52 protein-coding genes, 1 other RNA gene and 3 pseudogenes are annotated in these 57671 nt (G+C 38.0%); 8 read left to right on the top strand and 48 right to left on the bottom strand.

Annotated elements, in window-relative coordinates:
* Positions 1-19: 19 nt before the first annotated feature.
* A complete protein-coding gene (locus J7J00_RS16920; protein ID WP_214792490.1) occupies positions 20-1084 on the top strand; it encodes an alpha-ketoacid dehydrogenase subunit beta in 1065 nt (354 codons plus the stop codon).
* Positions 1085-3221: 2137 nt separating this feature from the next.
* On the opposite strand, the gene J7J00_RS16915 is transcribed toward J7J00_RS16920, so the two are convergent.
* Positions 3222-3377, bottom strand: coding sequence for a hypothetical protein (locus tag J7J00_RS16915; protein ID WP_286201419.1), 156 nt, complete (start codon positions 3375-3377; stop codon positions 3222-3224).
* A gap of 96 nt (positions 3378-3473) precedes the next feature.
* Entirely contained in the window at positions 3474-3653 is a 180-nt protein-coding gene (locus J7J00_RS16910) for a hypothetical protein (protein ID WP_214792487.1), read from the bottom strand.
* Positions 3654-4012: 359 nt separating this feature from the next.
* Here J7J00_RS16910 and J7J00_RS16905 point away from each other — a divergent pair, with 359 nt between their 5' ends.
* Entirely contained in the window at positions 4013-4384 is a 372-nt protein-coding gene (locus J7J00_RS16905; protein ID WP_214792484.1) for a cyclic-phosphate processing receiver domain-containing protein, read from the top strand.
* Positions 4385-4723: 339 nt separating this feature from the next.
* Here the strand turns inward: J7J00_RS16905 and J7J00_RS16900 are convergent, their stop codons facing one another.
* From J7J00_RS16900 to J7J00_RS16845, 12 genes are all read right to left on the bottom strand, one after another.
* Entirely contained in the window at positions 4724-5641 is a 918-nt protein-coding gene (locus J7J00_RS16900; protein WP_214792481.1) for a DMT family transporter, read from the bottom strand.
* The gene (locus J7J00_RS16895) at positions 5634-6326 is read right to left on the bottom strand and encodes a GntR family transcriptional regulator (protein WP_309487191.1); all 693 of its coding nucleotides are present in this window, start codon (positions 6324-6326) and stop codon (positions 5634-5636) included. Before J7J00_RS16895 ends, J7J00_RS16900 begins: the two co-directional genes overlap by 8 nt.
* A 918-nt stretch (positions 6327-7244) precedes the next feature.
* Positions 7245-8069: a class I SAM-dependent methyltransferase gene (locus J7J00_RS16890; protein WP_214792475.1), complete on the bottom strand. Its 825-nt coding sequence runs from the start codon at positions 8067-8069 to the stop codon at positions 7245-7247.
* A gap of 342 nt (positions 8070-8411) precedes the next feature.
* Entirely contained in the window at positions 8412-9233 is an 822-nt protein-coding gene (locus J7J00_RS16885; RefSeq protein WP_214792472.1) for an alpha/beta fold hydrolase, read from the bottom strand.
* Between the two features lie 636 nt (positions 9234-9869).
* Positions 9870-10325 (bottom strand): hypothetical protein, encoded by a 456-nt coding sequence (locus J7J00_RS16880; RefSeq protein WP_396020569.1) that lies wholly within the window; start codon positions 10323-10325, stop codon positions 9870-9872.
* A 42-nt stretch (positions 10326-10367) separates the two neighbouring features.
* A complete protein-coding gene (locus J7J00_RS16875) occupies positions 10368-10865 on the bottom strand; it encodes a (2Fe-2S)-binding protein (protein ID WP_214792470.1) in 498 nt (165 codons plus the stop codon).
* Positions 10858-11700, bottom strand: a complete 843-nt coding sequence (locus J7J00_RS16870) for an FAD binding domain-containing protein (RefSeq protein ID WP_214792467.1) — start codon at positions 11698-11700, stop codon at positions 10858-10860. Before J7J00_RS16870 ends, J7J00_RS16875 begins: the two co-directional genes overlap by 8 nt.
* The gene (locus tag J7J00_RS16865; RefSeq protein WP_214792464.1) at positions 11700-14021 is read right to left on the bottom strand and encodes a xanthine dehydrogenase family protein molybdopterin-binding subunit; all 2322 of its coding nucleotides are present in this window, start codon (positions 14019-14021) and stop codon (positions 11700-11702) included. The genes J7J00_RS16870 and J7J00_RS16865 overlap by 1 nt, the downstream gene beginning before the upstream one ends.
* A 31-nt stretch (positions 14022-14052) precedes the next feature.
* Positions 14053-14655, bottom strand: a complete 603-nt coding sequence (locus J7J00_RS16860) for a nucleotidyltransferase family protein (protein WP_214792461.1) — start codon at positions 14653-14655, stop codon at positions 14053-14055.
* Positions 14652-15593 (bottom strand): XdhC family protein, encoded by a 942-nt coding sequence (locus J7J00_RS16855; RefSeq protein WP_286201421.1) that lies wholly within the window; start codon positions 15591-15593, stop codon positions 14652-14654. Before J7J00_RS16855 ends, J7J00_RS16860 begins: the two co-directional genes overlap by 4 nt.
* 317 nt (positions 15594-15910) lie before the next feature.
* Entirely contained in the window at positions 15911-16366 is a 456-nt protein-coding gene (locus tag J7J00_RS16850; RefSeq protein WP_396020568.1) for a HEAT repeat domain-containing protein, read from the bottom strand.
* A 326-nt stretch (positions 16367-16692) separates the two neighbouring features.
* Entirely contained in the window at positions 16693-17520 is an 828-nt protein-coding gene (locus tag J7J00_RS16845) for a TrmB family transcriptional regulator (protein ID WP_214792453.1), read from the bottom strand.
* A 138-nt stretch (positions 17521-17658) separates the two neighbouring features.
* Between J7J00_RS16845 and J7J00_RS16840 the strand changes: the two genes are divergently transcribed.
* Positions 17659-18288 (top strand): homoserine/threonine efflux transporter, encoded by a 630-nt coding sequence (locus J7J00_RS16840; RefSeq protein WP_214792452.1) that lies wholly within the window; start codon positions 17659-17661, stop codon positions 18286-18288.
* A 296-nt stretch (positions 18289-18584) separates the two neighbouring features.
* Here the strand turns inward: J7J00_RS16840 and J7J00_RS16835 are convergent, their stop codons facing one another.
* A complete protein-coding gene (locus J7J00_RS16835) occupies positions 18585-19916 on the bottom strand; it encodes a (Fe-S)-binding protein (protein WP_214792448.1) in 1332 nt (443 codons plus the stop codon).
* Positions 19913-21319: an FAD-binding oxidoreductase gene (locus J7J00_RS16830; protein ID WP_214792445.1), complete on the bottom strand. Its 1407-nt coding sequence runs from the start codon at positions 21317-21319 to the stop codon at positions 19913-19915. Before J7J00_RS16830 ends, J7J00_RS16835 begins: the two co-directional genes overlap by 4 nt.
* Before the next feature lie 112 nt (positions 21320-21431).
* Between J7J00_RS16830 and J7J00_RS16825 the strand changes: the two genes are divergently transcribed.
* On the top strand, positions 21432-21965 hold the full coding sequence (locus tag J7J00_RS16825) for a hypothetical protein (protein ID WP_286201417.1): 534 nt from the start codon (positions 21432-21434) through the stop codon (positions 21963-21965).
* Between the two features lie 168 nt (positions 21966-22133).
* Here the strand turns inward: J7J00_RS16825 and J7J00_RS16820 are convergent, their stop codons facing one another.
* From J7J00_RS16820 to J7J00_RS28165, 11 genes and pseudogenes are all read right to left on the bottom strand, one after another.
* Positions 22134-22940, bottom strand: coding sequence for an ABC transporter permease (locus J7J00_RS16820; RefSeq protein ID WP_214792508.1), 807 nt, complete (start codon positions 22938-22940; stop codon positions 22134-22136).
* Entirely contained in the window at positions 22940-23884 is a 945-nt protein-coding gene (locus tag J7J00_RS16815; RefSeq protein WP_214792442.1) for an ABC transporter permease, read from the bottom strand. Before J7J00_RS16815 ends, J7J00_RS16820 begins: the two co-directional genes overlap by 1 nt.
* The gene (locus J7J00_RS16810) at positions 23848-24981 is read right to left on the bottom strand and encodes an ABC transporter ATP-binding protein (protein WP_214792506.1); all 1134 of its coding nucleotides are present in this window, start codon (positions 24979-24981) and stop codon (positions 23848-23850) included. Before J7J00_RS16810 ends, J7J00_RS16815 begins: the two co-directional genes overlap by 37 nt.
* A gap of 46 nt (positions 24982-25027) precedes the next feature.
* Complete coding sequence (locus J7J00_RS16805; protein ID WP_214792439.1) at positions 25028-26128, bottom strand: ABC transporter substrate-binding protein; 1101 nt, start codon at positions 26126-26128, stop codon at positions 25028-25030.
* Between the two features lie 19 nt (positions 26129-26147).
* The gene (locus tag J7J00_RS16800; RefSeq protein WP_214792436.1) at positions 26148-27155 is read right to left on the bottom strand and encodes a TAXI family TRAP transporter solute-binding subunit; all 1008 of its coding nucleotides are present in this window, start codon (positions 27153-27155) and stop codon (positions 26148-26150) included.
* A gap of 162 nt (positions 27156-27317) precedes the next feature.
* Positions 27318-28694 (bottom strand): sigma-54-dependent transcriptional regulator, encoded by a 1377-nt coding sequence (locus tag J7J00_RS16795; RefSeq protein WP_286201416.1) that lies wholly within the window; start codon positions 28692-28694, stop codon positions 27318-27320.
* 24 nt (positions 28695-28718) lie between these two features.
* Positions 28719-30662, bottom strand: coding sequence for a transporter substrate-binding domain-containing protein (locus tag J7J00_RS16790; protein ID WP_214792433.1), 1944 nt, complete (start codon positions 30660-30662; stop codon positions 28719-28721).
* A 283-nt stretch (positions 30663-30945) separates the two neighbouring features.
* Complete coding sequence (locus J7J00_RS16785) at positions 30946-31146, bottom strand: hypothetical protein (RefSeq protein ID WP_214792430.1); 201 nt, start codon at positions 31144-31146, stop codon at positions 30946-30948.
* A 409-nt stretch (positions 31147-31555) separates the two neighbouring features.
* Positions 31556-32149, bottom strand: coding sequence for a YdeI/OmpD-associated family protein (locus J7J00_RS16780; protein ID WP_214792427.1), 594 nt, complete (start codon positions 32147-32149; stop codon positions 31556-31558).
* A gap of 82 nt (positions 32150-32231) precedes the next feature.
* Positions 32232-32624, bottom strand: a complete 393-nt coding sequence (locus tag J7J00_RS28170; RefSeq protein ID WP_286201420.1) for an SRPBCC family protein — start codon at positions 32622-32624, stop codon at positions 32232-32234.
* Between the two features lie 93 nt (positions 32625-32717).
* Positions 32718-32957: pseudogene (locus tag J7J00_RS28165) on the bottom strand (ArsR/SmtB family transcription factor); the annotation flags it as partial.
* 243 nt (positions 32958-33200) lie between these two features.
* Here J7J00_RS28165 and J7J00_RS16770 point away from each other — a divergent pair.
* A pseudogene (locus tag J7J00_RS16770) lies at positions 33201-33584 on the top strand (recombinase family protein); the annotation flags it as partial.
* 395 nt (positions 33585-33979) lie between these two features.
* On the opposite strand, the gene J7J00_RS16765 reads toward J7J00_RS16770, so the two are convergent.
* From J7J00_RS16765 to nirB (J7J00_RS16740), 7 genes are all read right to left on the bottom strand, one after another.
* Complete coding sequence (locus J7J00_RS16765) at positions 33980-34441, bottom strand: hypothetical protein (protein WP_214792421.1); 462 nt, start codon at positions 34439-34441, stop codon at positions 33980-33982.
* 314 nt (positions 34442-34755) lie between these two features.
* The gene (locus J7J00_RS16760) at positions 34756-35076 is read right to left on the bottom strand and encodes a hypothetical protein (protein WP_214792417.1); all 321 of its coding nucleotides are present in this window, start codon (positions 35074-35076) and stop codon (positions 34756-34758) included.
* 354 nt (positions 35077-35430) lie between these two features.
* The gene (locus J7J00_RS16755; protein ID WP_214792414.1) at positions 35431-35856 is read right to left on the bottom strand and encodes an OsmC family protein; all 426 of its coding nucleotides are present in this window, start codon (positions 35854-35856) and stop codon (positions 35431-35433) included.
* Between the two features lie 285 nt (positions 35857-36141).
* Complete coding sequence (locus J7J00_RS28160; protein ID WP_286201415.1) at positions 36142-36273, bottom strand: hypothetical protein; 132 nt, start codon at positions 36271-36273, stop codon at positions 36142-36144.
* A gap of 243 nt (positions 36274-36516) precedes the next feature.
* The gene (locus J7J00_RS16750) at positions 36517-38136 is read right to left on the bottom strand and encodes a family 14 glycosylhydrolase (protein WP_286201414.1); all 1620 of its coding nucleotides are present in this window, start codon (positions 38134-38136) and stop codon (positions 36517-36519) included.
* 204 nt (positions 38137-38340) lie between these two features.
* Positions 38341-38658 carry a nitrite reductase small subunit NirD gene (gene nirD / locus J7J00_RS16745; RefSeq protein WP_214792411.1) on the bottom strand — a complete coding sequence of 106 codons (318 nt, stop codon included), beginning with the start codon at positions 38656-38658 and terminating at the stop codon, positions 38341-38343.
* A 17-nt stretch (positions 38659-38675) separates the two neighbouring features.
* Positions 38676-41090, bottom strand: coding sequence for a nitrite reductase large subunit NirB (gene nirB, locus J7J00_RS16740; protein ID WP_214792408.1), 2415 nt, complete (start codon positions 41088-41090; stop codon positions 38676-38678).
* A 204-nt stretch (positions 41091-41294) separates the two neighbouring features.
* Here nirB (J7J00_RS16740) and J7J00_RS16735 point away from each other — a divergent pair, with 204 nt between their 5' ends.
* Positions 41295-41621: a MerR family transcriptional regulator gene (locus J7J00_RS16735; RefSeq protein ID WP_063233904.1), complete on the top strand. Its 327-nt coding sequence runs from the start codon at positions 41295-41297 to the stop codon at positions 41619-41621.
* A 42-nt stretch (positions 41622-41663) separates the two neighbouring features.
* Here the strand turns inward: J7J00_RS16735 and J7J00_RS28155 are convergent, their stop codons facing one another.
* The 5 genes from J7J00_RS28155 to J7J00_RS16715 form a co-directional block, all read right to left on the bottom strand.
* On the bottom strand, positions 41664-41789 hold the full coding sequence (locus tag J7J00_RS28155; RefSeq protein WP_286201413.1) for a hypothetical protein: 126 nt from the start codon (positions 41787-41789) through the stop codon (positions 41664-41666).
* 7 nt (positions 41790-41796) lie between these two features.
* Positions 41797-42567: a uroporphyrinogen-III C-methyltransferase gene (gene cobA / locus J7J00_RS16730; protein WP_214792405.1), complete on the bottom strand. Its 771-nt coding sequence runs from the start codon at positions 42565-42567 to the stop codon at positions 41797-41799.
* A gap of 117 nt (positions 42568-42684) precedes the next feature.
* The gene (nasC, locus tag J7J00_RS16725) at positions 42685-44835 is read right to left on the bottom strand and encodes an assimilatory nitrate reductase catalytic subunit NasC (protein ID WP_214792401.1); all 2151 of its coding nucleotides are present in this window, start codon (positions 44833-44835) and stop codon (positions 42685-42687) included.
* Positions 44836-44930: 95 nt separating this feature from the next.
* The gene (nirB, locus tag J7J00_RS16720; protein WP_214792398.1) at positions 44931-47252 is read right to left on the bottom strand and encodes a nitrite reductase large subunit NirB; all 2322 of its coding nucleotides are present in this window, start codon (positions 47250-47252) and stop codon (positions 44931-44933) included.
* A 54-nt stretch (positions 47253-47306) separates the two neighbouring features.
* Positions 47307-48512: a nitrate/nitrite transporter gene (locus J7J00_RS16715; RefSeq protein ID WP_214792396.1), complete on the bottom strand. Its 1206-nt coding sequence runs from the start codon at positions 48510-48512 to the stop codon at positions 47307-47309.
* Between the two features lie 734 nt (positions 48513-49246).
* Between J7J00_RS16715 and J7J00_RS16710 the strand changes: the two genes are divergently transcribed.
* Positions 49247-49789 carry a ribonuclease H-like YkuK family protein gene (locus J7J00_RS16710; RefSeq protein ID WP_214792393.1) on the top strand — a complete coding sequence of 181 codons (543 nt, stop codon included), beginning with the start codon at positions 49247-49249 and terminating at the stop codon, positions 49787-49789.
* Between the two features lie 157 nt (positions 49790-49946).
* On the opposite strand, the gene ssrS is transcribed toward J7J00_RS16710, so the two are convergent.
* The 6 genes and pseudogenes from ssrS to J7J00_RS16680 all read right to left on the bottom strand — a co-directional run bounded on the left by ssrS (position 49947) and on the right by J7J00_RS16680 (position 54511).
* Positions 49947-50133, bottom strand: a non-coding RNA gene (gene ssrS / locus J7J00_RS16705) — 6S RNA.
* A gap of 188 nt (positions 50134-50321) precedes the next feature.
* Positions 50322-50462: a hypothetical protein gene (locus J7J00_RS16700; RefSeq protein WP_214792390.1), complete on the bottom strand. Its 141-nt coding sequence runs from the start codon at positions 50460-50462 to the stop codon at positions 50322-50324.
* A gap of 4 nt (positions 50463-50466) precedes the next feature.
* Positions 50467-51056: pseudogene (locus J7J00_RS16695) on the bottom strand (Mur ligase family protein).
* A gap of 246 nt (positions 51057-51302) precedes the next feature.
* Positions 51303-52556 carry an MFS transporter gene (locus J7J00_RS16690; RefSeq protein WP_214792384.1) on the bottom strand — a complete coding sequence of 418 codons (1254 nt, stop codon included), beginning with the start codon at positions 52554-52556 and terminating at the stop codon, positions 51303-51305.
* Positions 52557-53215: 659 nt separating this feature from the next.
* Positions 53216-54097 (bottom strand): mechanosensitive ion channel family protein, encoded by an 882-nt coding sequence (locus J7J00_RS16685; protein ID WP_214792381.1) that lies wholly within the window; start codon positions 54095-54097, stop codon positions 53216-53218.
* Positions 54098-54118: 21 nt separating this feature from the next.
* Positions 54119-54511, bottom strand: coding sequence for a sporulation protein (locus J7J00_RS16680; protein WP_286201412.1), 393 nt, complete (start codon positions 54509-54511; stop codon positions 54119-54121).
* 656 nt (positions 54512-55167) lie between these two features.
* Between J7J00_RS16680 and J7J00_RS16675 the strand changes: the two genes are divergently transcribed.
* Complete coding sequence (locus J7J00_RS16675) at positions 55168-55701, top strand: IseA DL-endopeptidase inhibitor family protein (protein WP_214792378.1); 534 nt, start codon at positions 55168-55170, stop codon at positions 55699-55701.
* A 176-nt stretch (positions 55702-55877) separates the two neighbouring features.
* Here the strand turns inward: J7J00_RS16675 and J7J00_RS16670 are convergent, their stop codons facing one another.
* The 3 genes from J7J00_RS16670 to J7J00_RS16660 form a co-directional block, all read right to left on the bottom strand.
* A complete protein-coding gene (locus tag J7J00_RS16670) occupies positions 55878-56867 on the bottom strand; it encodes a hypothetical protein (protein WP_214792374.1) in 990 nt (329 codons plus the stop codon).
* Positions 56854-57201, bottom strand: coding sequence for a PadR family transcriptional regulator (locus J7J00_RS16665; protein WP_034306796.1), 348 nt, complete (start codon positions 57199-57201; stop codon positions 56854-56856). The genes J7J00_RS16670 and J7J00_RS16665 overlap by 14 nt, the downstream gene beginning before the upstream one ends.
* 274 nt (positions 57202-57475) lie before the next feature.
* On the bottom strand, positions 57476-57671 hold a 196-nt coding region (locus J7J00_RS16660; protein WP_214792371.1), incomplete at its 5' end, for a fumarylacetoacetate hydrolase family protein.

Here is a 57671-nt window from a genome sequence, read left to right as displayed (position 1 = left end):
GATAAAAGGAGGAATTGAAATGAGTAGAAAAATCAGCATGTCACAAGCAATAAATGAAGCAATGGCCATGGCAATGAGAAAAGATGAAAATGTCATCCTTATGGGAGAAGATGTAGCCGGAGGCGCAGAGGTTGATCATTTGCAGGATGACGAAGCATGGGGTGGTGTTTTAGGTGTCACAAAAGGATTGGTTCAAGAGTTTGGCCGCGATAGAATCCTTGATACGCCCATTGCAGAAGCCGGTTATATGGGTGCGGCCATGGCAGCCGCTTCGACAGGCTTACGACCGATTGCCGAGCTAATGTTCAACGATTTCATTGGCAGCTGTTTGGATGAAGTAATGAATCAAGGTGCGAAGTTCCGCTATATGTTTGGAGGAAAAGCACAGGTTCCCGTGACAATCCGTACGATGCATGGTGCAGGGTTCAGGGCTGCAGCACAACATTCACAAAGCCTTTATGCCTTGTTCACTAGCATTCCTGGATTGAAGGTCGTTGTTCCCTCATCCCCCTATGACGCAAAAGGGCTCTTACTTTCAGCCATAGAAGATAATGATCCTGTCATCTTTTTTGAAGATAAAACGCTATACAACATGGTCGGAGAGGTTCCGGAAGGCTACTATACAATCCCAATCGGCAAAGCTGAAATTAAAAGGAAAGGCTCGGATTTGACGATCGTTGCCATCGGTAAACAAGTTCACACCGCGATGGAGGCCGCTGAAAAACTTATTTCAAAAGGCATTGAAGTCGAGATTGTCGACCCGCGGAGCTTGTCACCACTGGATGAGGAATCGATTCTCAATTCTGTGGCAAAAACAAATCGTTTGATCGTGATCGATGAAGCGAACCCAAGATGCAGTGTCGCAACGGATATTGCCGCACTGGTGGCGGATAAGGGATTTGACACGCTCGATGGGCCAATCAAGAGGATTACGGCACCACATACACCTGTACCTTTTTCTCCACCGCTAGAAGATATTTACCTTCCAACATCAGAAAAAGTAATACAAGTCGTTTCAGAATTATTGGGGGAGCCTTCCATTAGACATAAGGTTGAAGGAAAAACTCGTTTAATGAAACTCTAACGCGAAATGCCCCTTCAAATAAGAAAAAAAGGTACATAACTCATCAATAACTTGCTAACCAAAACTTGCTAACCAACTTTCCCAAACTTCTTAATAAAGACTTTTGTAAAAGAACCAAAGAAATAGGTAATCAACATTTCGTGATTAGAGGTTACATAACATTATTATTCCGTTTTAAAAAAAGATGTTGTCATCTCGCATTAATTTATAGTCTGCCTTGATTTCTGAAACTTTTTAATTCATTTATATGTAAAAATCGACTTTTACGATTTACATATAAATGAATTGCACCCATTATACCAAAGAACTGATTGCTGAAGGTAGGAAGTATTTTATAACAAATTCAATTTGAAGGTTTACTTTATAGTCTTTGGCAACTTCCTATTGATTCACTGCATGCTGTTGCAATTATGAAAGCAGTTCCTAAAAATCGTAACCTTTACTTAAAAATAAGTTTAAAAACAGGGAGGATGGTTCATCATTTATTAAAGGTTATTCATGATATAGGCAGTTAAAAGTTTAAAGAGAGATTATTTTCTAAATAGAGGACCCTATAATCACTTTCAGGAAGAAAAAGCGGAAATTTCAAGATAAAAACCCTTAGAGTTATCATTTAAAATATATTAATATAACTTTTTAGAAGTGTTAACCCGTGATTTTTCTCATATTACCATATATTATATATATCAGAATAACAAAGTTGGTAAATCAGGTCAGTTAAGCGTAATGTTTTGATAACTATAAGAATTTCAAATGAGCAACATGAATAAAAAGATTAGATGGGCCTCAGCAGAGCGGCGTTATTTTTATTAATAGAAGGGGGGAATCGTTTATTTAACATGTCTAAATCTTCATACTCAACAACTGAAGATTTATCCGAATTCTTTGTATCGAGAAATGCTGAAACCGGTTTTTCACATGAAGGAAAAATATAATATGGATTACAATTAATACAACAAAATGATTTGAGATCCTTAGAGTCAAATGACTAAGTATAGTAAATAATAAGTGAACTAAAACCATTAAGTGATTAATCGTAAACAAACAAAATAGCCAAAAACGAAAAATGTTAGCCATTAACAGATAAATTACGATTGAGAATAAAAATCTGAAATTTAATTGACATTTATGGGACTTAACTCATTGTGAAAGCAGCTTAAATCCATGCAAAATTCGCTGGCAATATTTAATCCCAATATAAAATTGAAGATCAATCATTTTTTTCTAACTAAACGTAACAAGATTAACTTAAAGTATTAGTTAACAATGAGTAATTAGATAAAAAGATTATAATAAATAATTGTGCAGATAAATATAAAAATCTCCATTCCGTCTCACTAAGTTAAGTATTCTTAAGATATGAGATAAAATTAACAATAAAAATACAACTTCCTATAATATATATTATGTAAACTATATAAAATTTTTTAATAAAACAAGATCCTTTAAAGTCTCTACTTTATTATTTGTTTTCCGTCTACTCCCTTCCACTAAAAACAGATTATCGGAAAAATTTCACTGACAGTTCCTAAATTGAATATGATTATTTTACTTTCTAAACGCTAGTCATCTTTTACAATCCAACTAATAAATATTGTTAAGTTGATATGCATAGAATACTGTCCCATGCATATCAACTTAAGAGAAAAATCCACCATAACCATCAGGCTCAGTTACGTAATAATTCCAAAAGTAAAAATTCACCTTTCTTCAGTTGTGTCCACCACAGTATTTAGCGGAAAACATTCGATAATCTTAAAAGCCATCACTACTAACTTCTATGGTTTTATTACGTTAGGATATACTTTATTATCGTTTGAAAAGCATTTGTTTCCTTTGCACGCTGCAGATGAGACGATAGTTTTACAATTACTATATCGGATTTAGGCGCAATGTATATTTACTGATCAAAACGTCCACGGGCTGAAAATATCCTCCGAATTCGTCATGGCTAACCCACCATTGATTAAGATAAGAGAATTCTGTAAGGTGACGATGAGTGTAACCGGGCAATTTAGTGTAATAATAATGAAGTTACGCAACCAGCGCGCGGCTTTTGATTGAACCAGTATATAAACCTAATCAATTGCCTCTCAAAATGAAAGAATCTCCAACAGAATGCTGGAGATTCTTAAGATTATTTTTTAAACTTATCCGGAAACTGCTTTATAACTCCCGCAGAGATAGTATCCGCCATTAAGATTATATGTGTGACCCCTTCGTCAATTGAAGCGATTCTTCCGTTCCAATTTTTTGCTAAGCTTGCAGATAAATCATTTGTCACTAATTTCAAATGCATATAAAGCAAATTTTTTAAATCTTCATTTTTCAGCTGGTTATTTATAGTTAAAAAATTGATTCCCTTTATATAAGACAGTAAATGTTGGTTTTACCCTTTTGATATAGAGCAGGAATCAACGTTACATTCTTTTAAAGCATTATCAATCAATGAAAGCTGATCATCAATCATTGATAAGTGGAAAATATGATAGTCATTTATTTGTTCCTTTAACTCCAACAGCAGCGTTTTGTCCCTTAGTACAAGGAAAATCTCTTCTGGATGTAACATATCACTTCTCCTTTTAGTTAAGATATTACCTTTTACCCTAATTATTACAATTATTAACTTTTAAGCGAATGTTTTGTCTCATATTTCACAAGGAATATTTAGAGGAAGTTACTAAACTGTCCGAAGACAATACGTTAGTTAAAAAAACTATGCAACTGAGTTTCATAAGGGAGCGGCTGAAGAAGCACAACGATAAGTATAAAGAATATTTATAAAAATAGGCTGTCGTATATTAGCCTTTAACGTCGAAAATGTCCCCTTCTTACATTTTTGTGATAGACTTAATATATAAAACTATATTTTCTTGGGGTTTTTTGACTTCTATTAATCACACTTCTATAAGGGAAGGTGTATAAAAAATGGAGAAAATCAGCGTTTTTCTGGATGACTATCGGAAAGCTCCCGATGTCTATGTGTTAGTCGAGACTATTGACGAATGTATAGAGCTATTGCAAAACTTTGATATTGAACACCTCTCTTTGGACCATGATTTATTAAATAAAACTAGGAATGGTTTTATGCTTGTTCAAAAGATGGTCAAAGAAAAACTTTTTGCTAACCGCATCACTATTCACTCTGCCAATTCAGTTGGCGGTAAAGCAATGTATAACTGTTTAAAGCAAGCACAACGGAATTTAACAATGCCCCCTGCCATTATTGTTTCCTTACGCCCCCTGCCCCTCAAATTCTTCCCGTCAAAGGTCTTGCAACATTATATAGATATAAGATAAACTCTTCTCAATTACATTTCATAGAAGAATTATACGATGCTTTTGAGATTGTATTGCGAAAACGTTACCGTAAGTGAGTTTATTGTAAGACCATCTCGACAACAGCCGTAATATGTAAAAATTGCTCAGGCTAGAAAAGCATTTTCTAAAAATCAATGTATTTTTGAATGATTAAATGCATGCGTAAAACTCGTAAAATAGAAAAAAAGCAATTCACATGTAGTGTAATTGCTTTTTTTAATGTATTTTCGAGCTTCATGGTAGTTTATAATTTAAAGTCTATAACGCTTTATATTCTACAGCAGAGATTCCATTATTTTGCCCGGTTTACAACTGACATTACTTGTTTTTTACGAATGATAAAATCGTAATGGTGCTTATAATGCAGAGTGTGCCGAGCCACTCGGCAAAACCGAATGTTACATTCAGCCAGAAAACGGATATTAAGGTTGCGGATAATGGCTCAACTGAAGCTAATAAACTTACCTCTGAAGCAGAGATGAATTTTGTACTTTCCAAATAAAAATAAAAAGCAATGATCGTACCGAAAATGATGATGAATAATACCGCTGAAAATGAAGGTAACGTCCAATTGCCTTCGAATGCCCATGGAGGATGAATCATGCTAAAGCATATGCCCCCAATCAACATGCCCCATCCCACAACAATCATTGAACCCCATCTTGAAAGGAGTTTAGAAGGCTGCAATGTATAGAATGCTAATGCAAAGGCTGATGTTATTCCCCAAAATACTGCCCACCCGGAAATGGAAAGTGTACGTATGCTTCCTCCTGTCACAAGCAAAAAAGTGCCTAAAATCGCTATGATCACAGCTACACTCACAGTAATGCTTGGAAAACGTCTGGAATGAATGGCTAAATAACAAGTAATCAGGGCCGGTGCCAAGTATTGAAGGACTGTAGCAGTGGCTGCGTTGCCATGTTCAATTGCTGCAAAATATGTGTATTGAACAGCGAGCATTCCCAAAATTGCAAAAAGAATAATTTGAAGCGCATCTTTTTTAGTTTTCCAAATCTCAAAAACTTTCAGTCTTTCGTTCTTATAAGCGACCCCCAATAAGATGATTCCAGAAAGCAACAAGCGTACAACAGTGATCCACTCAGGACTGAAACCTTGCTGCTGAAATAGATATTGAGCAGCCGTTCCTGATACTCCCCATAACGCAGCGCCAGTCAGTACTAGTGCAATCCCTTTATTTCTTGAAGGTGATATAGCTACTAAAGTATCATTACTCATTTTTTTCTTCCCCACTTTTTACACGTTCCGTATGGGCTTGAATTCTAAAGTAACTTTCTTTCCAATTCTTTTCTATCACCTTAAGCACCATAGTGAGATTTCCATTCTTTAATGCCTGTATGATCTGATCATGCTCATCAACGGAAAGGTGAACATCACTAACCTGATTGAAATAAAACAGTTCTATTCGTATAAGTTTTTGTTTGAGTCCTGTTAGAATCCGCTTTAATTCATCATTTGTAGAAAGGTTGATGTAAATGGAGTGAAAGTCATCATCTTTCTGAACGGCCACTATTTGATTTCCCTCGTCGATTGCTTTTTTCACTTCATGATTGATGGCTTCCATCTCAATTAAGTGTTTTTCTTCAATGAAATCAAAAGCCTGTTCCATAGCCAACTTTTCCAGTGTCCAAACAATGGAATATATGTTTAATACCCCTTCGAATTGAATAGGGGAAACAATTGTTGAACGGCTAGGCTTGGTCTCTACAAAACCCTCATCCTCAAGCCTTAAAAGTGCTTCTCTAATGGGGGTTCTGCTTACTCCCAATTGTTCAGCTAATTCTTTGTCACGTAATTGTTCGCCTGGTGTTAGGATTCCCTGTACAATCCAATCCCGCAATATCATGTATGCTTCTTCACGTACAGAAGTACGTTTTATTTTTTGTGATGAATTTGAATGCACCAACGGCTTTACCTCCTTGAAATACCAATATTTAATATGCAATATATCACATATTGAATTCCGTTGAAATAGAAATAAGAAAGTTTTACCGCTGTATTTTTAAATTGATTTCATAATTGCTCCACCACATGGCGTAAGACTCAGTCTTGATGGTCTCGTCAACGGAGAAAGTAAAAGCCAAGAATAATAGAATTCAAACACTTTCTTTTCAAACCAAAAAGACAACACTCACAACCAAAGTGCTGTCTTTTTAATTGGATTATCCCATCATTGAGAAAATAGTTGGCGGTCATGATCAATTCTTTTGCCCTTGTAAAGCGGAAAACTTCTAAAGTATGAACAGTATAAGAAGCTTAAATCCTTCCCTCCTTTGTCCAATACGATTCCTTTTTTGCAATCTTCAAGACCCCTTCCGCTCATTGAGATTTACTAATTCAACTGGGGAGTGGGAATATCTGCGCGGCGTTGAAAGATCCTACTGGCATTCCTTTATTCGGGGAGTCATTCCATTAGGGTTGGTTATGTCAAAATACCAAAGAAAGACATACTAAAGGACGACTTTAGTCAAACCTCTTCCCTTGCAGCAAAATTCCGATTGCGAATTCCATTCGAATTGTTTCGAATGTTTTCTAAAAAAATGTCTTGAAAATGGCTTGGTGCTGACCGCACTCATTACAGGAATATTCTATTTCTAATGCATCTTCAGTTACTGTATGTACTGTCTCTTTTTTACAGGTTTCACAAAATCTCTTTTCGGATATTTCTTTCATGTATCATTCACACTCCATTTTCCCATCATTGTTTTGTAGCCTTGTTACTATTATTTTGCGAATATCCTTCAGAAAAAATACCTTTTTCCTAAAGGACATTAAAAAGAAGATAATGAATTCAGGGAAAATGGTACTGGAATAGTTAATTTCACCTCGGATTCCAATACATCAAAGCTGCATGAAACGGATATTCGTATTCGAAAACTCCTTCTTTTTCCACCACATATTTATTTAGAATCGTTTTTACTTCATCATAGGAAAAATGTTCATCGAGAATTTTTGTTGTATTATCGCGAATCATTTCTTCATAGGTGGAATAGATTTTTTTACTTTTCAATTTAACGATCTTACAGTCCGCCAGTATTCCAAGTTGATACAAAACATTCAAGATGTGTATGTAATCCCGCTTTCTTAAATTGATCGTGTATCCTCGTTGCTTCAATTCCATATAATGAGGTTTTTCTGGTCCGGTTGTCATACCTACTATCACTAACCGGGCTGCAGACTCATTCATTTTTAATAAGGTTTGACCGATTTCTGTCATACGGTAATAACAATTAAAACCAAATACTACATCATATCTGTCCCTTTTCGTATCACTTTCCCACTTATCATGAATCAATTCCATGTTTTCGAAACCTTTTTCGTTCGCCTGGGATTCCAAAAAACTGATAATGCTTTTGGAGCTATCTATACAAGTTAACTTCTTGACTTCTTTTGCAATATCGAATGTATAATTGCCCCATCCAGGGCCGATTTCCAAAACATGATCATCCTGTTTTAATAATGCCAATAACTCTTGCTGCACATGTTTTGCATAAGGATCCGCTTTATGTTGTTTTTTCTCTGCCACCTTGGAAGACCAAAAAGCTTCTTCTGCTGCATCATCTTTTAGCCTGTTAGGTATCTTCCCTGTATGATCTGCCATTGCCTGTTTCCAAAGTTCGATATAATCAAAGTTATCAGTTTTCATCCGTACTCTCCTCAAATTATATAATTTATGTGTAATAATCTTTGCTTTTAACTATTCTTACCCCATAGTTGCAAAAGAAAAAGAGCTGCAAATCAGCTCCTGATAATGAACAAAGCCTTTTTATATTATAATCTCTCAACATATTAGCAGTGGTCATACTCAACTACTTGCAGCGTTTTGTCCAAAGACTCACTGCTTTAGGGCTTTCTGTTTCTCTATTTTATAGGTACTCTTTTTAATAATACAATAAGATTATCAATAAAGTTTTGTTAACATTATGTTCGAAAAGGGGAATGCTGACGTTTCATCCGCTTCTCCACTTCTATATATCTTATAAAAGGTTTACACGTTTTTAAAATGCTGTTGGATATAAGAATTCACTTTATCAGGCACTTCGATTTGGATAAAATGCCCGGCATTTTGAATAATGTGAACCTGTGCATGTGGGAAACCTTCTTTCTGGAGCTTGTAGGCAAATTCAAAAGGTATATAAGGATCCATCTCTCCCCAAATTATTGTGACAGGTATTTTGATCTGATTTAGTTTTTGATTGTACGATTTTACCTTTTCTATATTTCCTGAACGGTATAGATCCAAGATGACTTTACAAGATTCGGGTGTTCTAAAGACACGAAAGAAGTCTTCCAGAATTTCGTCAACTATGTTCGGAATCGTTTGCTTCAATTCAGTTTGAGCTTGGGGATCATCTGACATGCGCTTCATTATTTTCTCTCCGGCATTTGGTGTTCTCCAAATCTGAGCAAGTGAGTGCCACTTATAATCTACTGATATGGTTGTATTTGAAACAAAGAGACTTAGTATTCTCTCTGGATGATCACATGCCCATTTCAGTCCAATAAGTCCGCCCCAGTCATGTACAATAAGGTGTAATTTCTCTAGTTTCAGTTCCCTTGTAAAATCCGATACAAACTGTTCATATCTTTCCCATGTTGAGGATTCATCAAACTGTTCACTTTGGCCGAATCCAGGGAGATCCGGTGCAATGGTTCTAAATCCATAAGACACAATGCATGGAATCATTTCCTTCCACAAAAGGCTGGACTCAGGTACCCCGTGCAATAAAAGAACTGGGGGATCATTAACATTGCCTTTCTCGATATAAGATACCATCTTTCCATTTATTATCATTTTTTTCTTTTCCACTTTTATCTACCTCCTGATTAAAGTATTTTGAAACCTTATTAGCATTAAGCCAGGTCATAGTTCCTGCCTAGAATGGGGGTTTCTTTAGAATAGACTATGAATAAAATAACTATATAGAGAGTTTAAATGGAATTACTATCAAATTCCCTCTCTCATTTCTATGTTAGTTTGCTATTTAATGCTTGTGTTTTTAGACTTTTATCCAAAGTTTATTCAAAAATGGATTTATCAAAGATGTGGATTTGGACTCCTTCTTTGTCCGAAATTTATTCGCTTCCATCTCTACCCTATATAACATCAAACAGCACAACAAAAAAAGGTAAAGCGACAAAAAGCCTCACCTCTTAAATGATTAAAACCTTTATTACCCTAAAGGTATCAAAGTTAATTGATCAATCCACTTAAATTGTACTTCCGCTCTTTAATGCATGATCCAATCATTACGGGTGTTTCATCTAGTTCATTTACATCCGTAAATGATTCAAAGTTTCTAACCCAATCTTTTCTAGGTTTTAGGTAATGACATCTGTGGACTTTTGCTGAGTGAAGAAAAATATGAAGATGATAATGGGAATGGCAATTAGAAAGGCATTGTTTCTCGAACTTTTAATTGTAGGTATATCTGTTAATGACATTTTATTCATTCCCTTTTAATGTAGTTAATAATTCTGGTGGTACGTTATAGTGCTTCTTTACAATCGTATTAAAAAAATTATAATCTTCAATTGGCAATGCCGGAACAACTTCAGGATAACCAAAAATAGGACCGGAAACATTAAGTGAGAAATCACCTGACGAAATAAATATTCCAGTCACATGTATGGCATCATTGATTAATAATATAGCTATAATGATGTCCAATATATCGATAAAAAGATTTCCCACTTGCGAGTGGTCCTTCCCTTCTAAACGATGGCCCCCAAAAAGAGGCCCACCTAATGAGAGACCAAATCTGCCTGCTCTTACAAAAACGCCAATGATTGTGATTTGTCCAGTTAATAATAGGATGGCTGTTGTAATTTCGAGATTACGCTGAAAGGAGTGAATTACTTTTTTTTCTGAATTAACTACACAGGTTTCAATCAATATCACCACTCCCCATGTAGGCATTTTATTCATATAAACGGGCAAACGTCACTGATTTGTTTGATTTTTTGTATTTAAAAGTTCTATTACTGAATATATTGCTTTTTCAATTTCTTTATATCCGGTACATCGACAAATATTCGAAGAAAGCCATGTTTCAATTTTTTCAGGACTTGGGTTCCTGTCATTAAGGAGTAAAGCCTGGCAAATCATTATAAATCCTGATGTACAATATCCACATTGAAAAGCAAAATGTTCCACAAATGCTCTCTGAATCGGGGTATTCTTGAGGCCCTCTATTGTAAGGATTTCTGAATCAATTGCTTCAATAGCTAACATTAAACAGGATTTCATTGGCTGTTTATTCATTATAATCGTACAAGCGCCGCAATCTCCATTTAAACATCCAGGTTTAGCTCCTGTAAGTCCAATTTTATCTCGGAGAACATCTAGCAATATATCTGATGCCAATATATCCCTCTCATACCGTTCTTTATTTATTTCTAATTGAATGGTAATTTTTCGATCTGCCGAATGGCTATTCATGTTCCTCACCACCTATATATGACAATATGTATGAAAGGGTATTTTCTAAAACAAATAATCTATATTCATTGGATCCTTCTATATCGTTTAAAACAGGAGTTGGTAAAAACTCAAAAGAGGTTAAAATTCGATCTTTAAATGATAAACTCTTATCATTTAGTTTGTTTTCCATTTGAATTGACCGAAAAGGATATGGGCATACCCCGCTGAATGCAAATCGAATAAATCCTTCTTTTTTTAATGAGGCAACTGTTAAAAGCGGATATCCCGTTTTCCATTGCTGCCTCTTCTTTACACTAATGTGTTTAGCTTTCAGATAATCTTTTTCTGTTACAATTTGCACGAGAAATTCCCCTTCGTCAAGTCGTAGCTCTTTATGGAAAACTTCATTAATAAATTCTTTCCTTGTTCCTTTTGGACCTGCAATAATGACAGTACTATCTGATAATAAAAATGGAAGAACTGACTCTCTATAAAAAATTTGACCACATATGTTTCCACCTATAGTGATTTTATTTCTTGATGTATAATCAGCAACTTCTTTTGAAGTATCCGCTAATAGCGGAAATAGCCTATTTTCTTCGATAGCGCGTAAACTCAATGTTGAGCCAATGATCAGTTCTTGGTGTTGAAACCCGAATGCATTGCATTCGGGAATACCTTTTAAATCAATAATCGCATCGGTGTATACAAAATTTAAACGTCCTAATGTTAAAACTTCAGTCCCTCCACCATAATACATAGGTTTTTTTTCTTGTATTTTTAATAGTTGATAAAGTTCAATCGCCTCTTTTATCGATTGAGGTTTATAATAATCAAAATTATAAGGTAACATTACGCTCTTCTCCCTCTCTTCCCCCTCCAAATGAGTTCAGGAAGTAATGGCAACTGGTTCAAAGGAATCCCAGCAGCCAAAGATAAACTGTTACCTAAAGCAGCTGGCATACCAAGAAGCCCATGTTCTCCAAGGCCCCTTGCGCCATATGGGGCATCTAAGTGTGGTGTTTCTACAAATTCACAGATATATTCAGGGTTTTCTCCATATCTTAACGGTCTATAGGTTCTGAGTTGAGGGTTTAATACTCTGCCAAGGTGATCGAAATAGAATGTTTCACGCCCACCAAATGCTATCCCCATGCTCATTGCACCCATTATTTGTCCTTCTGCAGTTTTTTGATTCAGAACCTTTCCTGCATCAATGACAGATATTGCCCTTACTATCTTGTAAGTATATTCATTTATGTCATACTCCACTTCTACCCCTTGTGCGCCAACAGTCCATTCAGGACCTGGTCTGCCTGCACCTGTATTGGGATCTAAATTTGTTATATGTGGAATGGTATATTGCCCTCTACCGATGATTTGTCCTCCAATCGTGCTTCCGTCAGGATATGTATACCCATACACTAGCCGTTTGAAAGGAATTTCTATATTCGGTTCCCCTTTCATAAAGACCCTTTCCTGGCCAAGGACGATGTCTTCAATAGGAGCTCGTAATACACAAGAAGCAAGTTTCTTTATTTGTAAAAGAGCATCTTCCACAGCTTGAATTGCAGCCCTTCCTGCCATTAATGTTCCACGGCTTGCTACCGTTTTCCAATGTTCTGGAGTATTTTGTGTATTTACTTTCATCTGAACGTTTACACGATCAATTGAGACCTTTAATTTATCTGATACAATCTGTGTTAATATCGTTTTCGTTCCAGTACCGATTTCTACTACTCCTGAAATAAGGTTTACACTGCCATCAGGGTTAAAGGTTAAAATGACACCAGATCCAGCGTTGGTATCGATCGTTGAAGTTTTCCATATACAAGCGATCCCTTTTGCCCTTATTATCTTGTCGTTTATTTTAACTAACTGGCCCTCTTCCCAATTCATTTTTTTCTTAAGCACCTGTATGCATTTAGGAAGATTACCTACCGTGCTCGAATTCAATTTAACTTGTGTTGGGGTGGAGTGCCCTGGGAGTATCGCATTCATTTCACGAAGTTCAAGTGGATCCATTCCAAGCTTTTTTGAAAGAGAATCCATAGTCCGCTCAAAAGCAAACAGAACTTCTGAATGGGCGAAACCTCGATAAGGCGAGGCATATGGATGATTTGTATACATACAGAGAGAGTCACACCAAATATTTTCTATATTGTAAGGTCCGATGCAATCTACAGCTCCAGCACGGCTTAGATCTGTAGCTTTGTCGGCATATGCTCCCCCGTCCCATAAATACGTCAGCTCTGCGACCTTTAGCAAACCAGATTGTGTACAACCTAATTTAATGGTAGCATCTAATCCAATATGACAAGGTGATGTCAAAATATCCTCTTCACGACTATTTTCCACTTTTACTAGCCTGCCATTAACGGCCTTTGACGCGATATAAGCTAATAGTTCAAGTTGGACCGAGGCTTTACCACCGAATGCCCCTCCAACAAGTGGAGTGTTTACTATGACGTTTCCAATTTCAACATCAAAGTAATCACTTATCAAACGCTTGATCATGAAGGGAGCTTGAGAAGAAGAAGTGATAATGATCTTATCATCTGAGTGAATTTCCGCTAAAGAACATCTTGTTTCCATGGCTGCATGGTCGGAGGGGGAAAAAGAAAATTTTTCCTCAATAATGATTTCGCTCTCTTGCCAACCTGTTTTTCTGTCGCCTTTTCTGATTTTGGTTCGATTTGCTATATTTGTGCCTGGCTCGGGAAATACCTCGGATATTTTTTTATAGGTATCTAAATCTGGGTGGAGTAGAGGGGAATTGGGATTTAAGGCTTCCATTGGTGAATTGACAACGGCTAAAGGTTCATAGATAACTTGAATATTGTCAGCTGCAATCTTTGCTTGTTTCATTGTATCAGCAACAACAAGTGCTACTACTTCTCCATGATAGCGGACTTTATCTAGAGCTATGGGATACCGATCCCTGATTTCTTCTCCTGTTAGTGGTAAATTCCCACCTGTTATGATTGCACGAACGCCTGGAACTTTTTCAGCTTTGGTTAGATTAATATTTTTAATAAGGGCATGTGCATAAGGACTAATTACCTTTTTAACATGGAGAATTTTTACTTCTTCGCGGTCTCCTGTGTAAATCGCCTGCCCTGTCACCTTTTCCCAGGCATCTTTTCGAGTTACCCCTTTTCCGATAATATCCATATAGTCTCCTCATTTTCATTATTATTCTTATTTAATTGTTATCTATTTTGTTTTTCCAAAAAAGATATTCTTTCATATTATCAATATCAACAAACCATTTTTCTACATAAAAAGGAACAAGTATCCCCTGTTCTCTCTTCGCCATTAGAATCTGTCTTGCGCCTCGGTCTCCTCGTAAAAGGTGAATGTCGGAAAAGAGATCTTTGTCAATAAGTATGGGAGGTCGTATACAACCATAAAAACTAGAGGCAACAAAGGAGTAATTAGGGTTTCTTTTGTATATTTCGATGAGTTTGTTTATCATATTTGTTGTTATAAAGGGCTGATCAGCAAGTAAAATTACTACGGCGTCCGAATGTATGTTGTTTGCTGATCGTATACCTGTTTGGAGTGAATGGGATTGACCTGCTTCAGGTTCTTTAATTTCGACCGTAATTATTTTTTCAGAACAAAAACCTGATAAATCTAGGTGGTTTAAATGATTTGAAATAATGATAATATCGTTAAGTTCAGATAGAACCGCTTTTTCTAATCCCCATCTTCCCAATTCTTTATTTCCTAATGGCAATGCTAATTTATTTATACCCATTCGATAACTATTTCCAGCGGCCAGGTATACCCCAGTTATTTTCATTCGGGATGTCCCTTCATTCTTTTATGCTGAATTAATTCGGCTATAATGCTAACTGCAATCTCGAAAGGGCCCTTTGCTCCAATTGATAAACCGATCGGTGAGTGTATATTATTAGGGGTTTTCGTGTCAAATAAACTGGCTGTACGTTTTTTGGAACCTAAAATGCCTATATAGGATAATGACTGATTCATCATTAGTGAAAGTATTTCTTTATCTCTCTGAAAGTTATGAGTCATGATGATAACATAATCATCTTTTTTAAAAGATAGTTGTTCCATAATGTCAGTTGGGAATCCTATAATATGGCTAACTGCGTCGGGTATATTATTTTCGTTGCAAAGCTCAGACCTCCAATCGCAAACAGTAACTAAAAACCCTATTGAGGTAGCCATAGTGACAACTGGATATACATCACATCCAGCTCCAAAAATGATTAAACGCGGTTTAGGTATAATCTTTTGCATATAAATAAAGCTAACATCATTATCTTTGGGTTCATTATTATTCTCATCCTCTGGGCGGAAAGAATACCCCAATAAGTTCCACTCATCATCTAACTCAATTTGATGGACGATTACTTTAGCTTCTTTAATGGAAGCCAAGACATATGAAAGATTTTCTTTTAATTTATGGTCCACATACTCCAGTAATATATATATAGTTCCGTTACAACCTGTTCCAATTCCCCATTCTAGATCTTCATCACTTTCCATGTGATATACAAAGGTCTCTGTATTTTTCCTTTCAAACACTCTGCAAGAATGAAGAATAAGATCTTCCTCGATACACCCAACACTAATAATGCCTAAAGATGTACCATCTTTTTTTATAAGCATGGAGGTACCTTCACGCAAGTATGCTGAACCTTCCACATGAATGATGGTAGCCAATACACACTCCATGGATGTCGATTGAATCTCTTCAAGGATCGTATACATTTGATTCACTTGTCTTCCCCCTGGTCTTCTATGAGTTCATTCATTCTATTAATCATTATGTTGATTTATAAAAAAAATGTGTTTATATAGAAATAGAATTATTCTAGTGCGGGCTGAGCACATGGGAAATGTTGTTTTTCTTGAATTGTGCTTTAAAGGCTCACAGTCATTTAATCCTTGTATGCAAGAGAGTGTCTCATTCGATGGTTTGAAAAAAGGGGAGGGATATAAATGTATTCCTATTTTATTGGTAAACAAAAAGGAGCAAAAATTTTGCTCCTTCATCCAATCTTATTTGTTTTCCATTTGAATAAATTTTATCTTTTCGATAAAGCAGACCAAGTATTTTCTAACCACTTATCAAAATCTGCCCCTTTTTCACCCTCATAGGTATCATATATATCCATTCTCATTTTCTGAAGTTTCTCTTTGAATTCAGTATATGAGTGATTTTCTGGTAAACTCTTCTTGATCCTTACTAAGATTTTGGTTAATCCTTTAACCAATTCGCCCTTTTTCCTTGGTGGCAATTGGACATCTTCGCCTAATCTTTTCAGTTGACGGTATGCAGCCTCTTGAACTTTATATACAGAATCACTATTCATGATATGTGTGAGAATATCGATTACTTGTTTATTTTTTGTCTGACCTAACTCTTCGATCGCATCTAAACGTTCTCTCCAATTAGATTTGCGATTGGCAGATCTTTTTAATTCCTCATAGTTGGCAGGTAACTCGATCCCTTTTGTTTCTTTGTTATTCAAATGAATCATTTCTCCTTCTGTCTTTATGTAATCTGGATATCAAAATGTTAATCCGATATCACAATAATCCCATTACCAAGAATGGTTTATTCCATTCTTCATTATACCCGTTTCCGTATTTTAATATAGTTATATTTCTTAATCTTCTGCTGTATCTTCAATCAGTCGGGTGCCGGGGGCGATGCTTTGCTTCTAAAAACTTACCTGCACCTATGCTCAATAAGTAACTTCATCTTTAAAGGGCATAAATCCTGCCTGGATTCATGCCTCTATTGTTGACTATGAAGTAAGCTTTTTCTTATTATGTTGTAAAAACAGACAATAATAGCACAAATCTAGTCCACGTAATGTTTTTTATAATCTGGATGGATAGAAAATTTTTTACGTAAATTGGCGAGGTTTACACCAAAGCTTTCTTCTAAAAGTTCTCTATGTTTCTCCATGATTTCCATGAGATACAAATCATGAATCATGACTTCTGTAATGGGCATTACCAAACCTACATGCATGGTCCATGCTGCACGGCTATCTTTACCAAGCGAGACAATGCCTGCTACTACTTCTGAATCATCTCCACTAATAACAAGCCATCGTCCACCATACTCTTCTGTAATTTCATGCCCCATATAATGGAGGTAAACATTAGCAAAATCACAGACGATTTCCCCATAGGCAATAATTGTTACATTGACTCCTTTATTTGCGGCCTGTCTTAGTTCCGACTGTAAATCTTCGAACTCGTCTTCCCAAATCTCTAAGAGTATTCTTTTTTTAGCAGATAATATACAAGCTTTTACCTTATCGAGTATTTCATTGCGCCCCATAATATTCCAGATGTTTTCACGATCATTTGCAGAACGTTCAAACTCCGCTAATGATTTTTCTGCCAGTTCAAAATTTTCTTCTGCTTTCATGCGTCGGTTTTTTATTAGCTCCCTTGCAGGTACGGGAGTATACTGTGGTGTGTTTCCAGGACTAACCAGAATATCTCCTCTTATTGCGAGACTGTCCAGTATTTCATATATTCTTGACCGTGGTACACCGGAGTTTTTTGCAACTGCATAGCCTGTTAATGGCGATTCTTCCAATAAGGCAAGATATGCTTTCGCTTCATATTCGGTAAAATTTAGATTTTTTAATGTGTCTAAAATGTTTTCTTTCATAAACCCTCCACACAACCGTAGTTGCTACCTTTGTAACTAATATTTTAGCAAAATCTGTTGACGATTTCCATTTTCATCTAATATACTTACATAAGTAGTTACTTGAGTAACCACTATTAAAGGGAAGGGAGAAATAGTATGGATAGCTTACTTACATACATATCAATAGTTGCAATGATGGTTATTTTACCTGGAGCAGATACAATGCTCTTAGTGAAAAACACGCTAAGCTATGGTCCAAAAGCTGGACGTTATACCGTTCTCGGAATGGCAACGGGACTTTCTTTTTGGACGCTTATTGCCATTCTTGGATTATCTGTTGTCATTGCAAAGTCTGTGATTCTGTTCAGTACAATTAAATATTTGGGAGCCGCCTACTTAATTTATTTAGGGATAAAAAGTTTTTTTGCTAAAAGCGCTTTTTCCTTAAAAGAAATTCAAGCACAAGCAAATACACCTACGAAGTATTCAAGCCGACATAATAAAGATTCCTTTATGCAAGCATTACTTAATAATATTCTTAATCCAAAGACCGTTTTAGTTTATATAACAATCATGCCTCAATTTATCAATTTGAACGGAAATGTAAACCAGCAATTGATTATATTAGCCTTCATCTTAACCTTACTTGCTGTATTGTGGTTTCTTTTTCTTGTTTTTCTAATTGATTATGCAAAAAAATGGATGAACAACTCTAAATTCCAGAAAGCATTCCAAAAATCAACTGGCTTAATTTTAATAGGTTTTGGCATAAAAACAGGAATTTAAGTTCATTTACTCACACATTTAATTTGATTCTATCCGTTCAGAAAATTGAACGGTTTTTTTCATATGTATATACATGCAATTAACATACTGTATACTAACCTGCACTGTAAGTTGCATATAATCAATCTTTCATCCGTACATATGGCACTGCATTATTAATCTACAAAGAGTTTTTCCTCATTCATTAAGTTCCCTAACATGGTCATTAATTAAGTGAAAAATAAAGCGTCAGCATTTTTCCATAAGCGCGAAAATGCTGACGAGTAATGTCTTATGAAGTTTTAATATCCTTTTTATCAATCCAAGCCACATGCCTTGGCAAGTATTTCAACAAGATGCATACTTTTGATTTGGTTTGCTGCCCCCTCCCTTTGAATGCCAATACTCATTTGCATTTGGCATCCAGGGTTAACGGTCACTACTGTAGTGGCTTTTGTGTCTTTTAGGTTCTTCATTTTTTCATCCAGTATCTTCATGGATTCATCAAAGTGAAGAAGATTGTAAATGCCTCCAGATGCACAGCAACGGTCAAACCCTTCCATTTCCACATAGGAAACACCTGGTATGGATTGCAATAATAAACGAGGCTCCTTTTGGACCTTTTGAACATTGCGTAAATGACAGGAATCTTGATAGGAAACGATGCCTTGCCATTCTTCAGTAAAGGGGAGTGGCCCTAATTGATGAAGAATTTGACTGATGTCTTTTGATTTTTCCGAGAAAGCCCTTGCCGCCCCAGCCCATTCGTGATCATCTGCCAATAAATGTCCATATTCAAGAAGCGAAGCGCCGCAGCCTCCTGCGTTATTTACAATTACATCAGCATCTGATTGCATGAAGGCTTGGATATTACTCTTTGCCAATGCTTTCGCTTGTTTTGTTTCACCTTGATGGGAATGCAGTGCACCGCAGCAATTCTGATTTTCAGGGAGAATGACCTCACAACCTGCTAAGGTGAGCAGTTCAATGGTAAGGCGATTTATTCGTGACATCATGGAATCCATGATACACCCAGCAAAAAATGCCACTTTTAATTTCGTTTCCCCTTTTGCCGGCATTATCGTACCTGTCCGGATTCGTTTGGAGGATGTCTCGATGGCTGGAAGTGCTTGTTCTAAATGTGCAAGGGCTGGGGAAACCTTTTGCAGTACATTCGATGAACGGATAAGCTTGGATAATCCTGTTTTTTGATAGAACTGTACTGCACTACCAATCCTGTTCATCCGTTTTGGATATGGAAAAAGATGAACCAATGCCAGTTTTTTGATCTTGTTCATTTTGTTTTTTTGGTTAGCTGACGGGGAGTTTTCAATGGCTTCTTTTGCCGCTTCCAGTATATGTCCGTATGGCACACCGACAGGACATGCGGTTTCACAAGCACGGCAGCCTAAACATAGGTCGATTGGTTCAGCTAAATCTTTTTGGAAATCTATTTTCCCTTCGGCTGCCATTTTCACTAGATTGATTCGACCGCGTGGAGAGGCGGATTCCACTCCCATTGATTCATATGTAGGACAAGCTGGTAAACAGTAACCGCATTTTACGCATTGGTTTGTCCAATCATAGGCATCAGAATATAAATTATGGGCCACTGCATTTGTCTCGTTCGGATTGACGGGTAGATTCATGTAACCAACACGACCCTTGTCTGGCCCTTATCAGGAAAAATCTTTCCTGGATTCAGGATATTATTGGGATCCCATGCTTCTTTAATTTTTTTCATCATATTCACCCCTGTTATTCCTAATTCCATTTCCATATAAGGTGACTTTAAAGTACCGATACCATGTTCCCCGGAAAGTGTTCCGCCTAGTTCGATTGCGGCTTCAAAAATTTCACTGACTGCAAGTTCCACTTTTTTCATTTCCGTAATATTTCGTTTATCGGTAATGATGTTCGGATGTAAATTGCCATCCCCTGCATGGCCGAATACAACCAAGTTCAACCCATATTTCTCCCGGATATTGTTTAATCTCTCCATCATCGCCGGTATTTGACTGCGTGGAACGGTCGCGTCTTCAGAAATTTTTGTAGGACCCATTTGTGTAATGGCCGGGGAAACAGATTTACGCGCACTCCAAATAGTTTGGCGTTCTTCCTCTGTCTCCGCTATCTTGACGTAGGAAGCACCCTCCGCCTTGCATATATCGGCGCATTTATTGATTTCTTCCTCAATCGCCAATGGGTGACCATCTATTTCTATGATTAGAATGGCTTCTGCCTGAAGAGGCAATCCTGAAGGCCGATAGCTTTCGACAGCACGGATACACGCGTTATCCATCAGTTCCAGGGCAGATGGTAGAATCCCTGACGATAAAATGCTGGTAATGGCATGGCCAGAGTCTATCAAATGATTGAAGTGGGCAACAAATGTTTGTTTAGATTGAGGTTTTGGTATTAAGCGGATGATTGCCTCAGTAACGATGCCCAGGGTACCTTCCGATCCTACGATCAATCGGGTCAAATCATACCCTGTTACATTTTTTACGGTCTTTCCGCCAGTACGAATGATCTCTCCCGTCGGGGTGACCACCTCCAGGCCTATCACATATTCTTTTGTCGTTCCGTATTTCAATCCCTTTGGGCCGCTGGAGTTTTCTAATAGATTCCCGCCTATAGTGGCAACATTGGAACTGCTTGGATCCGGCGGATAGAATAAGCCGGCTTCTTCAGCCTTTTTATGGATATTTGCCGTAATCACACCTGGAGAGACAATGGCAAGCATATTTTCCCGATCAATGATTAATTTATCCCGTAAAAGGGTCATATCAAGAACCATCCCCCCTTTAACAGGTAATGGGCCTCCACTTAGCGAAGTTCCAGATCCTCTAGGGTAAACAGGTATTTTGTGAGTATTGGCCAATTTAATCACTTCACTGATTTCCTCCGCATTTTTTGGCTGTATAACGATTTCAGGTAAATATTCCCCAAAAGAAGCGTCATAGCTATAACAATACCTTTCTGCCAAATCAAGGAACATTCTGTCATCTGGAATTACCTGCCTAAGGTCGTCCAGGGCTTCTTTCTCCATGCTTCTCACTTCCTTTCTTATTAGTAAATTGGAGAAGAACTATTTGTATGTAATATAATGGCATTTTATGATTATGCTAGATATAATAATGAAAGAAAAAGGAGGTTTTTTTTTGAAAATCGCACTGATTCACGCAACCACAACTGCACTACAACCAATTGAAGTGGCCTTTCAGACTGTTGCTCCAAACATTGAACTCCTTCATTTCATGGACACGGGTCTTCTCGCCTTGATGGAAAAGAGCGGCAAGTTGACTCCGGAAATCATCCGCCGCTTTTCTGCATTAGTGAATATAGCCTATGAATCTGATGTTTCATGCATCCAACTTACTTGCTCTGCTTTTAATGACATCACTTCAATCTTACAACCTCTATACCCTGTAAAGTTATTTCGTTCAGATGAGGCCATGCTTGATGAAGCGCTTCGTTATGCTAGCATCGGCCTGGTTTCAACCGTAAAAGAAACGCCGATCGCCCTTCAAAATTACTTATTAAATAAGAACCCTGACTGTATGATCGAATCATTGGTGGATCCCGGGATCATCCATTTATTATCAAAAGGAAAAAGAAAGGAACATGACGATCGGGTTAAAAAGAGTGGAACAATTGGATGGAAAGACAGAAGTGATTTTGCTTTCACAATATAGTATGGAACATATCGCAAAGCAGGTTAATCCCTCTGTCCCTGTCCTAACGGCTCCACTATTGGCTGCTAAAAGGTGTTTGGCTCATTTGAATGGAACGATTGGATGAGTTTTCTTCGTAATATCAGAACTTAGCCTGCATGATCGTTTGTCACATCATTCATCTCGTTTTTAACCGTTAGTATGATGGGAACCACCAAAAACTTTCCCGACACCTTGAATTTTTTCAAGTATGACGATTAGAAGGACTGATATGAAAATAACCACGCTTGACACGGATGCAACGATTGGATTGTAGGCATCCTGCATTTGCGAGAATATTTCAATCGGCAGCGTTCTCATTTCCGGTGATACCATAAAGAGAGAGACCGTTACATTATCAAATGATGTCAAAAATGCGAATAATCCCCCTGAGATGGCCGCGGATCCAATTAGCGGCAGTGTCACTTTCATGAATACTGTTAGTGGATTCGCTCCAAGTATCGCCGCGGCCCGTTCGAGATTATAATCAAATCCACTTAAACCGGTTAATACGAGCCGCATAACATATGGTATACAAATGACGATATGGGCAATTAAAAATCCTGTTGACGTACCGGCAAGCAGCATTGGTGTAAAGTACATTAAAAGTGCAATCCCCAAGACTAATTGCGGCACACTTAATGGAGAAGTTAATAGGGCCGTAATATACGATTTTCCAGGTATATCATACTTTGCGATGCCAAGGGCACCCAAAGTTCCGAATATGACGGAGAAAAGGGCAGCTAATGCTGCGAACTTCGCACTGTTCAAAAAGGCTTCCAAAAATTCAGGACGCTCCAAGATCTTGGCATACCATTGCAGTGAGAAGCCTTCAGCCGGAAAACTTGGATAATTGGCACTTGTAAAAGAAGCGGGAATAACGACAATGAGCGGTATCAAGATATAGATAATTGCCAACATGGCTACGGCAATCCGAAGGCCGCCAAACGTTTTCATCATCGGAATACCTCCTTGAATTTCCCTTTTTCAAACACCCTGGTAAAGACGGCCACTGATATGACAGTGGTTGCTAATAGAATATAAGAAAGAGCAGATCCGAATGTCCAATGCAGCAAGTTATTTATTTGATCATAGATGACAACAGGCATCACGGGCACATTGGCTCCCCCCATTAGTGCAGGCGTAACATAAGCACTCATTGATAAACTGAATACGAGAATGCAGCCAGATACGATACCAGGGATACTTAACGGCAATGTAATCGAAAAGAACCTTCTGAATGGGGTTGCCCCAAGTATTGCTCCAGCCTTATCCAGAGAAGGATCAATATTATATAAACTGGCAACGATGGATAAAATCATGAAAGGAAGATATGCATTGGATAGCCCAATCACAACTCCGATTTCCGAAAACAATAGTTTCAATGGTGCATCTATTATGCCAAGGGCCATCAAGGTTTGATTAATCGTTCCGTTAGGCAATAGCAAGAGGTACCAGCCAAAATTACGGACAACTATACTTACCAAGAGCGGTGACACGATCAAGAGAGTGATATACCCTCTGATCCGAGCTGAACTTTTGGTCATCGTCAAAGCTACCGGATATCCAAGAAATAAAGCAACCAAGACCGAATATAAACTGATTTTCACTGTCAGCCATAAAGAAGATAAGTAATAGCTATCGGTAAATAATTGTGTATAGTTTTTTAGGCTGTAAACTGCATCCGCTCCTCCAAGATTATCTGTTGATATGAAGCTTAAATATAAAATGTATAACATCGGTATGACAAAGAAACCAAATATGAAAAGCAGAATCGGCGTTAAAAGGAGTAATCCCGGCACCCAGACTTTCCTTTTCTTGATTTTAGGTTCCTTTTGCGGTTCAATAGGATTCGTCTCCTGTTCTATTTCTTGACTAGCATAACTTCTGATGGGCTCCATCCAATCAACACCTCACTTCCATTTTGCCATGATGAATCGAAAGCGGAAGTCAATACTTGAATACTTTTCCCTTGTAATAGAACATTGATTTCCCAAGAGGTACCAAGATAGTTAATTTGGCTTATCTTAGCATGTTGGAAATCCAATGGAGAGGTAGATTTTTCATCGAGAGAAACAATTTGCAGTTTTTCTGGTCTAATATAAAGCTTTACCTCATCACCGGTTTTCAAATCACTCTCATTTCCCATGATGTTGTTTGCATCGACATGAGTGATATCAGGCCCTATCTTGACTGAAACTTTCCGCTTATCCACAGCAGACACATTCCCTTCAAAACAATTCGATTTCCCGATGAATTGAAACACGAATTCAGTCTTGGGATGATTGTAAATCTCAGTCGGAGTACTGATTTGTTCAATTTTCCCTGCATTCATGACCACGACTCGATCAGACATGGAAAGAGCTTCTTCTTGATCATGGGTCACAAAAATGGTCGTTACGCCAATTTCCTTTTGTAAGCGCTTTATCTCAGCCCTGAGTTCATGGCGCAACTTTGCATCAAGGTTTGAAAGCGGTTCGTCAAGCAAAAGAAGCTCCGGTTCAACTACAAGTGCTCTGGAAATCGCAACACGCTGACGCTGACCTCCTGATAATTCCCTTGGATAACGATTCTCCAATCCTGACATTTTCACTAATTCAAGCGCTTTACTTATCTTCTTTTTTTGCTCAGCTTTACTAACTTTGCGCAGTTTCAAGCCAAAACTGAGATTTTCATAGACTGTCATATGAGGAAAAAGCGAATAAGTTTGAAAAACCATTCCTAAATCTCGCTTATAAGGCGGAACCTTCGTAACATTGTTGCCTTTAATATGGACCTCACCCCGATCTGCATCGAGGAACCCTGCAATTAGGTTCAAGGTTGTGGACTTTCCGCACCCTGAAGGCCCAAGAAGAGTAAGTAACTCTCCTTGTTTCACCTCCAGATCAATGCCATTCAGGACAACATTCGCTCCAAATTGTTTAAACGCGCCTTTTATCTCTACATCATTTTTGTTTGATCCAAACCCCTGAACTGCCTCCAGGGGTTGCCTATTCATTTCCACATCTTTTTTTAATACTTCCATGTGATCAACACGCTCCTTTTTATTTGAGTTTTTTCCCTAATTCAGGAGTAACCTCTTTCGCCCATCTGTCTGACACCTCGGCGCGGATTTCGGCAAACTTGGCGAAATCAGGTTTGAAAGTTTTATCACTTGCTTTAAGGCCGATTGACTCTTCATATTTCTCTGGAATTTTCATTCCTTCTACCGTCGGATAAAATCCTTTTTCGGAAATTAACGCTTGCGCTTCTTCACTGATTACATAGTTGATGAATTCAAGGGCTTCTTTGCTATTAGGCGTATTTTTCACGAGACCAGCACTAAAAGCTTGAAGCGGTACACCTTCTTTAGGTACGGCCATCTTAATGGGAATACCTGAAACGGCTAGTTCGCCTATGGAATAACTTCCCATAACCGTTACGTCAGCAGCTCCTTGTTGGACAGCTGGCATCATTTGCGTTGAGTTTTTATAAAAGGTATTGGAATAAGCTGCAAGATCTTTTGCTTTTTCAAGACCTGGTTCCATGTCTTCCGTACTGCCGCCGTTTGAAATCGCTAGACCATTAAGGGTATTGAAACCCCAGTCATTCGTAATATCTGAAAATGCCGTTTTGCCCTCGTAATCCGGTGAGACAAGATCATTCCATGATTCAATTGATTTTAACCCTTTCTTTTTAAAGGTTTCCGTATTATAAGCTGGTGCAATGACTAAACCGAATGCTGGCGCGGCAGCATTTTCAACCGGAATGAAACGTGAATCCACCGATTTCATATTGGGAACATTGGACTCATCAATTGGTACGATCAGTTCCTTCTCCTTAGCGCGAATTACATCAACCGGTACAAAAAGAGCAACATCTATTTGCGGAGCGTTCTTCTGTAATTCTACTTTGGATAGGATTTCACCTGATAAACCGGAAATATAATTAACAGTGATTCCCGTTTCTTCTTTGAACTTTGGTGCGATCACATCTCTGATGGCACTTTCAATGACACCGCCATTACCAGCGATCGTTATTTTTTTCTCTCCTTTTTCACTTGCACCCGTTTGGACGGATTCCCCCGGTTTTTGAGGAGTAGGATTACCACATCCCGCAAGAGCGATCAATACTATTATTGATAAAAGACTTAGCAGTTTTTTCATAGTCATTACCTCCCGTTTTTCATTGATCTCCAATAATTCCTTGTTCGTTAAAATAATTCATGGCCCCTTGATGAAAATCAAGTGGAACTTGTTTAGTTGCTTCATTTATTGAAATATCAGAAGCAGCTGGATGTGTATGCTGTAGTTCAGGCAGATGTTCATATAATGTTTTCACAAGACTGTATGCATGAGGGTCAGACATTTCCTTGTAGGTTACCAGGACATTTTTAATTGAAATCGTTTGGACATTTTTTTTCATTCCCCCGTATGTATCTCTGGGAATTTCATCATGAGTATAAACTCCATATTGTTTTTGAAGACCTTCAATGATGTCTCCCGGGATTGGAATAAAAGATAGTTCCGTCTGCCTGGATATGAAAGCGATTTCATTATTCGGAATTCCTGAAGAAAAGAAAGCTGCATCAATGGTACCATTTCGTAATGCTTCTGCAGATTGAGAAAAAGAAAGATAGGATAAATTCAATTGATCTGTCGGTAAATCAGATTCTAACAGGATCCGCTCTGCAATAAGCCTTGTACCGCTGCCTGCCGTTCCCACACTAATGCGTTTACCAACTAAATCTTCTAGGGAATCAATATCATTTTGTTTAGTAGTAACAATTTGTACATAATTGGAATATAGGGCCGTTAAAGCTCTTAACTTGGATTTATCCGTTTCAGGCAAATCCAGTACATCCACTGTGGTAAAACCAATTTCTGCACGATGGCGGCTTACCAATTCAGTATTTTCGATGGAAGCATGGGTTACCTGGGTACCTGACACAGTTCCATTATATTTTTCATACATATTTGATAATCTTTGTCCTAATGAAAAATAAACTCCTGTCATATCTCCAGTTCCAATGATTAGCATTCTATTATTTAAGTCCTGTCCTTCAGAAGTTAGTTGACTCTGAATCAAGGTAGAAGCAGGTTTAGATATTTCCTGCTGCTCATTCATAAAAGAACATCCTGTCATGAAACAAAATAACAAAGCGACTTTTATAAAGAGTGCTCCATTCTTCATAGTGGCCCTCCTTTCTAATTGTATTTAGATGCAAGTTCCATGCCAAGTCGATTTTCTGCTTTAAAACGCAAATCCTGCCGATTTATTGCATGATATACAAGTATAAATCGGCAATTTTTGCCGGTTATCCAGAAAAAAATGCCGATTAACACGATGAACCTTTTATTCTCCTTTTGAAATGAGCTTGATTTTATCACGCAGGCTTCTTTCAGAAATTTTTAGGATTTGAGCTGTTTTTTGCCGATGGTTTTTACAGTATTGAAGAGTGGCCGTTATGACTTTTTCCTCTATCTCTTTCATGGATATGCCAATTGGGATTTTGAAACTATTAAAATCGTCGTCATTGCCAACCGGCTGGAGAATGAACTTCTGTTCTTGAACATATTGCGGCAAGTCGGTATCCTCCATTTTTTTCGAGTTTGATAGGGCGACAGCATATTCTATAATGTTCCCAAGCTCACGGACATTCCCAGGGTAATGATAATCCAGTAAAATCCGACGTGCAGCTGCCGAGAACGTCTTATCTTCTCGGTTCATATCCTTAGCGTGCTTTTTCATGAAATAATCCATAAGGATCGGTAAATCTTCTTTTCTATCTCTGAGAGGCGGCATCGAGAAGGGAATGACATTTAGCCTGAAATATAAATCCTCCCTAAATTCCCCTTCCATCACCATTTGTTCCAGGTTTTTATTTGCTGCACTTATAATACGGACATCCAATGAGATTTTTGTATTGGACCCCAGAGGCGTCACTTCCCTTTCCTGCAATACTCGTAATAATTTGGCTTGAAGAGGAAGGGGCATTTCACTAATCTCATCGAGAAAAAGGATGCCTCCATTAGCAGCAACGAATTTCCCTTCCTTCCTCTGTGTTGCACCGGAAAATGCTCCCTTCTCATAACCGAACAACTCAGATTCCAGTAGCATCTCAGGAATTGCTGCACAATTGACAATCTGCATTGGATTGTTTTTCCTTCTTCCTAGCGTATGGATGTTTCGGGCTACAAGCTCCTTTCCAGTACCACTTTCTCCCGTGATAAGAACACTGGAATCAATATCTTTCACTCTTTCGATCATTGAGAAAATACGCTGCATCGCCTTGCTGTTACCAAGGAAGTTGCCAAATCCCTTTGTAATCTCCAATTCTTCATGTAATGTCTCCAATTGATTGGACATCTGTTTGAATTCGGCTGCCCTCATCAAGAGCAAAGAAAGTTCTTCAATATTAATTGGCTTTTCAATATAGTAGTAGGCCCCCTTTTTTATGGCCTCGATGGAAGTTTCAATGGATGAATAGGCAGTCATCATGATGACTGTTACGTTAGGTGCTATTTGTTTGATTTTCTGTAGGACATCAAGTCCACTTTTGTTTCCTATTCTCAAATCAAGTAACACAATATCAAAAGGCTGATTGTCGATCTTCCGAATCCCCTCATCCGGGTCAGTAGTTGTCACGACCTGATAAGAATCTTCCAATGCAAAGCTAAGAGCGGTACAAATAGCAGGTTCATCATCAATCACCAATACACGCATTTTCATATTACTCCTCCTCTTTCCAGGCTTCTATTCGATATATAAAGGTAGTAAAATGGTGAATTTCGTACCTGAATTAGGATAACTTTTCACATGGATATCTCCGTTATTTTCTTTAATTAACCTATATGATAACGTTAGTCCCAAACCGACGCCCTTTTCTTTATTTGTGAAAAAAGGCTCGAAAATATGGTTCAGTACCTCCTGTTTCATCCCTTTTCCCGTATCGGATATAGTAATCCGGCCTGTCTTTTTGTTCTCTTTATCAATGGTGATTTCAATGGTCTTTTCCTTTGTTTCTTCAACGGCATGAATCGAATTCAACACCAAGTTAAGAAGTACTTGTTGAATTTGTTGTAAGTCTATATAAAAAATAAGGTCCTCCTCAATCGTCTGCTCGAAATTTATTTGTTTTTTTCCCATTGTCACTTTATGAAAAGCAAGTAATGATATAAGTTCATGAGCGCGGCAATTTGTAATATTTGGCGGACGCGGACGTGCATATTCAATTAAATCGGTAACAATCGCATTCAAACGGTTAACTTCAGTAGGCAAGTGCTCCATTAGAACTTGTCGGAATTGAGGATTATCATATTTACTCGGAAGTAAATCAATGAATGTTTTAATCGATGTCAAAGGATTCCTTATTTCATGTGCGACACCTGCAACTAGTTGACCAAGAGCGTGGAGCTTTTCTTGTGTGACCAATTTTTTCTCCAATGTTTTCTTTTCCGTCTCATCATTCATGGAAAGTAAGTATCCGGTTTGTATATCTTCAGAATTGAACATCTTATGCATAGAATATGAAATCACCTTCTGTTCATTTTCCTCTTCAAATACCAAGATTCGAAAAGAACCCGTACGATTATTCTCATTTTGTTCTTGATGCAAAGCTCCGAAATTCCTCATTAATTGTGAATGATTCATAAAATTCAGAATCATTTCCTTGGAAATGTTAAGAATGTCTGATGCCTTTGCATTGCAGCTGGTAATCATGAAATCGAGATCGAATGTAATGATGCCTTGATTGATATTGTTTAAGATTTGATCTTTGAACGCTTCAGCATTAGCAATGTTTTGCCGTTGTTTCTTTAAATCCTTATTTAATAAATGTAATTTTAACGTCTGGTTATGAACGGATTTTTTTAGCTTTTGATTCCATATGTAGATGATTAGAAGGATAAGGGCCACGGCTGTTAGAATTATGATCAACCAGAATATGAATTGCTCCAGCCTGGCAATTTTTTGATTGGATTGTGGCATGACCCATTTATCGATTATCCCATTGATATTTCGGTTGGCTTTAAGTTCTGTGAGTGTATTATCCATCATGAACAGAAGCGATTGATTCCCTTTTTTCACTGCAATCGTATAATCCGCTGGTTCAATGACTTCATTGAGAATGATGTAATTCTTTTCTTGGCGGAACTTTTTCAAATAGAAATCTGCAGTCCATTTGTTTCCGATGAATACATCTGCACGGTTGTTCAATAATGTTAAAATACCCGAGTATTGATTTGAAACGGTCGTTAAATTTGTATTCCTCATATTGAGAAATGTACTGATTACTGGAGTGTTTTGGTCAAGGACAACATGCGAATTACGTAGATCCGTTAACGTATGTATATCCTGTTTCCTTTTACTAGGAATGATAATTGATTGGGACATTGTAAAATAGGATTGAGTGAAATCAAGTTGGTTATCTTTTTCGGTATTATAGGTACTTCCAACAATTGCATCAATTGTTCCATTACTTAAAGCTTTTTCGGCTTCTTCCATTCTCATCGGAATATATTTGAAATCCACGCCATTAAATTTTGCTATTTCCTCCATTAAATCAATATTGATGCCTGTCAGCTCACCAGCTTCATTTTCAAATGAAAATGGAGGAAGAGCACTTTCCCCAGCAATTATAAAGGTTTTTTGTTCAGCAAAAACAGCGGGAGACCAAAGCGTTTGAACAAAGACTATCAAGCAAAATATACTTATTATAAACAGCTGCTTTTTAATTAAGAGCCCTCCTCCTATGTCAAAATCCTGCAGTCAGTATTCCTCGGCTAAAAACATCATGATAATATACTTCTCCAATTAGGACTTGAACCCTTTAAATTCTTAGTATAATCTGACACAATCTAACAATAACCTACAAAAAGGTATGTAATTCTATAAACGAAATAAATATAAACCCCGCAACCTTTGCCGGGTTTTAGGTTAGGAATAGACTTCTGATTCTTAAGAAATTAGAAAAAGATTCAGTTTACCTAAAAAGGAGCCAGTTGATTTCCGATATCCGCTCCCTTTCGGCCGACTGTCTGCCAAGCCTCATCATAGCAAGCGCCTGTGTGGTATCGGCTAGCCAGTTATTCGGCAGGAGGGTCGCAAATTTCTTCAATTTAATAAGGGTTTCTTCCATATAAAAAATAACATGAAGGATAACGAAGTTTTCTTTTATAAACATGGTTCGGGATTAAACCATCGGGAACCTCCAGACATTGCTAAATGTAAAGAAACGCCATTTTCTTAAATCGAAATTCCAGAATTAAGAGCCCAATTTACTGAGAAATTAGGCTTTTTTGTTACTCCATAAAAGCGCCCTATAATGGATTGACACATTATTTTTATTAGGTGGTTTTGTTGGAGTTCATTATAAACACCTTTTAGTTCAAAAAAGCGTACCTTTCAGTAAAAGCCAAAGGGTACACTTTTTTGTGTAGTTTTCTTTTCTTAGCTGGAATGCGTAAGCCTGTTGTACGGTAGTTTGCATATACTCTACGTATCACTATTGTTTTTTTCAGTAGAATATTTGGATGAACGCAGGTAGAGGAAATATGTTAAAACTTGATTAATTTATTTTCTCATCGAATATACTAATCATTTAATCCCTTTCCATCGAGGATTTTCTTCATACATTTTTCAACCCTTGACTCTCGAGTTTTGGATTGTTTGGGTTGTGAAAAATGAAGAATATACGCTCTTTGCCGTCCCGGGGTCAATGCCTCAAAAGCTGTTTTCAAGGATGGAATTTCATTGAATTTTTTTTGAAGTTCTTCAGGAATTATGAATTCTGTATTTTTTTTATAATTCACTTCCAAACCGGCTTTTTCAACTTCAATGGCTTCATGGATATAAGCTTTCAGAATGGTTTCCGTTGCAACTATTTCTTGAACATTGGTGAAGCGAATCTGGCGCGCCCCCTGTACATTCTCCGTTTGTTGGATTAAAATCCCATGGGCATCCTTTAACAAGGCACCTTTGTGAAACAGTAGCGCACAATATTCTTTAAATCCATGTATTAAAACTATGTTTTTATTCTCAAACGTGTAACAAGGATGCATCCACTTAAATTCTTCGGTCAGCTCACAGTCAAGAACGATATTTCTCAACGTCTCATATTCTTCTTTCCACTTTTTAGCTTTACTTATAAATTCATCAACTTTAGGATTCATTCTATTATTTGTCATCACGGAACACTCCTCTTTCCGAGCAGTTTGCTTTTTCCTATATGTTAGCTAAATACTAAAAAACAAGTTCGGAAGTTTGATCTTACATTTCCTCTAACACGTTTTTTAGATCTTCGCCCATTCTCGCCCAACCAAATTTCGCACCATTGAACGCTTGATCTTCTTTTTCGAATCCTGTTTGTTCAAGATGTAAGTAGGTTGTTCCATCCTCGTGCTTTAATGTCCATGTGACTGTAGTGTTTATCCCGCCACCTACCCAAGTGTAAGATAACTTATAAGGCTCCTCCATTTCAAGAACTTCGGAATCAATAATTAAATTCCACTGTTCATTCCGAAACTGAAATTTATGCCCGATGACAGGTTTAAAATCATTAGCCATTACCCATTTTGCAAGAGTATTTGCATCTGTTAAGGCGAGCCATACCTTCTCGATCGGGCTCTTAAAATTAAAATCTTGTGATACTGTTAAAGTCATTTTTTGTTCCTCCTGTAATATTTGGTTTAAAAGTAACATTCTTTCACTCCAGAATCTCTTGTAAAACGATACCCAATCCTCAATTTCTTTCAACGGGGCAGCATTCAGCCGATAACGCGTTTCCCTGCCGACCTTTCTGCTGATTACGAGACCAGCCTCCTTAAGGATTGCCAAATGCTTTGAAACCGCAGTACGACCCATTTCAAAATGAACGGTCATCCCATTGAGTGGCAATTCTTCCACGTCCGCCAACAAACGTAGCAATTTACGTCTTGTTGGGTCAGCGATGGCTATATAAATATCACGCTCTTGATTTTTCTCGTTCAAAATCACCCCCCCTTTAATAGGACACTAATTAGTGTCTTTTATTATATGACACTAATTGGTGTCATGTCAATTTTATTATTGACATCACAGTATTTGTTTTATTCTCCCATCATCAAGCTTAGAGATTCCTTCTTTATTATTTGTTCAATAGATTAGGCTTCAAACTTATTAGATCCTTTTACAATTAAGCTTCCCCATTAGTTAAAGAACCTTTCTTCATAAACTAACGTTTTTACATAAACAGCCAATATTGTTAGTTGCCATTTTGAAATTGGATATGCTCGTGTTTCGGCAAAAGATCAAAATCCAGAACGGCAGCTTAAAAAATTTCGTGATCTTGGAATTAAAGAAAGAAATATCTAAATTGATAAGCAAAGTGGAAAAGATTTTAGGGTATAGATTATGATGGAATCATTCGAGTATGGAAGTACATTACTTGAGATTTGAACGCAGATATTGTGATACTTGAAAATGAGGCACTTTTTGATAGTAGGAAATCCAGAGGTATGGGGTGATACTGAAAAGTTATTGGAGGACCAATTTTTAACTCTGCTTTCATATGTGGCTGAGCAAGAACATAAAAAAATAAGCAAACGACAGGCTGCAGGAATTGAAGTGGCAAAGAATAACGGCGTGATATGTATGAATGAATAATGACTTCATTAAGTATATGAAAATAGATTTTACAAACCCTCAAAAAAGTTCCAGCTTGTTTCCAGAAATCCGCTTCCTTTCCGCAGACTGTCTGCCAAGCCTCCTCGCCGTAAGCTTCTCTGGGGTCTTGGATAGCCAGTTCTTCGGCCGAAGTGTCGCAAATTTCTTCAACCCCAATAAGGATTACAGGAAAAAACATTAAGGACTTCCTGGGCTTGTTTCAAAATCATGCTTCGGGATGGGACCATTTAATCTAATTACTTAACAAAGTTGATTGGAACGGGTGTATGAGACTCCCGCGGGAAAAGGCGTCCAAAGGAGACCCCACAGGTGCAAATCGCTCCAATCATTTTACAAACCCTTAATATTGTAAATTATTTTTCTATTTCAATGCTTTTTAACATTTGCCGTAATGCTCCAAGATGATAAGCCGAGTGGGCAATGGTCGCATTTACATTTGTCAGCCATTTTCCTAAATCGATTGTGTCGATTTCTTCGAAAAGAGTTACATATTCTTTATGTAATCCCTCCCTGATTTCCGCCCATTTCACCTCATCAACATGATGAATGGTCCAGCTTGCGTCCCAATCTTTCTCGAAGTCTGCACCACTGATCATTGTTCGGATCACCCACAAATAATACCGTATGTGGTCAGAATGAGCAGCAATGGTTGATCCATTTATGGAACGTGAAGCATCTTCTGCGGTTAAACCATCAAGTGTACCAAAAACCCCGGTATTCGGTTTCGATTCAGTATAATAGCTCCCTTCATTTCCCGGTCCTTCAAACGTTTCTTTCAAAAGCGTTTTTATTGAACTAGCCAAAAACTTGCTCATCTTAATTCCCCCCAAGTGTTTTAATTGTCTTCATTACTTTATAATACACTAAGACAAATCAATAATCGTTTATATTTTGTTAAATTAATCCAAAAAAATATTACAAGTTTATAGAATTACTCGCTCAACTGGCAAAAGGTATGAATTTCATTTTACTTTCGGGTACAGATCAAAATCTTATATGGTATTGACACTGTTCTTAACGTGATGAAAAAAATAAAAAGACCGTTCCTTTAATAAACAGGAACGGTCTTAATTTATTTATCTGAAAATATGATTCAATCTAAAAAGTATACAATGCAAAGCCTAAAGCTTTAGTAGCTTTTCAAACGCTCCTCCAGGGACACAATTCTAAACTTTAACTCTTGATTCGAGTCCAAGCCCCCTATTACAATTTGATTATCTTCAGTAATGGTGACATATCTGAAGGTTTCTTCTCCGTTGATCTTTATTTTTGTATCCAATGTCGTTTCCATTTTTGCAAAAACTTGATCTGTGTATGTAAGCGGAAGAAGATCATCCAATCCTTCTTCTGGGCTGCCGAGCCATTTAAACATGAAATCTTTCAATGAATATTGTTCAATCATCGATAAATGATCTTTAAAATTTAATTTGTCAATTGTTATCTCTTTCAACTTAACCACTCCTCAAATGTATCTAAAGTTTATATGGATAAACGCCTAACATCAAGGGCATTCCAATGACAAACGATTACAGTTTGATTACTTGCTGACTAAATAAACCCTTTCCTACCGGAAAATGGAGTTCTGTTACCTGAAAAACAAATTATAGGATGATTTTTTCTTAAGAATACGGCTTGGATTAACATCAAGAGGGATTTTTTTCTTAGGTTTAGAAATGATTATCCATAAAACAAGGATGTTCATTTCAGTCCAAAACAGCCTCCATTTGCTTAGAAAATGAAGGCTGTTTTTCTTATATGGATGTAATACAACTTTCTGTTAAATGATAGTCCCTTAACTAAAACATTATAAGTCTTGTTTTCCTTTAACACCATTTATCGAATAGCTGATTTTAATGTTGGCATTTAATGAGTGATATACTGAACAGTACGTATTTTTGGATAATTGAATCGCACGGACCACTTTATCTTCAGGAAGATCACCCTCCAATAAATAGTGGATTTGAAAATCGGTAAACCGCTTAGGGTGATTCTCTGATCGTGCCCCTTCTATTTCTATTTGAAAGGCTTTTGTTTCAAATCGCATCTTTTCTAAAATCATTACAATATCAATGCCTGTGCACCCGGCAAGAGAATGCAAAAGTAACTCAGTAGGTCTTGCTCCGCTATTTTTTCCTCCTACATCTTCGGCAGCATCCATCTTTATTTCATGTCCCGACGGAGTTGTGCCAGAAAGGGCCATTTCCCCAGTCCATGTAATCACTGTCTTCATTTATTTCCATTCCTCCTTACTTGTCGTTTAGTTCAAAAATTAGTCCACATGTTTATTTAATGTAAGTCCAGATCATTTAAGTCTTAAAATAATATTGCCCCCAATATTGCGGCCATCGCAAATTTACAGAATACTTGACTTCAGGAGTTATACTATGACCCTAACTTGTGATGACTTTCCATTCCTAATATTCTTCCCACAAGTCCTACTTAGTTAGTCATGCTGTAAAATTTGAACTTTAACTCTTCAGGGTTTTAAAACCTCAAAAAAATATTCCGGATGATTTCAGAAATCCGCTCCCTTTCCGCCGACTGTCTGCCAAGCCTCATCAAAGCAAAGCGTCTGTGGGGTCTCAGCTAGCCAGTTATTCGGCAGGAGTGTCGCAAATTTCTTAAATCTATTCAGGGATTCATGCATATAAAGAAGTAAAAAAACAGAAGGATATTAAGTTTTCCTTTAGAATCATGGTTGTGAGAGCATTCCGAACCTCCTTTTGTCGACAAAAGGGTTTCCATCTAAATTTTAATACAAAGTTGATTAGAACGAATGTTCGATACTCGCGCGGGAAAAGCGCGTCCAATTGAGAACCCACAGGCGCAAAAACCGAGGGCGGAAAGCGAGGTTTTGAACGTCGCTTTCCTAATTGCCATATATATCCATCTACCATGAAGTTTTATAGTTTCCTTTTCCATTCAAAGGAGTTTTATAACTATTATTTTCCCCATCTTGCCAAATAATATTGCCATTTTCATCTTTCAGGACAAACTTGAATTCATAAAATCGATTTGCGGCTAAACGGAATGTTCCACTCCAGCTGCCATCTGTGCTTTGAGTGAGTTTATATTCGTAATCTACAGGATTCCACCTGCCAATTTCTCCTCTATCCCCAATTAAGTAAACTCCATGTGTGGGAGGTACATTTTCAACTGTGAATGTAACTGGAATCGACATGCCTTCCAATTTATCAGCCATCATCCTGAACTCATTTGTTGGATTTCCTTCATCGTCGAATAAATAGGACATCCTTAGCAAGGTAAATCCCTCAAAACCATGGTTAAAAACCATTTCTGCTATATTGTCATAGCCCCCTTCATTATTGATCAGCGGGAGTGCGTTTTCCCCGTTTAAAGAAATTCCTTTTTCATTAGTTAAAGAGGCAATATGGGTCACCAATGTTTTTGGAGCGCTATAGGATGGAGCAGTATGTGCTTCTTGATCTCCCATTTCCAAACAGGTGAACGTGAGGGCCATATTCGATTTCTTAAATTGATCCAATAATTTGGAGTAGTTATAGTAGCCGGCACTATACTCTGCTGAATGCGGCAGTACTGGATCATTCATTTTCCAATGGACTCCTGAGATTTTAGCTCCAATTGGCACGCCAAAGACTTTATCAAAATGTTTATGGGCGAATTTAGAGATTTTTGCTAGATGCTTTTCGAGTGCTCCTTGATACCACTGCATAAAGTCATATCCAAATTGTGTATCGATTGCTCCGCCCCTGGTGAAAAATTCATCCCCGTTTCCTGGCGGCTGTATCTCATTCCAGTTTTTATACGTTTTGCCCCAAGCAGCATTTAATTTTTTTATCGTTGAATATTTTTCTCTCATGGTAAGCCTGAAATCCCGTTTCGCTCCTTCTGTATAAACTTGAAGCTGTCCCCTTTCAGGATAATTCCAGCCATCAGCATTCTGGTATGAGGGATATCTAAGTTCCCCAGCTGGTCCTGCACTTAAATATATTTTAGCTATTAGACCTTTCTGATCAGCAAAGTTCTCTGCAAATGATTTGTACAATTCGTTGTATTGATCAGCTGTACCTTCCCACCAAGGAGCAAGTACCTCCTTATTCCAGAAACCACTTTCACTCTTGAAAGCCATGTTTTCGGCAGTGTCTTTATTCCAGAGCCAACTCGGGATGGGATAGTTACAATCATCCCCCACATTACCGCCGCATTGATGTGTAGACAAAATGGGCACCCATTTTAAACCGGAAGCTTTCACTGTTTCCCCATATTTTTTATAATAAGTCCAATCAAACTGATTATCTTTTTTACTCTCGACTAATCCCCACCAGATATCTGTCGTTATTGCATAAACTCCATTTTCCTTCAACTGGGTCAGCTCTGCTTCAAATGCCTCCCAATCTGTTATTTCACCCAATGGGGCCATTACATAAAGCTTGTAATCTGGTTTTACTTCTGCTGATCCAGGTGAAGTACTTGATAAAGGAACAAAATACAGCATAAAGGTAAAAACACCAACAGATAATTTGTTCATAAGAACGCCAACCTTTCCCCAATAACTTTATTCATTTGTTTATCATTGAAGTCTCTTTTCGTTTTATTAAGGCACTCCTTTACTGGAAATTATATTTGTTTTGGAAATATTTATCAATTATTTCGTCATGGTAATTTAGTTTATTAAAAGAAAAAATGGATAGTCCCATAAGAGACTATCCAGAGCAGCGGGTTTTCTACATTTTTATAAAACAATATAAACTTTACCATCTTCTATTTCAACATTGAATGTCTTTACGCAACCATTATCAGGTTTTTGGACTTCTCCATTCTTGACACTGATTTTCCAGTCATGCATCGGGCAAAAGACGTGATCACCACTCACAATGCCTTCCACCAGAACTCCACCTTTATGTGGGCAACGATTTTCAATAGCTCGGAATTCACCATTTGCTAAATGAAAAAGAGCAATTTCATGAGAGCCTATGGTTACTGTTTTCCCTAGGTTTTTTGGCATCTCATTTACTGTTGAAACCTTTATTTTTTGAAGAGTCTTCCCCATGTAGGCTTCCCCCATATTCATTTATTTGATATAGCTGGAATTTTCACTTTTTGAAATAAACCGGTTTGGATCGCATTGCTCTCAATGATTTCTTTCCACGGTTCTTGCAATACCGAAATGGCCTCATCTAAACGTTGATTAAGCTCAACCCTTTTTTGCTTATCACCAATAATGGTCTTAATGGTATCGAACCCTACACGCTCAACCCAGACAGACGTTCTTTCTAAATAATTGGCAGTCTCCCGATAATGTTGGAGGTATGCACCTGCGATTTCAATTACCTCATCACCTGTTTTCACTTTGCACAATAATTCAGCAGCTCTTAAATGGGTTCCGCCGTTGCCGCCAATATAAATTTCCCATGCACCGTCCACACCGACAACACCAAGATCTTTGATACCGGATTCAGCACAATTACGAGGACAAGCCGACACGGCCATCTTAACCTTATGCGGTGTGCCTACACGTTCAAATTTCTTCTCCAGGGCAATGCCAAGCCCAATTGAATCTTGGGTGCCAAAGCGGCAAAAGTTTTCCCCTACGCATGTTTTCACAGTTCGAAGGGTTTTTCCATAAGCATATCCGGAAGGCATATCCAAGTCGGCCCATACACTTGGAAGGTCTTCTTTTTCAACGCCGAACATATCTATTCTTTGCCCGCCTGTAACCTTAAGTAACTTAACATTATACTTATCGGCAACATTTGCTATTTTCCGTAATTGATCGGGATTAGTGACGCCCCCATACATTCTTGGCACAACGGAAAATGTACCATCCTTTTGAATATTTGCATGTAGTCTTTCATTGACATAGCGGGATTCTTTTTCGTCCTCATATTCAACAGGATGAATCATGCCTAAGTAATAGTTCAGTGCCGGTTTACACTTCGAGCATCCATCACTTGTATTCCAGCCGAGAACATTCATTACTTCTCGAGTATGGGTCAGGTTTTTTTCGCGTATTTCAGCAACAACCTCATCTCTGGATAAAGTAGTGCATGTGCATATGGATTCCTTCTGATTTGACTTACTGAAATCAGCGCCCAATGTCAGCTCGAGAATATCACCGACTAACGGCTTACACCCCCCGCATGATCTCGAAGCACTTGTGCAGCCTTTTACTTCCTCAATACTTGTTAACCCTTGAGATTCGATAGCCGTCACAATATCGCCCTTCGTTACACCATTACAACCACAGACGATTTCTTCATGTGACATCGAAGTGACAAGACTGACACTAGGTTCACTTGTTCCAACTTTTAGATATTCGGAAACGTCGGCATTTTTATTGATCATGCTCAATAGGTTATTGCTTTCCTTTGTATCCCCGAATAATACCGCACCAGAAATTTTCCCATTTCGAATCATTACTTTTTTGTAAGTACCATTCCATTCATTAAATTCTTTGATTGATTTAGCTTGTTCATCCTCGAAAATTTCCCCAGCCGAAAATACATCAACACCAGATACTTTTAACTTAGTAGACAGCACTGAACCCTCGTAAGATTTGCCTTCCAGCCCGCAAATCTTTTTGGCTAATACTTTGCCTTGTTCATAAAGGGGAGCGACCAAACCATACACCATCTCACGGTGTTCCGCACATTCACCGACCGAATAAATATTTGGGATTCCTGTCTTCATATAATCGTCCACGATAATTCCACGATTGACAGGGATGCCGCAATCATTGGCCAATTGAACATTGGGCTTAATCCCAACTGCCATGACCACTAAATCGGCGCTGATTTCCTCTCCATCACTAAAGCGTAATCCTTTAACATCAAACTCACCTAAAACCTCCTGCGTTTGTTTCCCGAGATAAAAATTCATTCCCTGGCTTTCTAGTTCCCTTTGCAGCATTTTTCCTGCTGTTGGATCTAACTGCCTATCCATCAAATATTCCGAAAGGTGAATAACATCTACCTGCATACCTAGATTTAAAAGACCCCTGGCCGCTTCAAGACCCAGTAATCCTCCGCCAATGACTGCTGCCTTTTTATAACTTTTTGAATATTCAATCATTTTTTCGCAATCTTCAATATTTCGAAAGGCTGTCACTCCTTTTTTATCAGCACCCTTTATCGGTAGAATGAAAGGGATTGACCCGGTTGCTAAAATTAATTGATCATATTCAACTGCTCGATTTGTGTCTGAGTATATGATTTGCTTTGCGGTGTCGATGTTCGTGACCGTTTCACCTGAAAAAAGTGTAATATTATTCTCTTTGTACCAGTTCCAATCATTTATTGTAATATCATCTATCGTCGTAGCCCCTTGCAATACATTCGATAGTTGGATTCGATCATAATTCGGATGTGGCTCACTTCCGAAGACAGTCACCTCAAACCTTTCCGGTTGAATTTTCAAAATTTCTTCTACACATCTTACACCTGCCATACCATTCCCAATGAGTGCCAATTTCTGCTTAGTCATGTTTTGTCCTCCAATAAGATTTTTTTGAAAGGATTATGTGTTTGATTATAGGTGAGGTCACTATTTATAACAACAAGTATGTTATATAATCTTACATGATTTTTGAAAATCAATAATTAATGTTAGTTTTTATTACAAATATTCAGAAAATTAGGATATAATATCCTTATTGATCTAGCATAAATCCAAAATGAGGTGATTTTCATCGTCCAGCAAAAAGAATCTTATATTGACAGAAAAGTAATTTCCATCGGAGTGGTCAGAGAATTAACCGGACTATCAGATAGACAAATTCGGTATTATGAAGAAAGAAAACTCGTTTTCCCCGAAAGGTCTAAAGGTGGTAACCGTAAATACTCTTTTTCCGACGTCAAGGCACTAGTGGAAATCGCCGATAAAATAGAGGATGGAGTGCAAACTAATGAAATTAGACAGGAAAAATTAAAAGAGAACAGAAAAATTGAACAGGAAAAAATGCGAAAAAAAATGCTGCAGGGCCAATTAAATGCTCACTTTGGCCTGCGTAATTGATTTCCGCTAAGAATCCGGAACTATTAATTCAATGTCCATATTTCAGTCTTCGATAATATTTTCACCTTGCACTTTTAAAATAACTGTTAACATTTTTAAACTGGACATGATGACTTTCATGTCCAGTTTTCCATTTTCATTACAATAAAAGTTTTCTAACTTAGTCATTCCTCTTCTAAGCGAACTCCTTATCTTTTGTCTTCTCTGAAAACCATGATAATTTCTCAGATAAATTCACCACTTCTCCTATTATAATCATGGCGGGATTGGCAACCTGCTCTCTTGTAACAATCGCCACTATTGAATCGATTGTTCCTGTAAAAGTTCGTTGAAAACCTGTCGTTCCTTGTTCAATGACAGCAACAGCAGTTTCAGCCTTCTTTCCGCAGGAACGTAGTTGTTTACAGATATATGGCAGGTTTTTAATACCCATATAAATAGCAATGGTATCAACACCATGTGCCAAATGATGCCAGTTGATGTTATCAGGCTTGCCGGTCACGCCGTGTCCTGTGACAATTGCGAAGGAACTCCCCCATTCCCTGTGAGTCACGGGAATTCCAGCATAAGCTGGAGCAGCGATTCCGGACGTGATTCCAGGAACAATATCAAACTGAATTCCGTGCTTAACTAGCACTTCTGCTTCCTCGCCCCCTCGTCCAAAGATGAAAGGATCTCCCCCTTTTAGACGAACGATCGTTTTTCCTTCTATTGATTTACTAATTAACAATTTATGAATGTCCTCTTGAGAGACACAATGTTTACCAGGCGCTTTACCGCAATAAATGTATTCAGCTTCAGGTTTACCATATAAAAGCAATTCACGATTAACCAATCGATCATACAAGATGACATCCGCTTCCGCGAGGCATTTGGTTGCCTTGACAGTAATTAAGTCCGGATCACCTGGTCCAGCACCAACAATATAGACCTTACCTTTTTTCATCCTTTTTCCCCTTTTGTTGTTAGTCATGTAAAATCCATTTGATATGGAATGCTATGTGGTTAGGCTTACCCTTATTGAACCTAAAAAAGTTATGATGAAAGGGAAGAAAACCTCCCTTTAATTAGACGTTAACTCTACTATAGGATGTACTTTTACAGCACTGACTTTAAAGCCAGGCATTTTACATGCAGGATCTAATTCCTGTGAAACGAGGCGGTTGACATTTTGTGAGTCTGCCCAATGAAAAGGAACGAATATAGTATCATGGCGAATGGTTGCTGACCATTTGCTTCTTACAACAATACTTCCGCGCCTTGATTCAATTTTCACCAAAGTATTGTCTGGAATATGATATTTCTTGGCTGTTTCTGGATGGATTTCCATATATGATTCAAAATTTCTGGCGGATAATGATGAGCTTTTTCTCGTTTGTACTCCTGTTAAATAATGTGACATGATTCTTCCAGTTGTTAAATAAAGTGGGAAATCCGTACATGGCTGTTCTTTTGGAACAAGAGGCACATTATTAACCACAACCATTGCCGCCTTTCCATCCGAGTGGGCAAAAGACGATTCGAATAACCTTTTTGTCCCTTTATGGTCAATGGTTGGGCATGGCCACAAAATGCCTCCTTCTTTTCTTAATCGATCATACGTTATACCATAATAATCAGCGGTTCCCCCACGGCTTGCCACTCTTAATTCTTCGAAAATCTCATTTGCAGATTGAAAGGGAAAATACTCCCCTTTTCCCAGAGCTTTTGCTATATCACAAATGATTTGCCAATCATGCTTCACTTCCCCAGGCGACAAAAAACTTGCTTCCCGCAACGTTACCCGTCCTTCTAAATTTGTCATCGTTCCTTCATCCTCTAAATAAGACGAAGTAGGTAAAATCAAATCAGCCATTCTAGCAGTTTCAGATACGAACATATCCACTGCGACAAGAAACTTTAATTTTTCCAATGCCTTTTTGACAAAGTTAGCATTGGGATTTGAAACAATTGGATTGGAACACATTAAAAACATGCCGGTAATTTCACCTTCATTTATCTTCTCTATCATTTCGTATGCTGATACGCCTTTACGTGGCAAATCAGCCTCATCGATTCCCCATATTCTTGCAATATGTAATCTGTGTTCCTCATTTTCAATCATGCGATATCCCGGCAGCTGGTCTGCTTTTTGGCCATGCTCTCTTGCTCCCTGCCCATTCCCCTGTCCAGTAATAGCTCCATAGCCCGAATTCACTTTTCCGATTTTTCCTGTAACAATAAGAATATTAAGAAAATTACGAACAGTGGCAGAACCATCAGTTTGCTGCTCAACGCCCCTTGCTGTAAAAATCATTCCTGATTCTTCTTTCCCGAACATTACAGCCGCTTTTTGAATTTGGTCGCTAGGAACCCCTGTCATTTCGGCAATTTCCTCTAACTGTAAAGATGTAACATACTCTTTAACTTCGTTATAGCCATTTGCACGTTCCCGGATAAATGCTTCATCAATAAAATCCTTTTCAATAATCACTTTCAATAATCCGTTTGCCAAGGCGGCATCCATCCCTGGTTTTACTTTTAGATGTAAGTCGGCCATTTTCGTTGTTGTTGTTTCTCGTGGATCTACAGCAATGATATATGCACCATTTTGTTTCGCTTTCTCAAAGTACGGCATGATTGTCGGCTGACATTCCGCAATATTCGTGCCTGCCAAGATAATGCACTTTGTGAACGGAACCTCTGATAAGCTGTTGGTTAGGCCTCTGTCCATACCAAACGTTTGGCTTGCTGCCGAAGCAGCTGCGGACATGCACAAACGGCCATTATAATCTATATATTTTGTTTTTAATGCTACTCTGGCAAATTTCCCAAGCAAATATGCTTCTTCATTTGAAATGGATGCACTCCCATAAACAGATAATGCATTTACACCATCTTCTGCTTGAATCTTAGTGAAATTCTCCTTAATGTGGTTTAATGCTTCCTCCCATGTTATTCGAACAAATTCACCATTTTTTTTAAATAATGGGTATTTAATTCGATCTTTATGCAGAGCATGTTGGTGTGCATTCATTCCTTTAATACATAAGCGCCCCTCTGAGGTTGGATTATCTTTTCCAATCGTCATATACTTTTTTCTTGTCACTATTTTTTGTTCCAACAGCTGCATCTTACATTGCATGCTGCAAAATGGACATTGTGTATCATAGCGTTTCTCTGATTGGACCTCTTGTTGCTTCGTTCGAAAATACTTTAATAATAATTCGGTCAAGGCTCCTCACCCTTTACTCATGGATTTCTATAGATAACAATTACCCGTTAGTTTTAGACGTGCATCAAAAGGTACTTTCCACTTCGTTCTCTGACCTAAGCCATTTCCAATCGTTGAGATAGTTGCTGACTAAGTTCATTATCAAACAATACTTCTCTAACATGAATTAAACCCACTCGTTCAATCCATTGCCAAGTCCGTTCTAAATAATTGGCTGTTTCCCGATAATATTGAATAAAGCCGATGATGATTTCAATTGCTTCTTCATTTGTCCCAGCTACACATAACAGTTCACCGGCACGTACAGTACGCCCGCTGCTTCCGCCCACATATATTTCCCAGCCCCTGTCAATGCCCATAACACCTATATCTTTCGTTGTTGATCCTGCACCGTTATGCATACAAGCAGATATGCCCATCTTTATCCGGTAAGGTGTTGTTACATGCTCCAATCTTTTTTCCAAATCTACAGCAAGTAAAAGGGATTGCTTTTTATCACAAGAACAAACATGTTCACCGATACATGTTTTGACGTTTTGAACGGTGTTACCATATTTCGAACTTAACGGCATGTCTAAATCAGCCCACACACCTGGGAGATCTTCTTTTTTCACACCCATTAAATGAATCCTTTGTTCACTTGTTACAGCCACCTGGGATATATCATATTTATCTGCAACATTTGCAATTTTTCGCAAGTCTTTCGCATTCGTCATCCCGCCGTACATTTGCGGGATAACAGAGTATCGGTTATCACTTTGAACTGTTGCATTCTTTTGTTCGTTTATGAAAAGAGTTTGCTGTCTGATCTCGTACTCTGGATGAATCATCCCTAAATAATAGCTCAGGGCTGGCTGGCATGTTGAACAACCTCCTGTATTTTCCCATCCAAGAACATCCATCGTTTCTTGGACGGATGTTAAATCTTGGAGCTGCATTTTATACACGACTTCATCTTCCGTTAATGTCGTACATGAACACATTGCAGTTTGTTCATTAGCCTGATCGGAAAGATTACCTTGAATATATGCCAAAAGCTCGGTCACTGCTGGCTTACATCCACCGCAAGAACCTGAAGCCTTTGTGCATTGTTTAACTTGTTCCACGGTTGTTAATCCCTTATTTTGAACCGCTCCAATGATTGCCCCCTTTGAAACAGCATTACAATTGCAAATGATTTCATGATTTGCCATAGAAGCGATTAATCCCTCAGCCGTACTAGGTGATTGGAACAGTACATGCTTTTCTTCTGACGATACTTCTTGCCGCTTTAAAATCATATCGAGTAATCGTGAACTGACGTTTGTATCTCCATACAGAACAGCACCTATGATTTTTCTTCCTTGAAAAACCACCTTTTTATACACACCATCTAATTCATCAAAAGTTGTGATTGATTTCGTTGTTTCATCACCAAGGAAATCCCCAACAGAGAATAATTCAACTCCTGATATTTTCAACTGGGTGGAAAGGACCGAACCTTGGTATCCGTTGCATTTCATCTCACAAATATGCTTTGCCAGCACTTCACCTTGTTCATATAGGGGTTTCACCAGTCCATAAACAATTCCGTGATGTTCAACACATTCACCAACCGCATAAATATTTGGGATGCTGGTTTCTAAATAGTCGTTTACAATAATGGCACGATTTGTATCAATTCCGCTGTCTTTAGCCAACTGAATATTCGGTCTGACTCCCGCAGCCATAACGACTAAATCTGCTTCCACCTCCGTTCCATCTTTAAAACGGACGCGCTCTACACGCTCGTTACCGATTATCTCCTGTGTTTCCTTTTTTAAAAGAAAGTTCATTCCCTGGTTTTCCAACTCTCTTTGCAGCAAAAGTGATGCCGTTGAATCAAGCTGTCTTTCCATTAAATGGTCAGCAATATGAACGACATTCACTTCCATACCAAGGTTTAACAGCCCTCTCGCTGCTTCTAATCCTAATAAACCGCCTCCGATGACGACTGCTTTTTTATGTTTGCGCGAAGTTTCAATCATCTTTTGGCAATCTTCAATCGTCCGAAATGCAATGACTCCTTCTTTATCAACACCGGTAACAGGAAGAATAAATGGGATAGAACCCGTGGCAATTATCAGCTTATCGTAGTAAACTTCCCGTTCTTTGTCTGTTTTTATCTTCCGAGACTCTTTATCAATTTTCACAACCGTTTCCCCTGTAAACAATTGGATACTATTCTTCGTATACCAGCTCCTATCATTTATCGCAATATCTTCAAATGAAGTGTTGCCTTGAAGCACAGTCGACAATAAGATTCGGTTATAGTTAACGTGTGGTTCGCTACCGAAAATAGTAATCTCAAATGCAGTCGGATCCTTACTTATAATTGACTCAACGCAGCGTAATCCCGCCATACCGTTCCCTACTAAAACCAGTTTTTGTTTATACATTTTATCCCCCCGAACAAGTACTGTAACAAGCCAATATAGCCAGTAAACAAAGATCTAGATCTTAACTGAATTTTTTCCGAGTACCCACGTTTTTTTCCATGAAAGCTGAGCTAGGCCCAGGATAAGCAAAGCCAAGATTCCAACTGCGGAAAATACTAAAAATCCAGTAGCATATGTCCCAGTAATCTGTTTCAACGTACCTAGTATGTTTGGAACCAAGAATCCGCCAACACCTCCGGCAGCTCCTACAATTCCTGTGATAAAACCAATTTCTTTAGAGAATCGCTGTGGAACTAATTGAAAAACAGCCCCGTTGCCCATACCGAGAAATAGCATTCCGATGAACAGTAGAATCGTAACGACAGTAAGAGAATAAAGAAAACTAATCCCAAACATACATATTGTGAGTCCAACGAATAAAAACATAAGCAGTTTAACTCCACCTATTTTATCGGCAATAAATCCTCCGACAGGACGAAAGAAACTTCCGGCGATGACACATAATGTAACAAATTCCCCTGCCCTTATTCGTGTTAACCCATACTCATCAACAAAAAAGATGCTTAAAAAGCTAGTAAACCCGACAAAGCCCCCAAATGTTACACTGTAAAGAATACAGAAATACCAAGTGTCCGTTATTTTAAATACGTTGAAATATTCCTTGAGCGGTTTTGCAGGCGGTTGAGATGGTGCGTCTTTTGCGATTAAAATATAAATGACGAACACGACGGTTAAAGGAATCAAAGCTAATCCCATAACATTATGCCAGCCAAGAGACTCTGCAATACGCGGTCCAAACAATGTCGCAAAAAGAGTTCCGCTGTTACCGGCTCCCGCAATGCCCATCGCTAGACCCTGCAAATGGGGGGGATACCAGCGACTAGCCATAGGAAGTGCTGCAGCAAAACTTGCACCTGCCACTCCGAGCAAAATCCCAATTAAATAGAGCTCGGCTAAACTTTCTCCGAATAACCATCCCCAAAAAAGCGGAATCATCGTAACAAGCATCCCGCCGATCGCTGTTTTCCGCGGGCCGATGCGGTCAGTCAAAAAACCAAGGACGATTCGAAAAAACGAGCCTCCCAAAATCGGAATAGCTACAATCAAGCCTTTTTCAGCTGGGGAAAGTCCGAAATCCTTTGTAATATAGACACCGAGTGCACCTAATAATACCCAAATCATAAAACTGATATCAAAATAAAGGAATGAAGCTAATAATGACGGAGCATGACCGCTTTTTTTCAATTCAGATATTTTCATTTTTCATCTCTCCAATACTTTATTAATTGAATATTTGTTTATTTTACTCTTATAAAAGCAAGATTTCTTTGTTTATGTAAGAAAACATCACACACTTTTTTTGTAAGTTATTAAATGTGTATACTTTAAAGGAGTTATTGCTCAAAATTTAATAATTTCATTTCCTTTTTCTTATATAAATTGAATGATATTGTGGTTTACTTAGGTGATGTAAAGTTTAACTTTTCAGTTATGGAAGGGGATATACAAAAGCCAATAAGCTTTTTCGTAATATTCTCCTTACAAAAAAAGAGAAACCTAATGCTTTAGCTTCTCTTCCAGACTGTAGATAAACCCGACTATGATTGAGTTTGTTTACAGTTTAATTTGTCCGTTAATTTCCACTCCAGGCACTCGCTTTCCGCGGGCGGTCCGCCCTCGGCGCCATTGCGCCTGCGAGGTCTCCCTTTGACGCGCTTTCCTAAGCAGGAGTCTCGAACACCCGCTCCAATCAACTTTGATTTAACATTATGCTAGAACTCCTTATTTAAAGTCTTTTTTGTTTAAAATAGAAGAATTAAAACTGGAGGTGATATCTATTCAGCGAGATCAACTTTAAATAATGACTGCATTTTCTATTGGTTGCGGGTTCTTCCCACCGCACGAAACAAGGACCTCCTTCATATGATGTGTTATGAGCGGCATGAGATATTTAATAATTTGATTATATCCGGGGAAAGGTTGGGTGCGATAATATGAGGCAATATCCATTTCACAACATTCCATTTCAAAACCTTCAGAAAAAAGACATGTCATTTGAAGAGGTATTTGTTCATATTGTTGAGTTCATGAAATTAAATCCTTCCGGTGACTTTCGATTAATGGTCGGTACCGATTCGCAAGTACATAAAAAACATACGGTTTTCATTACAGGCATCGTGATACGGCAGGTCGGAAATGGTGTATGGGGTTGTATAAGAAAAGTGATGATTCCTAGAAGGATGCTGCATTTACATGAACGAATTTCCCAAGAATTGTCGTTAACAGAGGAGATCGTATCACTGTTTACGGAAGAAAGAAAAAATCAGTTAATCGATATTGTACTGCCTGCCGTATATCAAGGGGCAACGTTCACAATGGAAGGGCACATTGATATCGGGATTGGGAAGCGGAACAAAACCAGTGAGTTTGTAAAAGAAATGGTAGCCAGGATGGAATCCATGGGCGTGGAACCGAAAATCAAACCCAATGCTTTCGTCGCTTCAAGTTATGCCAACCGGTATACAAAGCAAGAGTAATGTCTCCAAAACATTTAATAAGCGAGAGTTCTCAACATTGGATTTCTTTAGGCTGCTCAAAATGAAAATTTTAAAAATATGGATAATTGGTACATGCAATCCCTATCGAAAACAGCAAAAAACCGGCCTCAGAACGAGACCGGCTTTAACATTAAAGATATAAGCCGCCATTGCCGTATTCAGTAAGAAAGTTTTAAACCACCACTCCTCAAAGTGGGTGTTTGCAGAAAAAATCCTGTTGTCCAAGTCAGTGACGAGGCATAACATTCCTATTTCAATATAAAACTCCCTATTACAGCTTAAAGGTTAAAACTTTATTATCATTACGAACAGTGCAGCTTGTATTGTTATAATACCTGAATTCCTCATAAGTTACAATGTTAATAATCACCATATAAATCGCCTATGACTAAAACCATTGATCAAAATAACCGATAAAATCCCCATGGTCTTTATTTTGCAGATATAGTACCGTTTCTTTGTCAGAAATAGTAGGCAGTCCGAAATTTTGTTCATACCTCTCAATTCCTTTTCATGTAATGATAATCCAATCCCCTTCCTTTCCTGCTTGCAACGCCTCCTGAATAGCAAGTGTCCAATCTGGAATACCCTTCCCATTTCCAGCAGAGTAGAAATCATCCCCATTGATAATCGCAAGACCATTTGGTTTCATTTTTTCAAAAAGGAGTAATTTTTGCCAGGAAATAATCCTTTATCGTACCGTGGAAGTCGAGATGGTCATGATACAAATTCGTGAAGACACTTCCATTATGACAACCATGTCCTGACTGGCTGCCAGCAAGGAATTCAGTTCCATGGTACCTGGAGTCGTATTATGGGAATCGACTTTGTTTCCATTGATAATATGATGTATCGTACCAATGACGGAACAGGTTACCCCTTTCTCTTCTAATATTTGCTGAAGCATATAGCTAGTTGTGGTTTTTCCATTTGTGCCCGTAATTCCTATCATTTTTTTTTGATTGCTGGGATCTCCATAAAACCTTTTGGCGATGGGCCCTAATGCTTTTCGGCTGTTCTCCACTCGTAAAAAAGGAACTTCCAATCCCTTAATATCGCGATTGCCAATCACAGCCGATGCCCCTAAACGAATTGCATCTTTAATGTAATAATGGCCATCGGACTTATATCCGGTTACGGCAACAAAAAGGTATCCCTTTTTAATTTCTTTAGAGTTATCGGTTACACCTGTGATGGATATATGTTCAACGTCCTTCGGGATATCCCCGTTTATTATTTCTTTCATTATGTCTTTAAGGATCATTAACTTTTCTCCTTTTTCATGTAAGCTATTCACCAACTTTTGAAAATTAAATGCATAAGTACCAATAAGCCCATTTTTAGTATTTACCAGTACTCTAAAAATAATTGTCAATCTAGATTTTGTTAGTTGTAATAACAGTCAGAAGGAAAAAAGAAAGAAAAGCAGCCAAAATTGGCTGCTTTTCTTATGGCTATAGCTGTATTTACGTGTTGGCACACTGCAAGATAATTACGATTGAATTTCCAGGGGTTTTGTTTCGGCCTTTTGATTGTACAATGGCAAAATGAAAAACATCCCTAGAATAAAAAAGAAAGCGGCTGTTTCAAATATGGCCACGAGTGAAAATTGCTCTTTCAGTACGCCTGCTGCACTCATGGTCAACACCATCGATCCAGTGAATAACGGGCTTAAGATTCCATTGACCCTTCCGATGAACTCACCTTCGGTCCTTTGTAATATCAATGTATTGATCCCGATCTGAATACAAGGCAGCATTAGCCCATTAAAGAACTCGGCTGTAAGTGTAATCCAAAGATTTGTTGAAAGCCCCATTACCGCTAATCCTATGGCATTCACAAGCATTCCTAAAGCTAATAATCTTTGAGGTGCCACCTTTTTGGCAAAAATCATCACACCGGCTCCACCTAAAATCATGCCAAACCCATTCACCATAAATAACCATTGCAGATTTTCCTTAGGCAGTTCCAGTTGTTCTGTAACAAGGAATATAGAGAGCGGCTGAATGAAACCAAGTCCGAGCCCGGCTGCCAGAAAACATAAACCAAGCAAACTTAGTTCCTTTTTTCGCAACACATACCTCACTCCGCTTTTCATTTCCTGCCATATCGTTGTTTTTCCGGTCTCTTCATTCAGTTTACGATCTTTTGGAAGAAAGGCGAGTGCACCAGCTGAAAGTAAAAACGCCAGGCCAGTAATCGCAATCGAAATGTTTATCCCGAATGATTGGAAGGCGAATGTACCGAGAATCGGACCTAAAACCATAAATACTGCAAAGACGGTCTGATAAACAGACATCCCCGTCTGAATTTGACTTTCTGGCAAATGCATCTTAAATAGCTTCATGCCTGATGGCTGAGAAAACTGAGAAAGTATCGCCGAAATCAAAGTAGCGAAGAATACCATTTTCCAACTGCCGAAGATAAGCGAGATAAGCACAGCAAATACGGATATTGCACTTAATATATCACACCAAACCATCGTTTTTTTTGGACTCCAGCGGTCAGCAAACGTCCCTCCAATAAATGAAAAAATAAAAATGGGCGCGAATTCCGCTACTGATATCATGGAAATGGCAAAGGCATCCCCGTTTGTCTTTTCCATGACGAATAGCAAAACTGCAAAGTTCCGTACCCATATCCCTATTTGTAAAAACAAGCCTGAAAAGATAATGGCCCGGAATACCCGATTTTTAAATATGTTAGGTTCCTTATTACTCAATGTTACGGATGTGTTTTTCCCCAATATAAAAACCTCCTGTGAGATATCTGGACAGGAGGCAGTACAATACAAAATTAACAGAGCAAAATATCCCTAATGGACGGAACACAATGCTCTTTGTTTGTATTTTAATGTACAGACTAATCCTATCCAGAAAAAAGTTCGTATTTAGCACGCATTTTTTTCTTAAAGAATAGGATTAAATGATCATTGTTTAAAGGTCACCCTTCCATTTTATGTTAATTTCATAATAATCTATTTAATCTGATAAATCAAGGTGAAATCCATAAAAATAACCCATTTTTTTGGGCAGGCTTGTTCGACGTATTGTATAAAAAACGGACTTCCTTTAAAAGAAGCCCCAGACTGTAGACAAACTCAAAGAAAAGCGAGTTTGCCTGCGGTTTTTTATTAAAAAATGTTCCATTTGATTTTAGAAATCCGCTCCCTTTCCGCCGACTGTCTGCCAAGCCTCCTACCCGTTAACGCCTCGAGGGCGGACTGCCCGCGGAAAGCGAGTGCCCTACGTTCCAATCAACGTTCAAATACTTTCTTTAAAAAAGTATTTGAATATCCGTTATTTACCATTAATCGCTAGTTACGCTCTCTGCTCTCTGTTATCTTCTCCATCATTTTTTCATGACCTATCCCGGAATCACCTCAAGCAATTGTGTTTTTTCTTTTCAATTCTCCAATATACGTTCATGATTAGGATTGCCCTGAACAAGCAAATGAGCAGATGGCATTATAATTTGATGCTCATGTAAAGCTGTCATCATTTCAAACCTCACACTTCTCGCTGTTTCAAAGTAATGTTCAGGATTAACAAGTCCTACTAAGCATAGTTCATAACCAACATATTTAAGATTCGGATTTAAATCAGTGATGCCAATATATCTAAAATCCTCTTCAGGTGTACCATCCTCTAGCCTTAGAAGTGTTTCACCATACTTTTCATTGCAGATAAGGCATATATCTTCCAACAGCCGTTTTACCTTTTCAGGATTTTCTTGGTAACTTACTGTAATGCGTTCAATGATTCGCATTCTCCCTTTATTAAAATTTTGAATCGTCCTGATTTCACTGTGTGGGATTGTCAGTAATTTTCCTGACCATTCCCTGATCTGCATGAACCGGATACCAATTTCCTCAATCGTCCCAGAACTTGTCCCATTGAATGTCACAAAATTCCCCACTCGGAATTCATTATCTGATAGCCTTACGAATCCCAATAGGATATCCTTAAGCATTTGCTGAGCGGCAAATCCGATAACGACCCCTAAAATCCCAGCTCCAGCTAAAATTCCTTTTAGGTCTATAAACTGTCCAATCAAATAAATAAGGAAAAGCGCGGAAATGCCGTACCTAAGAGAAGAACGAGTAACCCCCTGTATCGTTTTTTCGACTTCTTCCTCAAAAAAATTGGACCTTTTAAAGAACCATTCAACCATTTTATTCAAAATATAATAAACCGCCAATAACAGTAAAGCTAATATAAAAAGCCTCAATAATAAAAATTCTTCTAAATAATCCATAGCAAGCTCAGTAAATTTCAAGATATTCATGTTTCCACCTCCATTACCACTTTATTCAGAATCGATTAAAATCCAGTCATCATCCTTCCCTATTATCCCTTTATCCAGTATTAGTCTCGTTTTAAGGCGATAGGAAACCCCTCGCTTATAAGGTTCCTTCAATATAGGCAGACAAAAGTTAAAAGGAATTTCATTGCTTTCCCCTGAATTTATCTCTCTTGAAGACAAAATGGTGCTCGTTTTAAGGATTTCGTCGATTCCGGTAGAATGAGTATCCATAATTAAATCACATTCGATCCTTCTTATTCTTTGCGCAAGGGTACCACCCTTAATCAAGAAATATCCATTTATGCATTCACCAGATTTATACGTGTTTTTCGGAAGGATTAAATCTATTTGTGCAGAACCTATCCCTAAAAGTAACAAAGATTTTCTAAGTATCAAAGAATACACTCCAATTATTTATTTATTTGTAATTCTACTATTCCCAATATATTTATACATTTCCCTAAGGGCTGCATTATCCTGCACAAAAAAACCTTTACCATTTTGGTAAAGGTTTACTAAAAATAAATAGACCTTTACCAATAGGTAAGGTCTGGCTAACAACAATATGCTGCCAACAACACCGAGAGCAAAGAGCTCCGTAATGACGACATTGTTGTAAAAGCTACTCCCCTTTGGAGAATGTATTCAAGTATATAATTTATAATACGGTAGGATTAGAAAGTTTGTCAAACCTTTATATCTTATTATTTTCCGGCTCTGCCCGGGAAATTCGGGTTCTTTGTACATATCTTGATATTAATGAAAATATAATGAATTAACTTGTCCCGTTATTGCAAAAGAATTAACTGCTGGGTTTTAAATAGGCCAGTTGGTGGAATAAGTATGTAACAGCCAAGTCCTTACAAATGGGTGAACGCTCCATTCAAAAAGAATAAAGTGAACAAACTATGTATATATCAAATTTTTTTTAAAAAATTAACAAGATTTCTCTTTTACTTATGCCGATCATGTTGTAATATAAATGTAACAATTGTAATATTAATTAAACTTTCGTTACATAAGTATCCTAATAGGGATTGGGGAGATAAAATATGAAAAAATTTTCAGGTGTGCTTTTATCCATTATCATTCTATTTTTCACATTAAGTGGTCAGGTTACCGCAAAAACGACATCACAGAATTTGTCTGACGCAAATGCATTAAAGATAGCCGATAATGCCAGCAAACATTTTTGGAATGCATTACATGGGTACAAAACCCGTTCATGTTCACAAAAAACCTTCAATTATAAAGGGACAGAGTATTCATACCTTTGCCAAGAGTTTAATACAAAAGATAAATTGACTACCTACTTAGCAGAGACATTTACTAATAATGCAGTTGAAAAAGGGCTGAACAAATATAGTTACATTACCCATAAAGGGAAATTAGCCCGTCCAATCGGAGACGGCGACAGCATGTTAGAGTGGAGAAAAGCAAAAATTAAATTGGTTTACCAAAAAACTAACGTTAGATCCTACAATTTAACTGTACCTACAGTCGACGGTGACTCAGTAAAAAGAACAGTTACCTTTTATAAGTCCGGATCCACTTGGAAGGTTAATCAGTTCGATGCAGTTCAATAAAAAAATGGTTTAAATGTATCGCCTCATATGCTGTATAGTTAGTTAAAAACTATATTTCATATGAGGTGTTTTTCTGTTTTCCATTGTAATTTGAGAAATAATCTTACAGACTTGTAACAGCTCACTTTTCACTTCAGGGAACTTTCAAACAAAAAAACACAGCTAGATGCTGTGCCTTAACGGATTTTTGCCTTACGGAAGCCTTGATAGGAATCGTAGACGGCAAAAAAGATGGAGATGAGTATAAGCCCCCAGTAAATCGAGGTTTTCCATTCATCGTTTGAAAATAGTGTTTTTTGGTACGCAATGAATTCCGGGTTCAATAAATCAGGATTACTGATGATGATGATGAAAGTCAGAGTGGATAACAGCTGGTATATGGCATGAAATAAAGCTAGTTTCAGGGTCCATCGCCTTAAAAATAATTTATAAATCGCCAAGAGCACCCCAATGATGACGACGCATGATACCAGCAGCCAATAGGAATTCAAGACGTCTTGATTGAAAGAAGGTGTCACGAAAATGAGACTGCCATTTCTTTTTTCATAGACTCCTAAGAGGTTTGCTGCATTGAAATAAAGGGCCGCGAAGACAGAAAGACCTAACAAACTCGCAAAAATTTCAATCATAGGAACCGCTTTTTTCTTTGAAATGTTCGGAATATCTTTTAGGTTTTCCGGTGTCCATGGTTTCAAGTCTTTTGTTAAAGGCGACTGGTCTTTTGAAGTATCCACGCGTTCTAAAATGGCAAATGAAATCGTTAACCAGAAAAACACTTGTATACCTGTACTGATGATACCCGCAATCCCTTTCCCGATTATTATTAAAATTGCGTCCACAACCGTATTCCCCATATCCCGAAAAGGATTATCCCCTATTAATCCAATCAGTGAAATGACTGCAGCGATTGGTAAAATCATTTTCAACAGACAGATATAAACATCAAAATAACGCGGTCCAATCAGATGCATCGGCCGATCGCGATAACGACTTGCCAGTGTAACTGGATCTCCTAATTTTAAAAGAACGGATTTCACGTCTTGCTCCGTATGATCCACCGGAAGCATATCTCCGATTGTAGATTGAAGCTCAAGCGCAATATCCTCCCGGTTTTTTTCTGGCAGCCTGCGGGTCACTTCCTGAATATAAAGTTCAATCAGCTCCATCTTCTCCCTCTCCTTTTAATAATATATAAAGCTCTTGAGAAGTTTTTTCCCATTCTTCCTTTAACTGAGTGAATATTTCTCCCCCATAATCACTTAAAGAATAGTACTTGCGCGGCCTACTTTCAGAAGTATCCCAGCTGCTGGTGACCAATTCTTGTTTTTCCAGGCGACGAAGCAAAGGATATAAAGTACTTTGATCAATGGTAATTCCCGACTTCTCTAAACGCTGGACAAGCGAGTAACCATACTGAGGGGTTTTGAGCTGACTTAGAACAGCTAACGTCAAAGTGCCTCTGCGCAGCTCAGTGGTTAATGAATTCAGTAAAGTGCTCATCCAATCACCTCTTCTCTATACTATGTGACGTACACCATATCTTATACTATGCATCATACACTATTTTAGTTCTTACAACACCATAAAAATGAAAATATATTTTTTTAAAAGCATAAAAAAGAGAAGCGTTTCACGCCTCTCCGTTTTTCCTTTATTAATATCACACAAGAATGACCCATAATATCATCGTCGTGATAATTGAACTACTCCTTGTATTAAGGTTGCGATCGTTTGAGCTTTGTAGGCATCCGTCACTTTCAAATGCTGGCAAATCTTACTGAACATCATTACTTAATCGACCGATGTTCTCGACTTCAACAACGACCTCATCCCCCGACTTGATCGGGCAGCTGCCAGATGGTGAACCCGTAGCCAAAATGTCACCTGGCTCCAGTGTCATTACCTGTGAAAGCCAGCTGATTAGAAACGGAATGCTTAGAGACATTTCATTGGTATTTCCGTCTTGGACA

The sequence above is a fragment of the Bacillus sp. ISL-4 genome, assembly GCF_018613275.1.
GTDB lineage: Bacteria > Bacillota > Bacilli > Bacillales > DSM-1321 > Peribacillus > Peribacillus simplex_E.
Note: the sequence above shows the minus strand (reverse complement) of the source record. Positions and strands in the feature narration are given on the sequence as shown.

Coding starts and splice junctions, on each gene's coding strand:
- J7J00_RS16840 (WP_214792452.1), top strand. CDS start 17,659: ATGGATAGCTTACTTACATACATATCAATAGTTGCAATGATGGTTATT.
- J7J00_RS28160 (WP_286201415.1), bottom strand. CDS start 36,273: ATGCATGAATCCCTGAATAGATTTAAGAAATTTGCGACACTCCTGCCG.
- J7J00_RS16810 (WP_214792506.1), bottom strand. CDS start 24,981: ATGAATAGGCAACCCCTGGAGGCAGTTCAGGGGTTTGGATCAAACAAA.
- J7J00_RS16855 (WP_286201421.1), bottom strand. CDS start 15,593: ATGTATACGATCCTTGAAGAGATTCAATCGACATCCATGGAGTGTGTA.
- J7J00_RS16830 (WP_214792445.1), bottom strand. CDS start 21,319: ATGGAGAAAGAAGCCCTGGACGACCTTAGGCAGGTAATTCCAGATGAC.
- J7J00_RS16815 (WP_214792442.1), bottom strand. CDS start 23,884: ATGGAGCCCATCAGAAGTTATGCTAGTCAAGAAATAGAACAGGAGACG.
- J7J00_RS16795 (WP_286201416.1), bottom strand. CDS start 28,694: ATGAAAATGCGTGTATTGGTGATTGATGATGAACCTGCTATTTGTACC.
- J7J00_RS16835 (WP_214792448.1), bottom strand. CDS start 19,916: ATGAATCTACCCGTCAATCCGAACGAGACAAATGCAGTGGCCCATAAT.
- J7J00_RS16920 (WP_214792490.1), top strand. CDS start 20: ATGAGTAGAAAAATCAGCATGTCACAAGCAATAAATGAAGCAATGGCC.
- J7J00_RS16800 (WP_214792436.1), bottom strand. CDS start 27,155: ATGAAGAATGGAGCACTCTTTATAAAAGTCGCTTTGTTATTTTGTTTC.
- J7J00_RS16665 (WP_034306796.1), bottom strand. CDS start 57,201: ATGAGCACTTTACTGAATTCATTAACCACTGAGCTGCGCAGAGGCACT.
- J7J00_RS16750 (WP_286201414.1), bottom strand. CDS start 38,136: ATGAACAAATTATCTGTTGGTGTTTTTACCTTTATGCTGTATTTTGTT.
- J7J00_RS16675 (WP_214792378.1), top strand. CDS start 55,168: ATGAAAAAATTTTCAGGTGTGCTTTTATCCATTATCATTCTATTTTTC.
- nirB (WP_214792408.1), bottom strand. CDS start 41,090: ATGACTAAGCAGAAATTGGCACTCATTGGGAATGGTATGGCAGGTGTA.
- J7J00_RS16685 (WP_214792381.1), bottom strand. CDS start 54,097: ATGAATATCTTGAAATTTACTGAGCTTGCTATGGATTATTTAGAAGAA.
- J7J00_RS28170 (WP_286201420.1), bottom strand. CDS start 32,624: ATGACTTTAACAGTATCACAAGATTTTAATTTTAAGAGCCCGATCGAG.
- J7J00_RS16780 (WP_214792427.1), bottom strand. CDS start 32,149: ATGACAAATAATAGAATGAATCCTAAAGTTGATGAATTTATAAGTAAA.
- nirD (WP_214792411.1), bottom strand. CDS start 38,658: ATGGGGAAGACTCTTCAAAAAATAAAGGTTTCAACAGTAAATGAGATG.
- cobA (WP_214792405.1), bottom strand. CDS start 42,567: ATGAAAAAAGGTAAGGTCTATATTGTTGGTGCTGGACCAGGTGATCCG.
- J7J00_RS16875 (WP_214792470.1), bottom strand. CDS start 10,865: ATGAATAGCCATTCGGCAGATCGAAAAATTACCATTCAATTAGAAATA.
- J7J00_RS16910 (WP_214792487.1), bottom strand. CDS start 3,653: ATGTTACATCCAGAAGAGATTTTCCTTGTACTAAGGGACAAAACGCTG.
- J7J00_RS16900 (WP_214792481.1), bottom strand. CDS start 5,641: ATGAGTAATGATACTTTAGTAGCTATATCACCTTCAAGAAATAAAGGG.
- J7J00_RS16765 (WP_214792421.1), bottom strand. CDS start 34,441: ATGAGCAAGTTTTTGGCTAGTTCAATAAAAACGCTTTTGAAAGAAACG.
- J7J00_RS16805 (WP_214792439.1), bottom strand. CDS start 26,128: ATGAAAAAACTGCTAAGTCTTTTATCAATAATAGTATTGATCGCTCTT.
- J7J00_RS16670 (WP_214792374.1), bottom strand. CDS start 56,867: ATGGAGCTGATTGAACTTTATATTCAGGAAGTGACCCGCAGGCTGCCA.
- J7J00_RS16710 (WP_214792393.1), top strand. CDS start 49,247: ATGAGGCAATATCCATTTCACAACATTCCATTTCAAAACCTTCAGAAA.
- J7J00_RS28155 (WP_286201413.1), bottom strand. CDS start 41,789: ATGACTAAGTTAGAAAACTTTTATTGTAATGAAAATGGAAAACTGGAC.
- J7J00_RS16755 (WP_214792414.1), bottom strand. CDS start 35,856: ATGAAGACAGTGATTACATGGACTGGGGAAATGGCCCTTTCTGGCACA.
- J7J00_RS16860 (WP_214792461.1), bottom strand. CDS start 14,655: ATGAAAATAACTGGGGTATACCTGGCCGCTGGAAATAGTTATCGAATG.
- J7J00_RS16700 (WP_214792390.1), bottom strand. CDS start 50,462: ATGAAACCAAATGGTCTTGCGATTATCAATGGGGATGATTTCTACTCT.
- J7J00_RS16905 (WP_214792484.1), top strand. CDS start 4,013: ATGGAGAAAATCAGCGTTTTTCTGGATGACTATCGGAAAGCTCCCGAT.
- J7J00_RS16715 (WP_214792396.1), bottom strand. CDS start 48,512: ATGAAAATATCTGAATTGAAAAAAAGCGGTCATGCTCCGTCATTATTA.
- J7J00_RS16870 (WP_214792467.1), bottom strand. CDS start 11,700: ATGTTACCTTATAATTTTGATTATTATAAACCTCAATCGATAAAAGAG.
- J7J00_RS16845 (WP_214792453.1), bottom strand. CDS start 17,520: ATGAAAGAAAACATTTTAGACACATTAAAAAATCTAAATTTTACCGAA.
- J7J00_RS16820 (WP_214792508.1), bottom strand. CDS start 22,940: ATGAAAACGTTTGGCGGCCTTCGGATTGCCGTAGCCATGTTGGCAATT.
- J7J00_RS16865 (WP_214792464.1), bottom strand. CDS start 14,021: ATGGATATTATCGGAAAAGGGGTAACTCGAAAAGATGCCTGGGAAAAG.
- J7J00_RS16850 (WP_396020568.1), bottom strand. CDS start 16,366: ATGATTCATTTGAATAACAAAGAAACAAAAGGGATCGAGTTACCTGCC.
- nirB (WP_214792398.1), bottom strand. CDS start 47,252: ATGTATAAACAAAAACTGGTTTTAGTAGGGAACGGTATGGCGGGATTA.
- J7J00_RS16890 (WP_214792475.1), bottom strand. CDS start 8,069: ATGAAAACTGATAACTTTGATTATATCGAACTTTGGAAACAGGCAATG.
- J7J00_RS16785 (WP_214792430.1), bottom strand. CDS start 31,146: ATGTTTATAAAAGAAAACTTCGTTATCCTTCATGTTATTTTTTATATG.